Here is a 57,671-nt window from a genome sequence, read left to right on the forward strand (position 1 = left end):
TAGAAGTGTTTATACCAAGTTTAGAGTATGACTTGTTGCTCATGTTAGAAGCACAGTTTCTGATTGTTTTTATTATTTTAACTTCTAAGCTCTTCTCTAAAAGCGCAGCGTCTCTAAACCTATTTGTGTATAACAGCCCTAAAAATAGTATGCACGCAGAGAAGAAAAAGAGGAGCAAATGAGAAGAGCAAAACCAATGCTGACTCGGTATTATAAAAGTACAAGCGTTGCTTTAAAAGCTTGTAACCTGCGCGAATAGAAGTGTTTATACCAAGTTTAGAGTATGACTTGTTGCTCATGTTAGAAGCACCGTTTCTGACTGTTTTTATTATTTTAACTTCTAAGCTCTTCTCTAAAAGCGCAGCGTCTCTAAACCTCTTTGTGAATTAATCACTTTAGGTCTTAACTCTACGGTAGAGCAGAGTTTGTAGAGCGCAGTAAAGCTTCTAATTACACAACAAACTTAACCTTTAAAAACAAAAAAAAGGGCCAAGGCCCTTTTTTATGATGTTGCGCCTAATCATACAGGCCAAATACTGAGTGCTTAAACAACTTCACCAGCTACTATAGTATTAAAGCTGTCGTTGTCATGTAAGCTTGCAAATGCGCTCTCATGTAATAGCTCATTACGTAAATTTGGAGAGTATTCAAGTGCCATTTTAATGTCGGCTAATGCATCAGCATGCTTATGTGTTAGCGCATAAGCACATGCTCGTTGCCAATAGGCATAACCATAGACACTATCTATATCAATGGCTTGATTACACAACTCAATGGCTTGCGCTGTTTCATTTATTTCTAATAACGCATCGGCCTTATAAGCAATGGCTTCAACATCCTCTGGTTTACGTTTTAAAATCTCATCAAATATTTCAATTTTATTAGCAAAATCACTTTCTAAATTGGCGCGCATCCATAACGAATGAACCTCGTTGGTAACTGATATGCGCTCTTGGTTACTGAGTATTTCTTCTGAGCGTACGCGTAGTTTTTCTTCAAGAATTTTTAATCGGTCTTCATACTCGTCAGTAATTACACTTACACGTGTATTTACAATATCTTCTACTTTGTTTTTAACATCGCGTAGTGAGTTCCAGCCCACTAAAACCAAAATAGAAGCCGTAGCGGTAATTATAAAAAATACATTATTAATAGTATCGGTAGTGTATGTTAATGCGCGATCTGCAGTATCAAGCTGTGCATGAGTAACTTGCTTAGTTACATCCTCACGGAGTTTTTGTTGATCTTGCCTTACGGCTTTTAGCTCGTCGAGTATGTAGCGCTCCATTAGCGGTTTAAACATAGACTCTTTAAGTTGTTTGAGGGCTTGTTGCTCTTGTTGTGCTGTAGGGGCTGCTGGTTTTTGTTCAGCAGAATTTACTATGCCCGAAAAAAAAGTTAAACAAACAAAAAGTGTAGATAGGTAATAACGCATCGGTACGCCTAATTAAATTAATTACTGTAATAACTTTAACATGCAGGGCTGAATGGCACTAGGGCGCGTTGACTTTTCAGGATTAAAATTGACCTAATTTAGATAGGAGCAATAGTTGTAAGAATTTTTTAGTCTAGAGGCTAGGGCGTGTTGACCTTTCGTGATTAATTTTGCAGCTGTATATTTGGTTTTTAGGCAAGGCAGAGCCTATGTAGTGTGGTTATTCCCCATAAATAGGCGATAACGAAGCATAAATGCCAAACATGCGCTGCCCTTAGGGTTCTTTCTAGGGACGATTTACTCTTTGTTGCTCGGTTTTTACTTAGCCCACTAGGTTACAAACCTCGCGCCGCGATTAAATCGTCCCTAGATTAAACAAATTTCAATCCACAAAGGTCAACACGCCCTAGCAATAACAGGTTAAAGCATGAGCATTTTGCTAATAATAAGGTGGTTTTAGGAAAAAATAGGCAAAAAAAACCAGCTCAATATGAGCTGGCAAAAACTGCTTAAAACAACAATATGTCGTAGGGATTCACAGGAGAACAACTTCATACTAACTGAATCTTTATGAACAAATACTTAATTCAATTCAATTAGTTAAAAATATAAGAATACTCAAAGTATTCGATTTATAAAGTAAAGGTGCATTGGGCTTAAGTAATGCACCTTTATAATTATAACTATATAACTACAATTTCATGGTGAAGGGGGGTATTCCAATGTGCGCTTTAAATAAATTAAAGCCACTTTCAAACCCTTCATATACCATTACGCCGAAATTTTTCAATTCGATCACAGGTCTAGTAAAAAGGTTAAGGTTAATTCACTAATTTGTTTTTTTATCTTACGTAATACTTTACACGAGCGTCATCGAATTTATTTTTACTATTATTTTGAACGTAATTACAAAGCTATTGTTAAATACATCATTAGCAAAAGGCCAATCAAAAATATAAATTGGAGCAATCGTTTTAAATAGTATGTTGAGGCTGGCGTAGCATAATTTATGCGCCTATATTAAGGATACGTAAGTGTTTAGGCAGGCACACTAAATAATAAGTAAGCCGATTAAATAAAAATAACCGTTACTTTTTAAAAAGTTATAAATACATAAACAACAATACTGATTGATTAAGTATTTTACTTTTCTATTATAAGGATTCCAGAATGAGCAACCCTAAAGCAGGCCAATGTCCGGTCATGCACGGCAGTAATACTAAAACGTCTAATCCCAATACTGATTGGTGGCCAAATGCCCTAAACTTAGACATTCTTCATCAGCACGACACCAAATCAAATCCATACAATAGCGACTTTAATTACGCTGAAGCATTTAAATCAATCGATCTTGACGCGCTAAAAACAGACGTAAAAAGCTTAATGACCGATAGCCAAGATTGGTGGCCAGCCGATTGGGGACATTACGGCGGTTTAATGATTCGTTTAGCATGGCACTCAGCGGGTTCATACCGTTTGGCCGATGGTAGAGGGGGCGGTGGTACAGGTAATCAACGTTTTGCGCCACTAAATTCATGGCCAGACAACGGTAACCTCGACAAAGCGCGCCGTTTACTTTGGCCAATAAAGAAAAAATACGGTAACAAGCTTTCATGGGCCGACTTAATTATTTTAGCGGGCAACATGGCATACGAATCAATGGGCTTAAAAACCTTTGGTTTTGCCGGCGGCCGAGAAGATATTTGGCATCCTGAAAAAGACGTTTACTGGGGAGCTGAAAAAGAATGGTTAGCGCCAAGTGATGGTCGTTACGAAAGTGTAGATAAACCAGACACCATGGAAAACCCATTAGCCGCAGTACAAATGGGCTTAATTTATGTAAACCCTGAAGGTGTAAATGGTATACCTGATCCGCTTAAAACAGCGGCCCAAATTCGCGAAACTTTTGCACGTATGGCAATGGATGACGAAGAAACCGCTGCATTAACGGTAGGCGGGCACACAGTAGGTAAAGCGCACGGTAATGGCAAAGCAGAAAACTTAGGACCAGAGCCAGAGGCAGCTGACATACACGAGCAAGGCCTTGGTTGGAATAACACTACAACACGTGGGATTGGCCGCGATACAGTTACATCAGGTGTAGAGGGCGCATGGACTACGCACCCAACACAATGGGATAACGAATACTGTAAGCTTTTATTAACCTACGAATGGGAACTCACTAAAAGCCCAGCAGGCGCTCATCAGTGGGAGCCTATTAATATTAAAGAAGAAGACAAACCTGTCGATGTAGAAGATTCATCAATTCGTTTAAACCCAATGATGACAGATGCTGATATGGCCATGAAAGTGGATCCAACGTACCGTAAAATTATTGAGCGTTTTTATAACGACTTTGACTACTTTTCAGACGTGTTTGCACGTGCCTGGTTTAAACTAACTCACCGCGATTTAGGTCCTAAATCATGTTACTTAGGTGCTGACGTACCAAGTGAAGATTTAATTTGGCAAGATCCAATTCCAACCGTTGATTACACATTAACAGACGACGAAATTAGCAATCTAAAAACCACATTATTAAATTGTGGTGTTAGTGCCGCTGATTTAATAAATACAGCTTGGGATAGCGCACGTACTTATCGTGGTTCTGATAAACGTGGCGGCGCAAATGGTGCACGCATTCGTTTAGCACCGCAAAAAGATTGGCAAGGTAATGAGCCAGAACGTTTAGCATCAGTACTTAGTGCGCTTGAAAAAGTGCAGGCTGGCTTGAGTAAACCTGTTAGCATCGCCGACTTAATTGTTTTAGGTGGTACAGCAGCCTTAGAACAAGCTGCAAAACAAGCGGGTGTTGATGTAAACGTGCCGTTTGCTCCAGGACGTGGAGATGCAACAGACGAAATGACTGATGCAGAATCGTTTGATGTACTAGAACCCATTCACGATGGTTTTAGAAACTGGCTGAAAAAAGATTACGCAGTGTCAGCGGAGGAGTTATTACTAGAGCGCAGCCAACTAATGGGATTAAGTGCACCAGAAATGTCGGTACTTATTGGTGGGATGCGAGTACTAGGTACTAACTATGCTGGCAGCGAACACGGCGTATTTACAAATAGCGTAGGCTCATTAACCAACGACTTCTTTGTAAACTTAACTGACATGTCAAACCGTTGGGAGCCAACTCAAAAAGGTTTATACAATATAGTAGACCGTAAAAGTGGCACTACTAAATGGACTGCAACACGCGTTGATTTAGTATTTGGATCAAACTCTATATTGCGCGCACTTGCTGAGTTTTATGCACAAGACGACAACAAAGAGCGCTTTGTACATGACTTTGTAAACGCATGGGTAAAAGTAATGAACGCAGACAGATTCGATCTTAAATAATCTGTACGCTAAATAAAAACGGGGGAGTAATAATTTACTCCCCCGTTTTTGCATATAGTCCCGGTCAGTATTACTTATAAAATATTGTAATTTATCTAAGTCATATAAAAATTAGGCATTAAAAAAGGCGGCAAAGCCACCTTTTTATAGAACAATAAAACTTATAGAAGTGCAAAAAGCTTTTGTAGTTGTGGCATATATTCGCTCACAAGTTCAAGGTTACTTTCGCTTACTAAAGACTCTGTAGACTCCTCAGCTGCGCTTGACGATTTACCAAACGAACCCATTAACGAACTAGCGCCTTTATCTTTAGCACTTTTCATGCTTTGAAAACCGCCCATTACTTTATTCGCTGTTTCTTGATTATCAGCAGATAAACCCGATTTAAGGTTTTCGATATAAGCCATTGATACTTCAGAACCTACAGTTACTAGTTGCTCTGGTGTAAAGCCGTAGCGCCCTGTAACACCCGCGAAGCTTTTGTATAGGTCTTGCTCTTTAATCATGCTTAGTGCGCTATTAGCTAAAGAGCTTTGTTCGTCAACACTTTGATCTGCAGAACCACCTAACATACTTGCTAAGTCTAAGTCTTTTAAAGACTCTTGGCTGCTTGCCCAGCTCGTTACAGCTGGCAGTGCTTTCATATAGCTTTGAAGTTGACCTTCGTTAATATCTACTGCAAGGCTTGAGAAACTCATTGCTAATAAGCTAAGTGATACAAGTATTTTTTTCATTGAGCATTTCCTAGTATTAAAGTTGTGCCAATTAGAAACTAATAAGCAACACTTGCCAACACAAAATAATATATTGGCTGATTTTATAGTACAATTTATGAGAATTTATTTAAGTTCTAAGAATTTAGTTCATTCACCACAAGCTAATGTACTGATGATATAATACATTTTTGACAAATAGAGCTGAACACAATGTTAACAATTTCAAATACTGTCACTATCGATGAATGGGAACTAGAGCTTACGGCTATTCGTTCGCAAGGTGCCGGTGGTCAAAATGTTAACAAAGTAGCCAGTGCCATTCATTTACGCTTTGATATTAATCGCTCTAAATTACCTGATTTTTATAAAGAGCGTTTGCTAGCCTTAAATGATACAAGAATTACCAAAGAGGGCGTTTTAATAATTAAAGCGCAAAGCCACCGTACGCAAGAGCTAAACCGAGAAGATGCCCTTAAGCGCTTAAAAGATTTAATTCTTAGTGCTACCGTTGTTAATAAAGCGCGTCGTGCCACCAAGCCTAGCCGTAATTCACAGCGAAAGCGCATGGACAAAAAAACTAAACACGGGCAAAACAAAGCGCTACGCGGCAACATAAAGTTTTAGTTTTAAACGGTATTAATAAAGTATAGAAGAGACTTGATGCCTACATGCAGGCACCATTTTTACATCGTATTGTACGTATAAAAATATAAGTGAGGGGTAGCCTCACTTATATTTAATAACTATTAATACCTACTTAGCCATTTCTAAATCAGATTCTGCATTTGCCAACATTGCAAACTCTTCATCAGCGCTTTTAGCAACTAAGTGTTTTGAGCTATAGCCAAAGTAATATGCGGCGCCCACAATAAACAGCACCATAGTGTATAAAAATGCACGAGGGTCAAACGCATACACACCCGTTAATGCTATAAGCGAAAGTACTAAAGCAATACTTGACGTAACTACGCCACCTGGAGTTTTGTACGGGCGAGGTAAATCAGGTTGTTTAACGCGAAGTAAAATATGGCTCAGCGCCATTAATGCATACGAGAGCGTTGCACCTACTACTGCCATTGCAAGTATTAAGTCACCCTCACCACTGAGTGATACTAAAAAGCCAAATACTGCCGGTACAATCAACGCACGTGCTGGCACTTTGCGATTAGTCGTAATAGACAACGAACGTGGTAAATAACCGGCTCTAGATAGAGCAAACACTAAGCGACTATAACCATAAATAATAGAGAAAAACGAAGCAACTAAACCCGCAAGCCCTAATATATTTACAACGGTTGCTAAGCCCTCACTACCGGATGCATTTAATGCATCAACTAAAGGCACAGCACTTGCCCCCATTGCAGCAGCACCGCCAGCACCAGGTACTAAAACAACAACTAAAAAAGCAGTAAATAACAAAAAGATCATTGCACCAATAATGCCTTTTGGCACATCTTTAGCGGGATCTTTTGCTTCTTCTGCAGCAAGCGGTACACCTTCAACCGCTAAAAATAACCACATGGCAAACGGTAATGCAGCCCAAACCCCGTACCAACCTAAAGGTAAAAACTCACTGGCTCCCACTGCATTTGTTACGGGGACGTCAAATAAGCGCGATGCATCAAAATTTGTGATTAAAACAAAAGCCGTTGCAATAATAGCTAATACCGCTAAACCACTTATTACCATCATTACTTTAAGCGCTTCTCCTACGCCCGCTAAATGAATTCCCACAAATAGTAAGTAAAATAATGCATATACCCATGGGCCATTAAACCCGGTGAGGGCTTCAACTGCCGAACCAATAAAAATAACAATAGCAGCGGGTGCTAAGGCATATTCAATTAATACGGCAAGCCCGGTTAAATAGCCTCCCGCTGGCCCCATAGCTTGACGCGCAAAACTATAACCACCGCCTGCAGCAGGTATTGCAGCTGACATTTCAGCAAGCGATAGTACAAGCGCTAAATACATAACCGCCATTAATACTGCAGCAATGGCAAAACCACCCCAACCGGCTTCGGCGATACCAAAGTTCCAGCCTGCAAAGTCACCCGATATTACATACGACACACCCAAACCTGCGAGCAATAACCACCCCGCAGTACCCCGTTTTAGCTGTCTTTTAGCAAGGTACTCTGTATTATTATTAGTAGACATAACCTTTCTCCGTTGATGTTTAGTTTTTATTTTTTTATTTCATGTGTTTTTAATTAAAATTACTCAGCAATTAAAAAGTTAGTGGTTGAAACCTGATGCTCAATTACATCATCTTGTGTGCGGTCTTTTAAATTAACCCCAGTTAGTTTCAGTTTTTTAGCTTCACGTAATAAGTACAGTGCGCGTCTCGCCGCTTCTGTATAAGGTAGGCCTGCAGGGCGAATATTCGATATGCAATTACGACATGCATCGTTAAGTCCTGTTTTGGGCTCCCATGTTAAATACAAGCCAAGGCTATCTGGCGAACTAAGTCCTGGGCGCTCTCCTATTAACACCATAACCACCTGCGCATTTAGCAACTCACCTATATCGTCGCCAATCGCTACTCGCCCTTGCTCAACCAAAGTAATGGGAGCAATTTTAAATTGCTTGTCTGTTGTAAGGTGCGTTAATAGCTCTGTTATAAATGGGTATGCATTTTTTTGTACCGCCAACGACGAAAGTCCATCAACCACTACAATCGCTAAATCGTATTTAGCCTGCGCAGTGTGCTTTTGTTTATTCATATAGCTGAGAAGTACTTGCCTACCATTTTCATCAAGTTTACGGCCTAAATCGGGTCGCTGAAGGTAAGTAACCCTGTCAACGGCTTGGCTGTGTAAATGCAGGGGAGGGGCAACCTCTTTTAGAGCACTAATATTGCCTAGTTGCTCAGTCATTGCGTTAATATCAAGCGGAAAACTCACCGCATCACGCGCTTGTGCATGAGATAGCTGAAAAGCCAGCATTTCTGAGGTTGGCAAACTTATACCAGCGCGACCAAGCCCAATACGGGCGTCGGTAAAGCGGCGTAAATCACTCCAAGGGTTGTGCACCACATTACCGTTATTTTTATGCTCATTTACTGAGTTATCTAATGGAGTTGTCGGTTTTGAACGTGATTTCATGAGCCACCTCCAGCAATTGCACCCAGAGGTTTAGCAAAAGCGGGAGGCAAGGTATCTGAAAGTGTGATGTCGGTAGTGCTTTGCATAATTTTCATTTTGCTTAGCCATGCTTCAAACTCAGGGGCGGGTCTAGAGCCAAGAACTCGACGAACATATAATGCATCATGAAACGACGTAGTTTGGTAGTTAAGCATAATATCGTCAGAGCCAGGTATTCCCATTACAAACGAGCAACCTGCAACACCTAATAGCGTTAGCAAATTATCCATATCGTTTTGATCGGCCTCTGCATGATTGGTGTAACACACGTCGCACCCCATCGGTATGCCTAGTAACTTAGCGCAAAAGTGATCCTCAAGTCCTGCTCGGGTAATTTCTTTACCATCAAACAAATATTCAGGGCCAATAAACCCCACCACGGTATTAACCAGTAACGGATCAAACTTACGAGCAACTGCATAAGCGCGAGCTTCACACGTTTGCTGATCAAGCCCATGATGCGCATTTGCTGAAAGCGAACTGCCTTGCCCAGTTTCAAAATACATCACATTATTGCCAACAGTGCCGCGCTTTAAACTCAAAGCGGCATCTTGCGCTTCAGCTAAGGTATTTAAATTAAAACCAAAACTTGAGTTAGTAGCCTCCGTGCCGCCAATCGATTGAAATACCAAATCAACCGGTGCGCCAGCTTCTATACATTCAATAGTGTTAGTAACATGTGTAAGCACACAGCTTTGCGTCGGTATGGCGTATTTTTGAATAACATCATCCATTAATGTCATTAATTTAATGGCCTGGGCAACGTTGTCGGTTGCTGGGTTTATACCTATTACGGCATCGCCATTACCGTATAGCAGCCCATCAAGCATGCATGCAGCAATACCGTTAATATCGTCAGTTGGATGATTGGGTTGTAAACGTGTAGATAAATGCCCAGGAAGGCCAATAGTGTTTCTAAAAGCACTTGTAACATGGCACTTTTTAGCAATTAATATGAGATCTTGATTGCGCATTATTTTGCTAACAGCAGCAGCCATTTCGGGCGTAATACCTTGCCTTATACTTGCAAGTACAGCGGGTGTTGCAAAGTCGCTTAAAAGCCAATTACGAAAATCGCCTACGGTTAAATGTGCAATAGCCATAAAGGCATTGGCATCGTGCTCGTCAATAATTAAGCGTGTAATTTCGTCATCTTCGTAGGGAATAAGTACCTCATTTAAAAATGTTTTAAGAGGTACATCGGCCAATGTCATTTGAGCCACAGCACGTTCTTGTGCTGATTGTGCAATTACGCCCGCTAAGCGATCACCCGAACGCTGCGGTGTAGCTTTAGCCATTAACTGGGCTAGGTTCTTGAATTTATAAGTGTGTGTACCTAAAGTGTAACTGTACGCTTGCCCCATGATTTACTCCACATAACTAATATGATAAACCTTGGTATAGGTTTTGCTGCATCTTTAGCTATAAATCAATTTTCAATAGTTACAAGACAGCTTATTTTGTACCAAGTAACTATCGAATTTCGGCAAAAGATTATTTATTAATCCAATTCAATTGGTTACATACGCAAAGCGGTGTTAACTTAACCATAATAAAAGTGTAACGAAAAAGAGCATCCCCTATATGGCGCAGCAAAGTAGCTACAACGCACCACTAAAGAGCAAGGTGCAAACACACGATATAGACGAGCAAGCGCATAGCCTTACTCAATGGCAGCAAAAATACGATCAAATGAGCGACGGCAGCTTTTATGGTTTTATTGAAGAAACAGATTACGCCAATATTCATGTGTTTAAAGAATACACCGAGCGAGCGCTTCGTCAGCAATGTAACATCGCCCCCAATTCTGTTTGGCTTGGCATTCCTTGTCAGTCGCAGCAAAGTAAGATTAATGGTCTAAGTGTGGCAAGTAATCAATTTATGTGCCGTACAAGTGATAATGACTTTGAGCTGATAACCCCTGAGCAATTTAATATTTATGGTTTGGTAATCGATTGGAATTCAATTGAATATATGGCGCAGCTACAAGGCGTAACATTGAAAAACCTATCATCTGCACAATCAGCTCGCTTATCGGTAAGCAACTCATCATTGCAAACGGCAAGGCAAATAATTAATAGCATGGTTGTAGGCAAGGGCTTTGGACTTAAAACCGAATCGCAACAAGATATGCTAAACATGTTGGCACTACACTTATTACAGGCAGATAATCCACAACAAAATATTGCGCCAAGTTATAAACATAGAAAAGCCGTAGTAGATAAAGTAAAAGATTACGTGGCCACAAATCCACAAAACCCAATAACCATAACCGAGCTGTGCGAGCTTGCCTTTGTAAGTAGGCGCACACTTCAATATAGTTTTGAGAGTATTTTAGGAATTAACCCTTTGCGGTTTTTACGTTTAACACGTTTAAATAATGTAAGGCGGGAACTAAAAAAACCAAACCAAGATAAGCCAATTTCAGTAATAGCAGCCAATTGGGGATTTTGGCATGCGGGACAATTTGCTAAAGATTACACGCAACTATTTGGTGAAAACCCATCACAAACAGTTAAAAGTAATAGTTTTAAAGGTTAGAAACTACACTTCTAACGTGAGCACGTTTCTTCTACAGACCATACTCTAACTTGAGTTAAACACCTGTGGACGCGCAGCTTGCTGGCGTTTAAAACCACCGCTTTTACATTTAGTTGGGTGCATTAGTAAGCAAGTAATTAAATCACCACCGAGAAGTGAAGGAGAAAACAAGGAGCAGTGACTAACCATTACTCGTGTTTTCTCTGTGTAGCGCACAGCGCCTCGGTGTGCTCGGTGGTGAAATATCATATAACTTAAACAAATGGACTTTGTCTTCTCATTTACTCCTCTTTTTCTTCTCTTTGTGCATTCATATTTTTAAGGGCTGTTATTCACAAAGAGGTTTAGAGGCGCTTCGCTTTTAGAGGACAGCTTGGAGTTAAAATAATAAAGAACTAAAAGTGAAAGCGAGGTATATTCAAAAGCCCTATTTGATCGGTGCTATTTAAGCCGCGATTAAATAGGACTCTTGTCCTGAATGTTTGTTGCTGCGTTTAAACGAACCTTTGCCTTTTTTAGCTTTAACCACTTGTGGCTTAAATAATTTAGAGGTTACTAGCGCCGCCAGCGCATTATGATTAATAACGCCTCGTCCTGTATCTACCGCGCTGTTGCTTGCGGTTTTTGCTTTAGATTTTTTAGTCATATATTTCCTATCACTAATGATTATTTTAAGTTAAATAATAAAGAGGCTTTTATATTAGCCTATTTAAGAGATGGCGATTGTAGGCTTAATTTTCAACCGCGCAAGTATTTTTAATGCCCAACAGGTACTTTTTAATAATAAAAAAGCATAAAAAAAGCGCAGTTAATAACCGCGCTTAATGTGGTTTAATTTGCTTTAAAAATTAAAAATTAAAAATTAAAAATTAAAAATTAAAAATTAAAAATTAAAAATTAAAGCTTACTTTTGCATAGTACGTTCTGCCGTCAAAGCCGTATGGCAATGCGCGTACAGGGTATTTAAATGCACCATTGGTGATAAAGTTAAGTACTTCGTCGTCACCTAGCTCGTCTGGCGTTTCGTCAAACACGTTATCGGCACCCACCGAAAGCGCAAACATGTCGTTAATTTGGTAACTAACATTTAAATCAACTAACACAGCAGATTCAACCGTACTTGTTGGTTTAAACGAACCGGTAGGCGAAAGCTCACCTGGTAATGAAATATGGTCGTTACCAAAGTATTTTACGTCTGTTTCGCCAAAGTAGTTAAAGCGAATAGTTGATGTGTATGCATCGCGCTCGTAATCAAAGGTAAGCGTTGCACGCTCACTTGGTTGTCCGTCTGTAAAAAAGCTACGTTGTAGGTCGTCAAATGCAACTGCTTCAGGAATACCGTCTTCTGCATTTACGCCGTCAATTTTAGTATCGTTTAGGTTACCCGCAAAGGTTACACCAAAATTACCGCCTTCAACGTCTGTGCGGTACGATGCAATAATATCAACGCCCTGCGTAGTAGAATCAACCGAGTTTGAAAAGTAGTTAGCTTGCACAGCTCCTGTTGCTTGTAGCGCTGCAACTGCTTCACTGCTAAACGATACATCGTCAGCGCTAAGTAAGCTGCCAAGTGTAATACGGTCTTCAATTTCTACGCGGTAAAAATCAACCGTTAACGAAAGCTCGCTTGTTACATCGTAAACAAAACCAGCACTGTAGTTTGTTGATGTTTCAAGCTCTAGGCTATCTACACCTAACGCACTTGGAAAAGCTGTACCTGTGTTTGCCGTAAACGACTGCGTTAGTGTACCGTCTGAGCCTAAGTTAGTTGTAAAGGCTGTATAACCACTTTGTTGAAGCGATGGCGCTCTAAAACCAGTAGATACCGCACCACGTACTGCAAAGTCATCTGAAAATTCATAGCGTGTTGCTAATTTACCAATTAAATCGTCGCCAGCATCTGAGAAATCTTCATAACGTAGCGCACCACTTACGTTCCATGCGTCTGTGATCATAGTTTCTACATCTACATAAACTGCGTAGCTGTTACGATCGCTGTCGTTAGTTGCCTCTGGGCGCAGGCCGTTATAAGCCTGAAAACCACACTCAGCAAATTGATCCGGGTCGTTTACTGATGGGTAAGAGGTATCTGTATTTGCTAACCCACACGCGTATGATGCTTCATCGCCTGCAACTATTTCGTAGTTTTCTTTACGGTACTCGGCGCCCACAGTTACATATAAAGGCTCACTGCGGCCAATATCTACAATACCGTTTACATCAAGGTTAACGGTTGTTTGATCAAACCTAAAACCACCTGAGTAACCGCCACTAGGGCCTGAGTTTGCAGCAATGTCGGCATCACTTGCACTAGGGTTATTAAATAAATACTCAGCCGCGTAAGAAGCGTTAATTGTATTACGTGATGTAAAATCGTATTGGTTTTCGCCATAAACAGCCGATACATCGTAATTCCAATCTGGGTTAATATCGCCTTTAAAACCAACCGCTACAGAAATATCTTGTGCTTCGTTATATATGCGCGGTAAAAAACCATCGCTGTATACTTGTGTTACGTTTTTAGAGGCTTCGTTAAAGTTGCGGTAAAAACCATTACCTAGGGCCGTACGCTCTGAGTAGCCACCAAACGAGTAAAGCTCGCCGTCGCCCATTGGTAAGGCCATATTATAAAATAATGACGTAAACTCACTTTCTGAATTACCTTGGCTCCAGCGTACATCGTCACTTAGCGTGCCAGGCTCAACATCAAGCGAACCACCCGTATCTCGCTCTGCGCGGTTTGTGCCATCAGCATCTCGGTATTCAAGTGATAAATTAATAAAGCCGCCTTCGTTACCTATATCAAAACCACGATTTAAACCTGCTGAAATTGTATCGCCGTCACCTTCGCTAGTGCCACCATATTGCACAAAGCCAGTAGTAATACCTGTTGAGTTATTAAGTGATAAGTTAATTACGCCTGCAATAGCGTCAGAGCCATACTGAGCCGCTGCGCCATCGCGTAATACTTCAACGCCTTTAAGTGCGGTTAGTGGAATAGCATTCATATCGGTACCCGCAGCGCCTGCACCTACTGTACCGTTAAGGCCAAAAATTGATTGGTTATGACGACGTTTACCATTTACTAATACAAGGGTTTGATCTGGCTGTAAGCCGCGAAGTGTTGCGGGTCTAAATAAGTCAGAACCGTCAGATACTTGTGTACGCGAAAAGTTAAATGAAGGCGCTGTAGCTTGCAGGCTTTGGCCTAATTCGGTAAAACTACCTTTAGTTAAATCATCAGCGTCAATTAAATCAATAGGAGAAGAAGACTCAGTAGAGGTACGGTTAGATACACGCGATCCTAATACAGAAATTTGCTCAATGTTTTTAGCAGCTTGCACGGGTGCTTCTTCTGCGTTAACAATGCTTGGTGCGCTAAACGCGAAAGCAACGGCTACAGCAAGTGTGTTTAAACGGTATGTTGGCATAGTGACGACCCTGTTTTTTTGTGTTCTTATAATATGTGTGTGGTTATGATACTCATAACCTGTTGCAAACATCCTAGCAACATATGCAAACAAAAAGAAATGAAAAAAACTAAATATTTGGTCTAAGTATGCAAATAAATTTCAAGATAAGAAAAAACCACCTTTAATCGATTAAAATACACGCTACAAGAGCATTAAACTTCAAAAACGCATTTATTAACTTTTTATTTACATTGTGGTTTTGTTCGTTAGTTTACGCTTTTAAAGGTAATAGGCAGCGGATGGTCGTACCTGTCCCTAATGTGCTGTTAACTTCTATTTTTCCGCCATGATCGCTCACCATAGCGTATACAAGTGTCATACCCATACCGGTACCTTCTCCAACTTCTTTTGTTGTGTAAAAAGGGTCAAACATATGCGCTATTGTGTCTTCACTCATTCCACAGCCATTATCTTTTACCTCAATACAGATATTTGTGTCTAGTTCAAAAATATTGACCTCAATAATGCAGCCTTTTTCTAAATCAAGCTCGCATGCTTGCCAAGCATTCATTAATAGATTTACAAAAATTTGATTAATTGACGATAAATTGCACCAAATAAGTGGTAGTGGTTCAAATCGCGTTTTTATCTCGCATAGTTTGAGTTTGTTACTTAATAACCTTAAAGCATTATTAGCACCCGTTGTTACATCGGTTAGTTGCTTATCTTGCGAGGAGGAGGGGTGGGCAAAGTTTAATAAGTCATGCACAATTTGTTTTATTCGTTTGAGTCCTTCAACGCTGTCGTTAACTTGTCCCTGCAAATTGTTATAAAGCCACGCATACGGATACTGTAAGTTGAGTATGTCGATTTCGTGTTTAAAACGGCTCTCTTTAATTTCGTTGTTTAAGTATTGCTCGTTAAGTTTTAGCAACGTGATGAGCAAAGGAGTAGAATTTTGTAAGCTTTCTATATTACTCATTGCATAGGCAAGCGGGGTATTTATTTCGTGGGCTACGCCTGCACAAAGCGTTCCTAAGGTTGCCATTTTTTCGGTTTGCACAAACAGCATTTGCTGGTGTTCTAAATCGGCTACTTTTTTTTGTAATTCATTATTTATGGCAACTAAAACGGTGCTTTTATCTTTGAGTAATTGTTCTGCGGCCAAGCGCAGCTTTTGTTCGTTTAAAAAAGCACGTTCAAAATTACCATCTGATCCATTCATTCCTTTCATCCATATAGATAACTTTATACTTAACGTTTAGTCGTCTACATGCAAATTTGCAACTTTAGTGTGAGCATTTATCTACTTATAGATAATAACCACATTAGGTGACTCCTACTCTATATAAAAGGTAAGCATAAACAGGTCACGGATGTTTTTTTAAGCTATTATTTAGCCAGAAGTAATTTAAAGGCGGCGCAATGACTCAAGCAACACCAAACACACCAATGAATCAGGTTGATGTACTTTGTATTGATGATGACGAAATAGTACTACGTACGTTAACACGACTACTTGAAGTAAATGGCTTAACGGTTATTGTTTGCGATAATCCGCAAAACGCACTAACACTTTTTAAAAACCATGAATTTGGTTTAATTATTAGCGACATGCGGATGCCAGTAATGAACGGTGCCGAGTTTTTAGAAAAAGCGCGTGCGCTGGCACCCGACACTCAACGCATTTTATTAACCGGTTACGCCGATATACAAACAACCCTAGCAGCTGTTAATCAAGGGCAAATAAATGGTTATATTCAAAAACCATGGCAAAACGACTTATTACTTCGAAGCATTAAAGATAGCCTAGAAAAATTTGCGCTAAAAAAGCAAAACAAAAAATTAGAAACACGAGTTAAGGCACAAAACCAAGAACTACTTGAACTAAATAACACGTTAGAGCAACGAGTAGAAAAACGTACCTTACAAATTAAACAAGTTTTAAAAAAGCTTGAAGACGCCAATGAGCGCGAAAAACAAGAGCATAAATCGACCGTTGAGCTGCTATATAATTTTGTTAACGCAAACCCTTATCTTGATGGCAACAAAGCACAAAATATTGCAAATACCTGCACACAAATAGCGCTTTACTTAAACCTGTCGCAAAAAAGCATTGATCTTGCCCCAATGGCTGGTTATTTAGCACAAATAGGTTTGCTTGCTATGGACCCTGAACTTTATAAAAAACCGTTAAATCGGTTAAATGAGCAACAGCGTAAGACCTTTTATACTCACCCAAGTACTGCACAATTAATGCTAATGCCAGCAATACATTTACACGATTTGTCGGATGCTATTTATTATCAGTTTGAACGTTTTAACGGAAATGGAATGCCCAAAGGCCTTGCTGGAAACGATATACCGATAGGGGCTATGGTATTAGGGTTAGCGCGCGACTATTGGGATGCGTTTGAGCAGAGCAATGCAAGCGATGAAAAGCAGCGCCATGAGGATGCACTCGAAAGTGTAAAACTTTATAGTGGTTCGTTTTACCACCCTAAAATAGTTCGTGCGCTTGAAGCAAGCCATGCAAAACTACACGAACAAAAAAGTTCAGCAGGATCAGTATTAATTTGTAATGCTCATGAACTCAAAGATCAAATGATACTCGGCCATGCTCTGCACAGCCATTCGGGTATAATGCTGCTGCCTAAAGGTCATGTGTTTAGCCGCAAATCAATAGAAAAACTGCAGCAACTAGAATCTAAAAAACCAGCCCCATTTAGAATTATGGTTAAAACTGCTAAATGATTGATCTAAACGGCAGTTTTTTTCGTTACAATGTGCATAAAATACATTATTGAATTTGCTTGAAGGAGCACTCTGTGTCGCGATTTTCTGCGGTTACTGACAATCCCCATGATGGGCGTTTTAACCAAAAAACGGGAATACTGCTTACTAACCTAGGTAGCCCTGATGCACCAACAGCTGCTGCGCTTCGTATATACTTACGTGAGTTTTTATCAGATCCACGCATTGTAGAAATACCACGCCTAGTATGGATGATAATTTTACATGGCATTATTTTGCGTGTCCGCCCTAAGCGCTCGGCTAAATTATACGAAAGTATATGGACCGAAAATGGCTCACCGCTTACTCACATTACTCGCCAACAAAGCGTAAAGCTAAATACCTTATTAAAAGAACAAGGTTATACCAATACCGAAGTAGTAATGGCTATGCGCTATGGTAATCCCTCAATAGAGGCTGGCCTTGAGGAGCTTCGTGATAAAGGCTTAACGCGTATTATTATATTGCCAATGTATCCGCAATATTCTAGCCCAACCACGGGTTCAACGTTCGATGCTGTATCGAGCGTACTGCGCAAATGGCGCTGGGTGCCAGAGCTGCATTTTATTAATGGCTATCATAAAAACACCCGTTATATTGAGTCACTTGCTAATAGTATTAGTGAGGATTTAGAAGCGAATGGTATGCCACAAAAAATTGTTTTTTCGTATCACGGTATGCCTAAACTATTTTTAGAGCGCGGCGATCCGTACCATTGCCTATGTTTACAAACCACACGCTTAGTTGTCGAAAAACTAGGTCTTGATAAAGACAAAGTAATTAGTACTTTTCAAAGTCGATTTGGTAAAGCCGAGTGGTTAAAGCCATATACCGATGCAACGCTTGAAGCCCTGCCTGATGAGGGTATTACCGATGTAGCTATTATCAGCCCTGCTTTTAGCGCCGACTGCCTAGAAACACTTGAAGAGCTAGAAGGTGAAAACCGTGAAATATTCGAAAATGCAGGCGGCAAAAAATACCGTTACATAGCGGCACTAAACGACAGAGACGATCATATAGAAGCTGTGTTTGATGTTATAAAACCTATGTTGTAACCCAAGCTTACTAAAGCACATAGCTAAACATATTTCGCATTAAGCGGTGTTAAAATTAACACCGTTTTTTTTGTTTTTAGGGCTTTTAAAATATTTAGCTAATTAATCCACAAAGAGGTTAAGAGGCGCTGCGCTTTTAGAGTAATGATAAAACATAAATATACTGGTTTTTGTTTTTAGCTTTTCTCATTTACTCCTCTTTTACTTCTCATTGTGCAAATAAAAGCTTTTAAAGAGCTAATTAATTCACAAAGAGGTTAAGAGGCGCTGCGCTTTTAGAGTAGTGATAAAACATAAAAATACTGTTTTTTGCTTTCTCATTTACTCCTCTTTTACTTCTCATTGTGCAAATAAAAGCTTTTAAAGGGCTAATTAATTTACAAAGAGGCTAAGAGGCGCTGCGCTTTTAAAGTAAGTGATACATATTGGCCGATCTGGTTTTTCTCAGTTATTACTGATTACTTTATCTTTGTGAAAGAAATTACTTATATTTTTAATAATAATTAAAATAAAAACGTATTGCGGAGGGGGAGAATACCTAAGCAACAGCAATTAAACGCTATCGCTTAAAGTATAAATCAATCGCTTTAGTGAGGAGCTCGTCGAGCTGTTCTTCAAATTCTTCAATATTAATATCAAAGTGCTTTAAATAAGCCCGAGCCTGAGCAAGTGATAAATTACGGCTGTTAACGCTATATTGTCGCTCGTCTATGGCTTTATCGTAACGAGGTAAAAATACAAATTGGCCATAAAATGGTGACTTAATATGTTTATTTGCAAAACGACAAAAATCTTCAACATGCTCAGCACCCTTAGGGCCAAGGCAACCGGGCTCGATGCGATACATTAAGCGAATTTTTTTGTCGTCATTTATTTGCATATAAAGCCTTTATCTAAAAAACAGTACGCGTACTATTTTTCCATCTTTAATTTGGTAACTCGAAATAAGTTCTGAGCGTTTATCAACTACCTTTTCGTCAGTTGAGCAGGTTTCTGATAGTTCGTGATCAATCACTATATCACCGTGCACTATGCGCTTAATTGGTGATGAGTGAATACACTTTAACTTTTTAAACATTAGCCCATAACGTTCTATTAGTTTTTCTTTACCTTTAAATAATAGCTCATTAGGGAAAATATAAAACTCAACATCTTCGGCATACACACGAAGAAACTCTTCAATGTTACGTGCGTTATATGCTTTAACTAACTGCTCTACTACCGCAAGTGATTCGCGCGATTGCTTAGCTTTTGTTTGTTGCTTAACTGTCAGCGCTTCTTTTGCTTGCGTAACTGCTTTTTCAGCTTCGGCTACAGCCACTGCTTTTTCTATTTTATTTTTAGGCTTTTCAGTCGGTTTAATCTGCTCGTTACCCAATACCTTTGAATCGTCTGGTTTAGTCGCATCAATTGTTGGCTTTTTAAGCTCAGGTGCTTTGTATTCAAGCGTATTTACTTTGTCGTCAGCTTTGACTTGAGTTACTGATTGCTCATCTTCAACTTTTGGTTTTTCAGCGTTTGCTTGAGCTTCAACTTGCTTCTCTTTTTGCTCAGGCTCGCTTTGTTCTGCGGCGTAAGTAATAAGCGCAACGGTGGTAATTAACGAGGCAAAAATAATAGATAACGGTTTCATAACTTTCCTAAAATGAACACTAAACACGTGTAATACCAATTACATTAAATAAGCGATCTATTATAGCGTTAAGAAAATAGCACTATAACAAGGCGAAAATTATGACATGTAGTTGTTCTATATGAATAATTTTTAACGCAGTTAGTGAGTTATTTAATGCGATAGAATGATCATATTTTTGATGAAATTGGCATAAGGGTGCAACATAGCAAATTTTAACGTTATCGGGTAGTTAATACCACCACTGTAGCTTACCAGTACTGCTCTACGGTAATGTTACCGGGTGCTTTGCGGCGGTTACGCGTAAAGTTTTTATCGATAAGTAGCGCGGTCGTGTCTTTTACCATTTGTGGGTTTCCGCAAATCATAAATTGCGCGTTACTAGGCTCTGGGTTTAATTTTACATGTTCAAACAAGCCGTTGCTCTCAATAGCGTTAGTAATCCGGCCACTTAAGCCTTGCAATGGCTCTTCTCTACTTACAACAGGAATATAGTTAAGTTGTGCTGGGTACACTCGTAATAGCTCGTTAATAAGTGCCTGATAGCTCAAATCGTTATTAAAACGTACGCCATGTACTAAGTTTATGCTTTTGTATTTTTTCCACACATCGGGCTGTTGTAATATCGATAAAAAAGGCCCTATGGCAGTGCCAGTACCTAACATCCAAAGCTGATCGCTTTGTGGTATTTCATCAAGGGTAAAAAAACCAGTTGCGCGTTGTTCTATAAGTACGGTTTCGCCTGGCTGTAATTTAGCTAAACAGGGCGATAATAAACCATCAATAACGTTAATAAGGTAAAACTCGAGGTCGGGGTTTTCAGGGGCATTCACATATGAGTAAGCCCGAGCAATGCGCTTGTCGCCATCCATTATAGAAAGCTTTGTAAATTGCCCTGCTTTAAACGGTTCTACATTAGCATTAACGGTTAAGCTAAAGAGCGTTTCGCTCCACCATGTTACGCTTTTTACTGTTGCTTCAACCCAATTAGACATAGTTACCTCTTGGTTTAGCCATTAAAGTTTTAAATAACTCACTCCATAAACATTAGCATTAAGTGACAAAGACTTACAGGAGAATATGACTAGATTTAAAGCAGTGATGTATGCAGTATTTACCAATAAAATAATGTGAATAATTAGCTCTGCGATAAGAGCCATTAATTGCATAAGGAAAAGCGAAGCAGCAGTAACTAAGAAAAATAAAGTCAAAAAAACAGTGCTTTTTTATTTTATCACTCACTTTAAAAGCGATGCGTCTTATATCACCATTAGTGAATTATTTACTTGAAAAACTATTGCACTAGGAGAAGCCAAAGAGGAGCAAATGAGAAGAGCCAAGCCTGAAAACGAGTATTTTATCATTTACTTTAAAAGCGCTGCGTCTTATATCATCATTAGTGAATTATTTACTTGAAAAACTATTGCACTAGGAGAAGCCAAAGAGGAGTAAATGAGAAGAACCAAGCCAGAAACGAGTATTTTATCACTGACTCTAAAAGCGTAGCGTCTCTTAACATCTTAGTGAATTATTTATTTAAGCCTTTATTAATTAATTTTATAGTTAAACTCAAATTCCACACATAAAAAAACGGCGCCAAATTTAGCACCGTTTTTATAAGCAATTAGAAAAAGTTTACGCTTTTTTCTCTTCACAACTTGCTAGGTATTCGTCAAACGTACCTTGGAAGTCGATTACTTTTTTATCTTTAATATCAATGATACGCGTAGCTAATGACGATACAAACTCACGGTCATGGCTTACAAAAATAAGCGTACCTTCAAAGTCTTTAAGCGCATTGTTAAGCGCTTCAATAGCTTCCATATCCATGTGGTTAGTTGGTTCGTCCATTACAAGCACGTTAACGTCTTGCATCATTAACTTACCAAATAACAGGCGGTTTTTTTCACCACCAGAACAGTTACGCGCTTTTTTGTTTGAATCGTCTGCTGTAAACAACAAACGGCCTAACATGCCACGAACCATTAAATCGTTGTGCTTAGCTGTACGCCATTGCGACATCCAATCAAACAACGTTAAATCGTTTTCAAAATCTTTAGTGCTGTCTTGCGGGCAATAACCAAAGGTCGCATTTTCAGACCATTTAATTTCGCCTTCATTACTTTTAAGCTCATCTACTAAACAGCGCAAAAATGTAGTTTTACCCACACCATTTTCGCCAATTACAGCAAGCTTAGCGCCAGCTTCTAGTAGTAAGTCGCCACCAGTAAATAATGTTTCGCCATCAAAACCATGGCCAAGCTTATTAACTTCAAGCGCTTGACGATACATTTTTTTACCTTCGTCAAACGAAAGTGATGGGCTCATGCGGCTTGAAGATTTAACTTCATCAAGCTTAATTTTATCCATTTTTTTAGCACGTGAACTCGCTTGCTTAGCTTTTGAAGCGTTAGCACCAAAACGGTTAACAAAGTCTTGTAGCTCGTCAATCTCAGCGCTCTTTTTAGCATTTTCAGCTAAAAGTTGCTCGCGTTGTAGGCCCGCAGCATCTAAAAACTTCTCGTAGTTACCAGGGTAAATACGCAGCTCGCCGTAATCAATGTCGGCCATGTGTGTACATACCGAGTTTAAAAAGTGACGGTCATGGGAAATAATAATCATCGTACATTTACGTTTGTTAAGCTCGTTAGCAAGCCACGTAATTGTATGAATATCCAAGTTATTGGTAGGCTCATCAAGTAGCAAAATGTCAGGATTTGCAAATAACGCTTGTGCTAAAAGCACACGTAGTTTCCAACCTGGAGCAACGTTTGCCATTAACCCGTAATGAAATTCTTTATCGATACCCGCTTCAAGCAAAATCTCTTCAGCGCGGCTTTCTGCCGTGTAACCGTCCATTTCAGCAAATATGCTTTCAAGATCGGCTACTTTCATACCGTCGTCTTCGCTCATTTCTGGTAACGAGTAAATACGTTCGCGCTCTTGCTTTACTTTCCAAAGCTCCACGTCGCCCATAATTACCGCGTCTACAACGCTGTATTGCTCAAAAGCAAACTGGTCTTGGCTTAGGTTACCTAATTTCAACCCTGGAGTAATAGATACATTACCCGCACTTGGAACAAGCGCACCGCTTAAAATTTTCATGAAAGTCGACTTGCCGCAGCCGTTAGCGCCAATTAAACCGTAACGGTTACCGTTACCAAATTTAGCTGAAATGTTTTCAAACAACGGCTCTGCGCCAAACTGCATCGTAATATTTGCGGTGGAGATCAAAAAGGGTAATCCTAGATTAGTACTGACAGGAGTACGCTGCAGCAAAACGCCACAAACAAGAACCAGACAATAGGGTAAATTAGCTGGCGAATTATACAGATCAGCCACAACGAATGAAAGATAAAAGGTAGCTAATTTATAACCAAGCGAAAATAACGGCAATTCTCGTTTTTAAGCCACTATTTTTAGCGTGAGCGGTGATGCTTACTTACAGCGGGGAATATAAATAACCACTACCGCCAATAACATTAAATAAGTGTTGTAGCCAAATAACCACGTTATTGCCCATGCTTTAATGCACAGGCTGATAAATTAACTTTATAGCGGCCGCATTTTTGATAATTAGTTGATTAACCGTCGCCACGTCATCAAGAGTTAGCGACTCTTTACTTAGCATAAAATGTACGTTGTTAACGTTAATTGGTGTAATAGACTTTACCTGCGTAATTGAGGGGTGTTTTTTTACAAAGTACTGTGCAACAGCAGAGTCTTCAATAACATAGTCAATTCGTTTTTTATCTAACATGCTAAATCGATTATTTGCTTGAGCAGTAAGCACCACCTGTGTTGGATACTTAGTTTTTAACTGTTCAAGCTCGTTACCAAAAAAGCTCCCACGGTTAATACCAGCTGTAAACTTTTTACTAAAAAGCTCAGCTAAGCTTGTTACATCAGGCGTATCTTTATGTTTATAAAGCCGCATAACCTCGTCGCGGTAAGGCAAGCTAAAATGCGCATATTGAGCGCGTTGTTCTGTATAACTTGCCGCGTAGGTCATATCTACTCGGCCATTTTTAAGCTCAGCTTGAACACGCGAAAAACTCGGAAAATAAGTCCATTTAATACAAAATTTTGAATCTTTAAAAATAGCGTTTACAGCATCCACTTCTGTGCCTAAAAATGTATCACCTTGTTTAACAAGATAAGGCGGCCAATTGGTTTCGTTAGTGCCCATTACTAATGTTTTTGAACACGCAAGGGCATTAAAGTGAGTAAATAGCAGTGTAGTAAATGCTAAAAATAAAGTTTTCATTACACTCCTTAAATTAGTGTTCAAACAACGCTTTAAGTGCTGTTTTATTTTTGTTTATATATTCATTAATTACCGCAAGCTCAGTAACCGACACCGTTTGTTTGCTAAACATTAAATAAATATCGTCTTTATTTACATGCTCAATATTGGTTACTAATTTTATATTTGAGCCTTTTTTGCCAAAATAAGCCCCCACTAACTCGTCTTCAATAGCAAAATCAATACGTTGTTTATTAAGCATTTCAAAGCGTTTACTGGTTGCACTGGTGTATTCAATCTGCTTTTTATATTTAGTTTTATATTGCTCAAACTTCTCGCCGTAATAGCTTCCAAAGTTAGCGCCAACAATAAAGCCTTGTTTAAAAATGTCTTCGAGGTTTTTAACACTATGCTGATTATTTTTGTTTTCGTATAAGCGCATAACCTCAGTTCGGTAGTTATCACTAAAGTGCACATATTTAGCGCGCTCGTCTGTATAACTTGCAGCCCATCCTAAATCAATACGGCCGTATTTAAGCTCAATAAAAGCCCGCTTAGAATTTGGCAGTAACTTAACTTCAAAACAAAAAGGGGAGTCAGCAAATATAATGTTAAGCGCATCAACCTCCAAGCCTTGCAGCTTACCGTTAATGCCCATTACATAAGGCGGCCAAAAAGCATCGTGCGATGCCACGCTAAAGGTTCTCTCACAAGCAAATACATTAAATGGAGCCGTAAACAGCAAACATAAAAATACAGTAATTAATTTATTCATTGCGCCTCATAGTTATTATTTTTGCTTATTATTACAACAGTATAAACCAGCTTTTGTATTTTAGCGGCGCGGGCTTGTTAAATTTGTAAATATTCCGTTAAAAATTCATTTTTAGGATAAAACAACTAAACTAGCGTTGTTGGTAGCTTTATCTATGGGTACACTAATAATAAATTTATACATAGCAGGGCACGTTATGTCACCAGCCAAAATACGCAGTGATGTTATAAAACTCAGTGAATTAAGCACTAAAAAACCAGATTATTACTTTATCCAAGGCTACTTAATGGGATTAGGTGTATTACCTCAACTACTTGTTCCCAGTGAGTGGCACCCAGATCTATTTGGAGAGTTTAATATTCAAAACGAGACTGAGCTAAAATACCTCGAAAGCTTAATGGCTCTGTATAACCAAAGCATGGATAAAATAATTCAAAACGAATTAAAAATGCCAGCAAAATGCAGCCTATCTAAACAAGACTACCGTGAGTCACTAAAGCCGAATATGCCCCTACCAAATTACTGTAAAGGGGTTTTACAGGCGCTTAAAAATATAAATAAACGCATGCTCAATACAGAGCAAAAACGTTCTATAAACAGCTTTACTACAGTGTTAAAAGCATTTACAAGCCCCAAAATCGCCGCAAAAGAGTTTGGTGAATTTGCCCAATACAACGCCCAAGAATATAAACGTAATTATGTTTATTTTATGGCCGACGCTATTTTTGAATTGCGTTTTAGTAACGAGCGAGCAGTATTTGATGAAAACGAAGCCGAATTTAATAACCACTTTTTAGACGAAGAGCCAAATGAATTAGATGAATTAGATGAATTTGATGAACTACTTGAACTGGTACTTGCCGATACAGAGCTAAAAGCACTTGAACCAATGCAAATGCTTTTAGAAATAATGGAAAGTGGGCTCATAACAAAGCAATTTATTAAAAACAACACTGGGCACTTTTGGGGACTGCAAGAAACCCGCCCTTATATGATGGTGCGCGCACATCGCGCAAAAATAAACGCACTGCATGGTTATACCCAAAAAGCGCAATCAGAACTCGAAGAGTTATTAACGCTAAACCCAAACGATAATCAAGCAAACCGCTTTTTATTAATGAACTGCCTAATTATTAATAAACAATGGGATAAGTTGGATGCTCTATTGGCCGACTTTGATTTTCAAGAACTACATGCAACAGCCAGCCGAGCGCTAAGTACTTTTGTAAAGCATGGTGATTCAAAACCCGCTAACGATTACAAAAAAATGCTCCAGCAGCAAAATAAACACTTTATCAAAATACTCACAGGCCAAGAAAAACTAAAAGAACAACAGCCGCCATATTTCAGCCCAGGCAGTAAAGAAGAGGTAGGTGTTTATCTTGATTCGTTAGGTAAACAAGCGTGGATTTCGGTGCCTGCGAGCCTTTTTTGGTTAAGAAAGAAGTAAACAAAAAACGTTTAGCGTGGTTTATATCGCGCTAAACATAATGCAGATTCAATTTTGAAGTGCATAACCGCTTTTTAAGTTTTTATTCTATAGTAGAAATCACGCTTGTTAAGCGTGCAGCATCAATGTCGCTTATGTTCGCAAAGCGCCATACTTGAAATAATAAATTTCAAACCCGTCAATAAACACATAACATTCAGAAGTCATCGTTAATAACCTGCACTTTATTGTTTTGCATTGGTGCGCATTGTAGCCACCTACACCAGCGACTAATTCACTAATGAGTACCTAATCAGTCATTAAGGCTTTAATGATTACTTTTTTGGTATTTAGTTATTTGCACCCGGTTTTTTATACCGCGTGTGCCATTTAACATCAGTGCTTAATAACAATGGCGTATAAATTTAAAAATTTCTACTTATTAAGCCTATATTTAATGCGGCTGTTCCTGTAGATTAAACGAATAATGAATGCAGTATTAACAGTGTCTTAGCTGTTAAACGATTAGCCAAGGAGCGGTGAGTCTCGTGTCAAACACCACACTTACTTATTACAACCAAAATGCCAAAGCTTTTAGCGACTCAACACTTAACGTTGATATGTCGGCGCTTTATGCTGAGTTTTTACCGCACGTTGCACAACGCGGGAGTATTTTAGATGCCGGTTGTGGCAGTGCGCGCGATGCCGCATTTTTTAAAGCGCAGGGTTTCACTGTAAGTGCGTTTGATGCAAGCCCAGAGCTGGCAGAGTTGGCAAGCAGTTACTTACAGCAACCTGTGGCGGTTAAAACATTCCAAGAGCTAAATAGTGTAAATCAATACGACGGGATTTGGTGCTGCGCTAGTTTATTGCACGTTCCAAAGGCTGAGTTACCGCAGGTGTTTTTAAACCTACAACGTGCGCTTAAACCGAATGGCGTTTTGTATGTATCGTTTAAATATGGCGATACAGAACGTGTGCACAATGGTCGTGAATTTACCGATTTAAACGAAAATGCTTTAACGCATTTACTTAGCCATACGCAGTTAAAAGCTATTAAACAATGGCAAAGCGTTGATCAGCGCCCAGATCGCGAAAGTGAAGTGTGGCTAAATGCGCTTATAAAAGTAGTACACGTTTTATGATTGGATCAATGCAGCAACAGCTCGACTTTATTGCTTACATTCAGCGCTTATTAGTTGAAGGTGATTTTAGTGCTACTTATAAGTTTGCACTTTTACATGCACTGGCTGATATTAGTATCGAAAAACATCACGCCGATCCGCAAGCACAGTTAGAAATAAAATTTGATGAATTAGTCGATAAATTTATTACTTTATATTGGCACCAAGCATCGCCATTTGGTGCAATTGGTAATAATAGAGAGCAACTACTTTTACAAAATACCAACTCTAATAAACAAGCCAAAATTATAACCACGCTTCATGATGCAAAATTAAATAATATTAATTCAATTAGCCAATTAAAAAAGAGCCAAGGTTGGAAAAATATACGTAGCTCAACACTAAAAACCATTAAAGACGGCCCGCTATGGCTCTTACAAAAATTAAATGGCAAAGAAGAGTGTTTCTTGTATCCCCATATTAAAGGCCAATCATACATTACCTTAAATGAAGGTATTGCAGGCTGCTTTAGGCGTTTTTACGACCTAGTTGTTTATTTAGCAAAAAATGCATGGCTGCAAAAAATTCAAAGTATTAAGCATAACCAAGCCTTAATTGGCCCACAAAGCCAACTACATGATTTTTTATTCGGCTTTGATCGCAATGCACTGAGTAAGGCAAAGCCTGTGTTGATAGAGCTTCAGCACGGCAATTGTTTTTATTGCCAAAAACCGTTGAACAGTAAAACCGAGGTTGATCACTTTATACCGTTTGCTCGTTACGCAAATGATTTAGGTCATAACTTTGTGGCAGCACATAGCACCTGTAATAACAGTAAAAGTGACTTTTTAGCAGCGCAACTTCACCGCGAACGTTGGCAAGAACAAAATTTAGTGATTAATAGCCAGCATTTAACAAGTGAACTTAGTAATTACTTTAATTGTGATTCAGATAAGTCACTTGCAGTAAGTAATTGGGCATATCAGGTTGCACAGGCTAACAGTGCAAAGTTATGGGTAAAGAAAGGTTATTTTGAAGAAGCGGCTAGTTTTAAATATCAGCAACTAAGTGTAGGGCTGGATTTAGTAGCGGAAGAAAAACCAAGGTATGACGTGTAATGAATAATTTGTAGTTCGTGCCGTAGACGGGAGTTTATCTCGCGCTTTAACTTGTAGGCGCTGAGCTTGCTCGCGCGAAAAGCGAAGCTTTAAAATTTCGGTGTAATTAATGTGTAGGTGCGATTTTATATCGCGCTCATACGTTGATGTTTTATCGTGCAGATTTAAAGGATTTAATAACCTCTATTCGAGGTTATATCGCGTTGGCGATGGCAACCAAAGGGCGGCTGCCGCCGACCGCCCTTTGGAATCCCACGGCGCACCCGAGGATCACACTTTATCTTCAACTTAAGTGAATGATGTGAACGTAACCAGCGTAGATAGGCCATCCATGGCCAAGCTACGCTTTGTACAGCATCCATGCTGTAAATTACTCATCATTAATTAAGTTTCAGGTGTGATCACGGGGAATTGGAGTGTGTTGGTAGATTGATGAACATAATTGTATATGAGAGTTATCTACACGCTATACATAGTTCTTTGAATAAATGATTGATGCAATATTTACTACAGAAATTTTCTTTTAATATAAATAATGAGAATGAAAATGACAAAAGAATCTTTAATTAAAGAAATTAAATCTCTAAAAAGTGATTTTGAAGAGAACAGAAAAAAAGCCAAACCTAATCACCTTATAGCGCGAAGGCTTGGAAGCTTTTCCTTATTTCTTTTTATAGCAAGTACTTTAATCGCTATAAACTTTAAATTAACAGGTATTAACTTAAACTTAGAGTTCGGACCTTTTAATTACTTATGGTTATTATTAATGCCTTTGATTCTCGTACTTTGCTACTTTTTTTTTATACACTTGATGAAAAGTAAGGACGAAAAAAAACTCTTGTTTGGTTTAAGGCTCTTTAATTTCTTTATTTTTGTCTTTTATGTTTTTGTTCTTATTGTGTTTAAAACGGCTGATATCATTTTATTACTTTCTGGTGGTTTTTTGTTAAGTTATTTTATTTGTTACTTATCAAATAAACAGTATGGATATACTCGCAGCTGGTCTAGAAGTGAAAAGTATTATTTTTTACTTCAATCTCTTGAATGGGAAGTTAATCAAATAGATGAAGAAAAAAAATATCTAAAAGATATTAAGCTAGACGAATTGACTTCTAAATTTACTAAAATTATAGAGTTACAGCTAAATGAACGGCAACGCGACATCATTGGTGATTACTTATCTGCTAACGAATTATTGCTTAATTGGACAAAAAAATAAAAAGGGAAATTATGATTAATTTAATAAAAAAACGAGATAATACGCCAATAATATTAGATTTAAATAAAGTAGATTTTGAAAGAGATATTCAAGAAGGTGAAATATGGCAACAGGATGCAGTACATGAATTTAATCTGCGATTAGAAAAAACAATTAAACAAGCAAAAAAGCATAAGGATAATGAAGGTAATAACCCTACAATTATTCATGATGCAATATTTATTGGTGGTGCGAGAGGCACAGGGAAAACAGTTTTTTTACAAAATATAAAAGGCTTTTGGAAAAAATATAAAGATAAAAATGATTTGAATGTAAAAGCACATTTTTGCGACTCTATTGATCCAACTCTTTTAGTCGATCACGATAACTTTGCCAATGTTATAATTGCACATTTATACAATGAAGTGGAAACGTATTTAGAATCAAAACAATGTAATACTGTTAATCAGGATTCATTTTATCAATCCTTAAGAATTGTATCAAAATCACTAGGAAAACAGGAAAATTTAGAAGATGGTTTGAGTGGTTTGGATCGCGTAATCAAATACCGTAGTGGAATACAGTTAGTTAAACATTTTGATAGTTATATTAATGAATGCAGAAAAATATTAGACGTTGATGCAATTGTTCTACCTATAGATGATATTGATATGGCATTAGCTCGTGCATATGATGTTTTAGATATTGTGCGCCGATTATTAGGTTGCCCTAAAATAATTCCTATAATTACAGGTGATCTAGAGTTATATGAACCAATAATAGAAAATCGATTCACAAAAGACGAAGATGATAAATCAAACGAAATAATTGGAAGTCAAAAAGCTGAACAGTTAACGCAAGAGTATCTAAAAAAAGTAATACCCCACCATAATCGAATCAGCTTAGAACCAATAGATAGACTTTTACCTGGTATGATTATTTATGATTTTGGCGATACAGAAAAGCGTGAACCATTAAGTTATAAAGACTATATAACTAAATTTATTTCTTGCTTATTTGGTCCATTGAATAGTGAAGAAAAAAGCTGTGATTGGCCAATGCCTGATTCAGCTCGTGAAGTTACCCAATTAGTTCGAGATTTTTCTCCTAGTGAACTAAAAAAAGAAAACCGCGCTGAATTATGGCAACGCTATATTGTGTGGGCAAGATTAAAGCAAAATAGTGTAGCTTATTCAAATGCAGTTACAGCACTGCAAATAGAAAACTCAAAGGTAAAAGAAACTAATGATTATATAACTTTAAATAAATTACATTCATTTAATCCAATATTACAAATGAACGATTTGACACCTAAATGGCAAGGCAAGCTATTTTTTGGAGAACAAGTTTCAGATAAATTGAATGCAGATAATGAACTTGTAAAAAGAATGAGTCAGCATTTTGAAGAGTTCAAAAATAAAAAGGTATATAGGAGCATGCCTATAATTGAACATTTTTACGGAAAGTTTAAATTAACCAGTGAATCAATAACTGACGAAAATATACAAGAAACGACTTCTAAAGGTAAAGATCAAGATTCGCGAAATGATAAACGTATGCTCCTAGATATTTTTACATATAACAACTACTACGATTTAACTTTAAAAACACAAAGGCAAATATTTTTTAGTCGAGCTTATGAACTATTGGCTATTTCATTACTTAATTTCGATTTCAAACTCGAAGTTGAGAATAAAGATTACTTAGATAAAAGAGTACATCATTGGAATTCAATTTTAAAAGACTTATTTAGTAGGACGCCATTTTATACAGTTCCCGCTTTATTTCCGACTAAAGCATTTAATATTGGTCCAGAAGAAGAGCTGACTGATGAGGAAGAAATTAAATTAGTATCAAATATTACAATCAGAGAACTTTCATCTGATATAGCTGCATGGGAGGTCAAATACTTATCTAATTTAGAATATTATAAAAATGATTCTTTGATGCCTATTATATATTCGGTTTTTAATAAGTCATTCACTCAGTTACGTTTATTGAAAGATAGAATTCAAAAAAACGCCTCAAATGATTATAAAAATGAAACACTGACTGATTTAGCTTTAAGGTTTAAGTACATCGTAATTAATGCATTTGCGACCTTTATGAAGCCAAGCCCTGTTGTATTACAAAATGTAGCTTTTACAAGTAATTTAAATCTAATCCGAAATTTTGGAGAGCACCGACGTTACTCGCCACCTTTAAGAGATAACGTAGGGTATTTTTTCAACTTTACAGATTCCAAAGATAATAAACCATTCAGTGAAATAAAAGATGATTTAGAAGGTGATATTGAACATAAAGCCCTTCTACTACAAGCTATTGCAAATCATCCTATCTTCCAATTACTGGAGAATGAAGAACTCAAAAATGGTGCTTTTCAATTATTAATTAAAAAAAATAATCGTAGTAATGATATAACCGAATCAGACTTGGAAGAAACAAAAATATCAGAGTTAAATATCAAGCCAATTCCATTAGAGGATTTCAAAACCTTACAAAAAAAGTTACTAAAGAAACAAAACCTAGATATTAGTGATCATAGCTCGATGTTTGGGGTAAGCGAAGAGGATATAGCTGCTTGGGATGAAAATTCTAAAGAGAAGAATAAGCAACTTGTGATCGCTAGGGCTAAGCTAATATGTACACTGCTCAAAATCAAATATAATGGAAGAATTGGAAAGGTAAAATTTTACATTGACAATTTGAAGAGTATATAAAAATGCTATTACTCGATCTTGAATGGTTGGCACCTGTCACGCGGCTTCGTTCAGATAGATGGCTTGAGTTTTATGTGAAGTGCGGAGATGGCGAGCCCACTCTAAATAAAGAGAGAGTTGCTAATGAAGTTGCCGACTTAGCATTATTTGACCATCAATTTTACTTAGAAAATATGCATCGACGTGATGACAATAAAGCTATAAATAATATCTGGGGGAGTGGCTATCAGGCAAGCTCAGTATTAAAGCAATTACGGGCAATGCAACAAAAGTTACTCGTTTGGCAAGGTTCAAACTTTACTGTTAATGAAAACAATTTAAAGCATTGGTCTGCTATTTTATCAAAAATAGATCCTGTTTGGCTTATAGCAATAGGTTACAGCGATAAACTAAAACAAAATTTACTACACGTAGATAACGTAAGTGAATTAATAGAGGAACAATGCTTTTCTGCATTCCCTAAAGGATTTAGTCAAAAGAAATATGCAGATAATCATGTACATTTAGGTGGGAACGGTAATTATACTCCAGCTCTAGCTGAAGTCTCTTTATTTTTAAAAAGCAAACCTAAATCATTTTTTGACAACAGCACATCGACTCCGAAACTACCCGAGTTTACCAAATATTCAAGTGGTGAGCGTAATATTAACGAGTTACCAGTTCTTATAAAGTTGTTGTTCAACGATTTAATAGCAACACTGAGTAAGGGAAACAGCAAATGTAATAAAGTAGATTGGCAACGTCCCAAGTTTTGGACAATTCCTGATGAAAGTATTGGAGATCTACTAACTACAAACTCTAAAAATAATAACGTAACTAAGCTACTTAATGCTGCCATTAATTGTAATAGACAAGACTCAAATAAGATGTGGTTATTAATAGCTATAGCGTTAGTGCATCATGGGGATGTTTACGCAAGCTGTGATCTTTGGTTGTACAAACTGAGTGCTTACATAACGGGTAATAATATTTTACGTTCTATGATGATTAGCTCTGGTGCCGGCCTAACAAGTTTTATTGAGCACTTTGCTTTTAAACCGAGACAGAGCCATGGTCAAGTCATAGCATATGGTAAACATAGTTACGAAAGTGACTCAGATAAAAATACGTTACGTGAATTTAAAATATCAGATCAAACAGTTACAGCAAGGCAGTTAACTAAGTTTGGTTTTGATTTTATAGAAAAGAATCAGTTTAATAATAAGCAATTTACCTTTCATTTTAGTCGTTCGTTTAAACAAAGCTATCATGCTAAAGAAAGCCTTCAAATATATGATAAGCGTTATACAACAAAACGATTAGAACTATTAAAGTCGTTACGTAGGCTGCAAAAAGTCTTTACATCTTCAGCATTACAAAAATATGAGTATGAAAAGCTAGGTAATTCGAAAGTGCAAAGTTTAAATTTATGCGCGCTGATTCGAGGAATTGATGTTTCAGGTAATGAAAATCATTTTCCAATTGAGGTTTTTGCCCCCTCGATACGAGTGTTAAGAAAGAGCGCTTATCGACCAGATAATAAACATTTTGTCCCTCAAAGAAAACTGCATTTAAGTATTCATGCCGGAGAAGATTTCAGCCATTTATTGACTGGATTAAGAACCATTGATGAAACAATAGAGTTTTGTGATTACGAATCTAGTGACAGAGTAGGTCATGCTTTAGCATTAGGAGTTGACGTTAAAAAATGGGCTTCTCGCCAGCAGCGTTCATACGTCCCTTTGAGTTCACATTTGGATAATTTAGTGTGGGCATATAATCATGCTATTGAGGTTACGAAAAAAGCCCCACGGTTTGATGTAATGTTAGCTGTTTTTGAGAGGAAAATATCAAAGTGGAGTCATAAGTTATTTGATGAGGATAGATCTAAATATACCTTGTTCGAAGCTTGGCGTTTAAGAAGAAATTGCCCAGAATATTTAGATACAGAGCTAAATAACAGTAGTGAAGAGTCTGCGGCTTGGTTACCTGATTTTAAATCGAAAAGAATTAATATGAATGCAGGGGCTATTAAATATTGGAAAGAATATACTGATAATGGAATTAAAAAAATAAAAAGAAATACCGCTGAAAAAATTGTTAGTGTTTATTTTGGAGGCGACCATGCTCCCTTTATAAATGATGAGTATAGTGAAGTTGTCGATGACTTTGAACTTGATTTTTATGAAGCTCTTCAAGATTATTTGATCGAGAAATATAGCAAAAAAGGTGTCGTTATTGAGGCTTGTCCAACATCTAACATCTATATTGGTCGGTTTAAGTGCTATTCAGAGCATCCAGTCTATCGATGGTATCCTGTAGATAGTAGTTTACTTAATACAGGCGAAAAATTTAATCGTTTTGGTATTCGCACTGGACCTATTACTGTTTGTGTGAACACTGATGATGCTGGGCTTATGCCTTCTACAATTGAAAATGAGCATCGTATTTTAAAAGAGATAGCTATAAGTCATTTTAATATCGGTAATGAAATGGCCGAATGTTGGATTGAAAGGTTGCGCAAAATTGGTGTTGATATTTTTAAATCAAACCATATTGACTGTAGGGATTAGCTTCTTGAACTATATAACTTAATTTAGATCGTTGAAAAGTTAATATATGGAACTAATAAAAAACAAAATAACAGTAGCATAATCATCCAACCGCTAACTTCCCAGCCTCATGCCACATTTCACTTGGCATGGGGTTGGTTAACTCCCACGTTATATTCATTGGCTGGCTACCGTTGTGGTGTTGGTATTTAACCTCGCCGTAGTTTACAAATCCCATAGTTCTGCCGTTTTCATCTTTGCCTTGTTCGCGCACAAATAACAGGATGGTTTTGCCTGTTTTTTGGTGCTGAATATAACTAAGGCCACGGCCGTGTTCTGGGCGGGCGCTGTTTTGCGTTTGCCAATGGAACAAAGTAGGGCTGATTGCGTAATCGTGATACAGCGTGGTGGGCGAGTAGGTTTTTTCGCATTTGTTGAGTGTTACAAATAACAGCTCTAGGTTTTGGTTTTTAAATTCTAAAACACCTTCGCGGGCGGTCGATTTTTTATCAAACGAGTGCGCCCCAAATGCTGCGAGTATTTGTTGGCGTGTGTAGCGACTGTGTAATTTTATGGCGTGATTAGGTAAACATACCAAATCACTTTCTTGCTGGTGAATACGGTTTATTAATAGCGTAATTACTTGTGCAAGTTCGTGTTGTAACTCTTTATGTTTAAGTGCTTGTAAGCTTTGTTCAAGGGTTTTAAACCCTAAACTTGTGCCTGTGCTATCCCAAAAGTTGTAATGCGCTATAAGCGCGTACTGTTGGTTTTGTGGTGTTGGCATAAAGCTAAAGTCGTTATTACATAAATCACGTAAAAAGCATAAATAACTGAGTGAGTCGCAGCCGAGTAATTGAGTGTTTATAGAGCGGTAATACGCGGCGTAAATATCGCCTTGTTCTGCTGGAATTTCATCGCCTTTAAGCCAGTGCCAGCCGCCGAGCTTTTTATCTTTTGGTTTGTATATATCTTCAAGAGTAACTTGCGGGTTTATACGTAAAAAATTACTTAGCGTAAGCGCGTCATTAGTATGCTGTGGATAGCTATTTATCAGCTGCTGTAAACGGCGTTTAGAGTTTATAGCTTGCTGAATATTTTTTAATATTGTTTGTTGTGTGCGTTTTTGTAGCTCAATACGGCAACCCAGCGGTAAATGCGGGAAGTTGTTTTCTATCTCAGTTTTTATTGGTTGGTTGCTTTTACCAATGAGTGCGCGAAATTTACTGGCAAAGTCGTATTCTGGGCGGGCATTACCTACAAAATCGAGTACAGTACAGCATTGCTTTTGGCTGTTGTCGGGCAGGCGCAGTCCACGGCCGAGTTGCTGCAAAAACAATGTTAGGCTTTCAGTTGGGCGTAAAAATAATAGTGTATCGACTTCTGGAATATCGACGCCTTCGTTAAAAATATCAACCACGCAAAGTATTTGTATTTCGCCTTGGCGCAGTGCTTGCTGTTTAGCCGCGCGCTCATTGGTGTTTTTGCTGGTCAGCACATCGGCGTTTATACCTGCTAAGTTAAATTTTTTCGCCATAAATACAGCGTGATCTTGGCCTACACAAAACGCGAGTGCCTTTATTTTTTGAACATTGGTAACGATATCAGCAAGGCTCGATATAATTTTGTTAGCGCGGTTGTTTTCACCTGTATAAAGGTTACTTAGCTCGGTTATATCGTAACGGCCGCCTCGCCATGTTATTTGGCTTAGGTCGGTGTCGTCATCCAATCCAAAGTATTGAAATGGGCATAAATGGCGTTGGTTTATAGCCTCAGGCAAGCGAATTTCAGCGGCTATTACCCCACAAAAATCATCGAGTATATTTGCACCATCTTGTCGCTCTGGTGTAGCGGTTAAGCCAAGTAATATTGCGGGCGTAAAGTGGTTTAATATTGCGCGATAACTAGCAGCGCTTACGTGGTGTACTTCGTCTATTACTATGTAGTCGTAGTAATCATGCGTTAAATTAAGCGATTCAATTTGGCTATTAAGCGTTTGGATTGATGCAAATAATTGGTTATAGCGTTGTGGTTTGTAGTTACCTACCCACAGCTCACCAAAGTCGTTATTTTTAAGCACACCACGGTAAGCGCTTTGCGCTTGTTTTAGTATTTCTTCACGGTGGGCTACAAACAAAAAGTGAGCATTTGGGTTTTTATCGTAAACAGTTTTAAAGTCGAACGCCGATATTATGGTTTTACCTGTGCCGGTTGCGGCAACTACTAAGTTTTTAAAACGATTATGTACGCTGCGCTCAGCACTTAGCTTTTCTAAAATAGCGAGCTGATGCGTTTTTGGTGTTATATCAAAATAAAACTGGCTGCTTGATTGCCCAACACCGCGTTGTTCGTTAAGTGAATTAATGAGCTTTTCTTTACACTCAACAGCGCCTGTAAATAGCTCGAAGTCTTTTGATTCCCAGTAGGTTTCAAACGTACTTTTGGTTTTAGCTATGATGTGCGGGATTTCTTGTGCGGTAATTTTTAAGTTCCATTCAAGGCCGCTGGTAAGCGCCGAATGCGATAAGTTAGACGAGCCAATATAGCCAGTATGAAAACCCGTATTGCGCATAAATAAGTAGGATTTAGCGTGTAGGCGTTCTTGCTGATTATTATAACTTAGCTTTACTTCGGTATTTGGCAGGTTTGCTAAAAACTCAACGGCTTTAGCATCCGTTGCGCCCATGTACGAAGTAGTAATAACTTTGAGCTTATTGCCGCTTTTAGTAAACGCTTCAAGTTCATTTTTAAAAATGCGCAGCCCCGTCCATTTTATAAATGAGACCAGCCAGTAAATAGTGTCGGACGATTTAATCTCGCGCTTTAGCTCGGTTTCGAGCGATATACCTGCATTAGCACCGCTAAATAATTCGCTTTGTGTAAGCCCTGTGAGTGGGAATATATCGGCAGAGTACTCTTTAAGATTGGCTGCAATTGGGTTTTGGGTATTAAACAGTGCGGTAAGTATTCGGCCTTGGCTGTCGATAAGGTTTTCGTTGATTAATGCGTCATCGCGAATATGATCTTTAAGCCAAAGTACAAGGCTATTAGCTAGGCTAATTTGTTCTTGTAGGCGCTCGTTTGAGTTAGGAATGGCATTTATTGCATGCTCAACAAGCTTACCTAAAAAGCGTGAAAGCCATGTTGCGGCTTCAGCCGTTTCAAGCTGGCGCTCGCCAACATAAAATTGATCACGATTTAAGTTTTGCTCAATTACTTGCGTAATTAACTGCTCATAAATACCAATTTGCTGCATTAAAACCACTCCCTGTTTGCGAGTGGTTAGTTTACTAAAAAGTACATTGTAAACAAGCATTAACTCATTATTGAATTGAAGGCTGTTGCTTAGGCCGCTCCCCCGTGATCACACCCGAAATTTAATTAATGATGAGTAATTAACAGCATGGATGCTGTTAAAAGCGTAGCTTGGCCAAGGATGGCCTATCTACGCTAGTTACGTTCATATCATTAATTTAAATTGAGGAGATAGTGTGATCATCGGGGCGCTGTGGGGTTCCAAGGGGCGGTCGGCGGTATCCGCCCCTTGGTTGCCATCGCCAATGCGATAATTAGGTATGTATTATTCTAGAAACATAGATATGATTGAAATATAGAAAAATTAATTTAAGGGATTAAAGAATGAACTTATCTGATGTAGTAGTAGAAACTCTGAACGACTTTAAAAAGAATACAGGAATTCTGTTACCGGTAACAAAATTTATTGTAAGTAATACTTTGCTTTTGGGTGTGCTATTAGTGCTTCCATTTAAAGTGTTGTTTTGGATATACCAAATAGGTTATTTATCCACGTTTGGCATAAACTACGAGCTGCTTACAAGGAGTAGTGTTAGCGCTCAAGGCTTGTGGGGAGAGTTATTTACGTCATTTATTGACGCATTTGGACAGTTAATATCACTTTTTTTATTCGGATTTTTTATAATTTTTATCTATGGTTCTATTAAAAGCTATTATTTATTGCACAAGAAATTAAAGCTATTTAGATTTAAGCCGAAAATTACCCATCAAGAGTTTAAAGTTATTATTAAAAGAAAAAATCCATATTTTAGAAAGTTTAAAGTATGGTGTTATATCGGCGCTAATAGATTTAAAAATACATTTCTATTTGCTTATGCCTCATATTTTATGTCAGCACTTTTTCTTATCGTCTTTATTTTGTTTTGTGTCTTCGCTAATTATATTCATGGTCAGGGGCAAGAACGTTCCGAATCTAGATTGAATAAATTTCTAGTGGAAAGCTTATGTAACGATGGTTGGGGGCAGTCTGGTTGTTATAAAGTAACTAAAGGCAGTGATGTTTTTGAAGGGAACTTGATAGCTATGAATGATAAGAGTATCTATTTTATTACTAAAAGTGAGCTATTAATATTACCTAGAGATAAGGATGTCATTATATCAAGAAGCTTGATTAAGAAAGCAAAAAAAAATGATGATGATGAAAAGGCAGATGAAAACTCCTGATTAGCCATTTAAGTTACTCAAATTATGTATAAATTTAATATACCTAACTCTAAGTCCATCGACAAATTTAGCTTAAACGCTACAGCTAAGACATCCCCCCGTGATCACATCCGAAATTTAATTAATGATGAGTAATTAACAGCATGGATGCTGTTAAAAGCGTAGCTTGGCCAAGGATGGCCTATCTACGATGGTTACGTTCATATCATTAATTTAAATTGAGGCGATAGTGTGATCCTCGGGGCGTAGTGGGTGACGAATGACCAAAGCGTAGCTTTGCAGCTTGAGGAAGTGGAAGCATGGATGCTGACAGGAACCCGGCTTCAGGGATAAATTATTAGCAGCAGAGCTTATTTGAAGAAAACCGCCCCTTGGTTGCCATCGCCAACGCGATATAAGTAAATTAAAAGCGCGAGATAAATTCCGGCTTACAATTTAAAAGCTACGCTTTTCGCGCGAGCAAGCTGAGCGCCTACAAGTGTTTAGGCAGGCTTATTTAAAAGCCAAAGCGCGATATAAAATTGCACCTACGGATTTGATGAAAGTTGTGTTTGCAATGATGTAGGTGAGGTTTTATACCTGGCTTATAAATACATTTTTTACCACAGAAAAGTGAATTATTGTTCTATGTAGCGCTTAAAAGTAATGAGGCAATTAACTCTACTATTCGCCTCATTACATGAGGCAAATAAATTGTTATTCGCCTCACCATGTGAGGCGAATAGGTGTTTAGGTGAGCTTTGTAGAGTTGATTGGGGTAATGATCTAGTTACTAGAGGGCAAAGCGCGATGTAAAATCGCGCCTACAATTTAAAAGCTTCGCTTTTCGCGCGAGCAAGCTGAGCGCCTACAGGTGTTTGGGTGAGCTTTGTAGCGTTGATTGGGAGTTATGAACCAGAGTTACTAGAGGACAAAGCGCGATGTGAAATCGCACCTACGGTTTTGTTCTGTGCAGTGGTTTAATTATTGTAGGTGAGGTTTTATCTATGAATCTTTGTTTAGCTCTGTAATCGCTTTAATACTAAATGCGTGCATAGTTATGTAGTGTTGCTTTTTAATGATTGTTTTAACGATACTTTGATCAATATTTAAGTAATCGTGAACAAGAGCATTTCGTAAGCCTATAATTTTACGCCATGACAGTAGTTCTGCCTCGCTCAAAAAGCCTAAATTAGTAAGTTCGCTAAATGTTTGATAGGCGTTGCTACTGGTACTACTTTTGTGCTGCTTAAGCCAATGCTTTGATAAGCCAATACACACCTCGGTCATTAACTGTAGTAATCGCTCTGCAGCTCGGTAGTCTCTGCTATTAAGTGAATCGATTTGACTGAGTTCGTCGAGTTCTTGCATATATTCGTCAATATGGCGTGTTACTTCACTTAAATAAAGTGTAATTCCGGTATCAGTCATGTTTACTCGCTATGGTTTCAAATTCGAACTGGCTATATATACGCTGCTGCTCTTTCATCGCTCTAACACTATTATTGCTTATAATTATTTTTCCATATTCAATAACATTGAAAGCTAAATAACTTGGAATAATATTTATATCAACAATCGAAATAAGTTGTTCATTAAGGTTAAGTGCATTACTTATTTCAAGCTCAAGCTCTTTTGGCCTAAGGCGTTTATCGAACGATTCCAGATCAAAGTTTTTAAATGCTATGGCTAAGTCAATGTCACTATGAGGCTGAGCTGTCCCTTTTGCGTGGGAGCCATATAGCCAAACTACATCAATGTCGGTGTTTTGATGTAAATACTCAATTATTTTTTGTATAACTTCATTTGTCACGAAAAGTAACCATTGATAAAAACAGTAATAATAACCTATCAGTTTTATAGTGAACATTAAAACTGATATTTGTTTTATTTAATTTAAAAGCTTCGCTTTTCGCGCGAGCAAGCTGAGCGCCTACAGGTGTTTGGGTGAGCTTTGTAGTGTTGATTGTGGTGTTTGAATTATTGTAGGTGAGGTTTTATACCTCGCATGGTGTTTTTATAAGAGCAAAGCGCGATGTAAAATCGCACCTACCATTTAAAAGCTTCGCTTTTCGCGCGAGCAAGCTTTGCGCCTACAGGTGTTTAGGCGGGCTTTGCAGTGTTGGTTGGGAGTTATGAGCCGTTACTAAAGAGCAAAGCGCGATGTAAAATCGCACCTACAATTTAAAAGCTTCGGGTACCTATTACTCCAGCCGCGTTACTTTCACTTTTATTTTACCTGCATTAGCGCCATAAAAGCGGCTTAGGTCGTTTGCGAATGGGCAAAACTCGCCTGATTTATCTATTTTAATGTCGGCGCCGTTGGCTATTTCAAAAAGGTGGTCGTCGTTTTTATTTACAGCACCAATGAGTGAAAACCATTGTGCGCGAGGAAATCGTCTAAATGGTTCGAGTACGGCCATTGGGATTTCTTTTACGCCAAGTTGTACGTTGTCGCGGTTCCAGCCTAATGGCGTGCACTTTATGCCATCGTCAAACCAGTATTGATTTGGGTATGGGGTAAAGCGGTACGTAGCGCCTTGCTCTAGCATGAGCCCGGTTGCGTTGTATTGCTCAGAGGCAAACACCATTACATCTTGGCTTTGGTTAATGCTCAGCACACTCATGTTTTGATTAGCCAGTTCTATGTGTTGGCTTAAACCAATAAAACTGAGCGTGGTGTTGTCGTTGTAGCTAATTTTGTAATGCAGTTTTTTAAGCGATTCTGGGCGATAGCTGGTTAGTTTATTAATACGTTCGGCTACGCTGTAGTGCACTAAAGGCTCAAGGTTGCTGGCTTCGTCATCAATTAATATATAGCACTGCCTATCTACTAATTTAAAAAACGGGTTAAACCAAAAGTAATTTTGTTGGTGACTTAATGCGAGCGGATCGGGCGTTACTGTTACGTCATCTTGTGCTACTAAGTTGCTATCGGGGAGTAGGGTTTCGTAATCTATGTCGTGGCTAGTGAGTAACGATATATTAAGCGGTTGTTCTATTAACCACTCAAGTGCATAGCGCAAGCTAATATCGGCTAGGCCATCGCGGTAGTAACCGCCGCCAATGTCTGAATGCGCACCTGCAAACCATAGCTCGGTAATATTGTTTTGATGGTTCATGAGTGTGGGTTCAAAGGCGCGGCGTTTTTCGTCAAGGGCTACGCAGTGCAGCGCGTGAGTAATATTGTTGGCAATGGTGTGGTTTTCAAAAATAACGTGTTCTGCGCCGCGTGTAGCTTTACTTACTTTAGATAAACCAATAGAGGCGACTGTATCAAACACACATACATACACGTTGTTGCTTATTAAGGGCTCTAAACATTTAGCAAAACGTCTGGCAAGCGCAGCGCCTCGGCTAAAGCCCGTTAGCAGTATGGTATCGCCTATTAGGTAGTGAGCTTTAAAGTCGCTTAACGCTTGATTTAAAATACTGGCTACGTCGTCACCACGAGGTGCAAGGGTTTGGTTTAAAATGCGTTTAAGGCGGCTGCCTTTAGTACCAATACCTTGATAATAAAAACTGAGTTGGTTTGAAAATGGAGTAACGGGGGAGTCTTCTAATTTACCGCCAAGCAGCAAATGCAGTTTTAGAATATTTGTAATATTAGAGTCTTCTTTAAAATGATCTGAGCTAAATTGTTCTGCGTCACGGGGCTCGTTTCCTGTGCCGTCAAAGTTAAAAATTAGCGTTTTACCCGTCATAACCCAATTCCCTTAGTTGTTTTAAATACTCTACACAGACAATGTTAAAAATTAAAGACAGTGATCACGCTCACTGTCTTTAATTTAGTATATATAGATTAGTGCAATTTCATTTTAGGACGCACTACACGCAACACTTTTTCGCTTATCCATAATGCAAAGGTTTTTGCGCTGCCATGTATGGCGCGTTGGTGCATACGGTATAAAGATATATACATAAAGCGGGCAATTTTACCTTCAATAAAAAAGGTATTGCTGGTTAGGTTACCCATTAAGTTACCCACGGTGCTGTAACTCGATAAGTTAACTAGCGAGCCATGGTCGCTGTATTTAAAGCCGCGTAGTGGTTGCTGCTTTAATGTTGCGATTAGATTTTTTTCGACGCATAACGCCATTTGATGCGCCGATTGTGCACGAGGTGGTACTTGCTTGCCGTCGGCTTGGGTAAATGCGCAGCAATCGCCTAATACAAAAATGCTTTCGTCAACGGTGCTTTGTAAAAACTCATTTACTTGAATTTGATTGCTACGAGTAAGCTCAAAAACACCTAAGTCTTTAATAAAATCAGGTGCTTTTACGCCTGCCGCCCACACCATTATATCGGCATCAATGTGTTCTTCATCTTTGGTGATAAAGCCTTGTGCGGTACCTTCTTTTACTTGCGTTTGCTCGCGCACGTTTACGCCAAGCTTTAATAGCTCACGCTTGGCACTAACGGCAATACGCTCTGGTAATGCAGGTAAAATACGCGGGCCAGCTTCTATTAAATGAATATGTAAACGCTTAGACGACATATTTGTTAAGCCATAAAGCTTTAATAGCTCAGACACATGATAAAGCTCAGCTGAGAGTTCAACACCCGTAGCACCGCCGCCTACAATGGCAATATTAAGTGATTGCTGTTGGTTGTCGTCTTGGTGAAGGCGCGTAAAGCTATCTAGTAATGAGTGCTGAAAGCGCTCTGCTTGTTGGCTTGAATCTAAAAAGTAGCAATGCTCTTTTATACCTGGGGTATTAAAGTCGTTACTTACGCTGCCAATGGCAATAACAAGGTGATCGTAACGAACTGTACGCCCAGGTAAAATAGTATGGCCTAACTCGTCGTTTAATGGGGAGAGGGTGATTGTTTTATTGCTTTGGTCTATATTGCAAAAAGTACCAAGTTGAAAACGATAATGATGTTTTGCGGCATGGGCTGAATACACAACGCCATCTAAATCAGGGTCAATAGAGCCTGTCGCTACTTCGTGCAGTAACGGCTTCCATATGTGGGTACGGTTTTTGTCTATTAACAGTATATCTGCTTGTTTTTTTTTCCCTAGCTTATGCCCCAGTTGGGTTGCAAGTTCTAATCCGCCAGCACCACCGCCAATAACGACGATTTTAGGTATTGTAATACTCATAACGTTGCCCTTAAAAATAATATACCCAAGTGATCTGTATTTTTTATTAGTTTTTTAAGGTGACTTGGGTATCAATAAATTATTTTGGCAACAAGTAGTTACTACTCATTTTATGGGTGCCTAGTTTGCGCCTAAATAAAACCGATGTCAGCAATAAATAATGTTATTTGTTGTATACTTATACCCAAACCGTCTCAATATGCAGAATTCAGCGTTTCACAGGGGCTTAATATCAAGGCGTTACTTTGCAAGAATGGCAGCCCCCTTTTAAGAAGTAACAACGATGAGAGTAAGTGCCTGTGAAACGCCCAATGGGTTGGTTTAAAAGCGATTTATACTGCGTTATTGATTTTAACAATAGAACCACTATTATTTGCAATCAATGCCTTGCCTAAATCGCTTTTAACTCCAACTGAAACTCTCATCTTGAGATGGTTTGGGTATACATGCAAATATTTCATACACACCGAGTTGCAAATATTTTATCTACACCGCATTTTTATAAGCATGACTATTGTTTAGCCATCAAAAGGACATTTATGACCACGCCACTAATTCAATCACTTGAGCAGCACTTTGGTTTTAGCCAATTTAGAACAGGGCAACAACAAACTATAGAGCAGCTTTTAAATGGTCAATCGTCGTTGGCTATATTTCCGACCGGCTCGGGTAAATCGTTGTGCTATCAATTAACTGCGTTGCATTTACCAAATTTAACCTTAGTGGTTTCGCCTTTACTTGCATTGATGAAAGATCAAATTAGCTTTTTAAATAGCAAAGGTATTTACGCGGCAAGCCTTGATTCGAGCCAAGATCAAATGCAAAGCAGCACCGTAATGAATGATGTGCGAAATGGTAAAATTAAAGTATTAATGGTGTCGGTTGAGCGCTTTAAAAACGAGCGTTTTAGAGAGTTTATAAGCCAAGTGGCGCTTTCGATGTTAGTGGTAGACGAAGCGCACTGTATATCAGAATGGGGCCATAACTTTAGACCCGACTACCTTAAACTACCGCGTTACCGCGAAGAGCTTAATATTCCTTTAGTGTTGTTACTTACGGCAACGGCCACTAAAAAAGTAAAACGCGATATGGCAGAGCGCTTTGCTATATCGCCTGAGTGCATTGTGCAAACGGGCTTTTACCGCGCTAATTTAGATTTAAGTGTACTGAGCGTTAAAACCGCCGATAAAAACACCGAGCTTACCAACATTGTGCGTGCGCAAAATGGCCCAGGCATTGTGTATGTAACGCTACAGCAAAGCGCTGAGCAAGTTGCTAATGTGCTAAGTGCGCAAGGTATTCATGCGGTTGCTTACCATGCAGGGCTTGAAGATACGCTACGCTGGCAAATTCAAGATGACTTTATGGGCGGTAAAATTAACGTTGTTGTGGCAACTATAGCCTTTGGTATGGGCGTTGATAAATCTGATATTCGCTTTGTTATACATTACGACTTACCAAAATCGATAGAAAACTACAGCCAAGAAATTGGCCGAGCAGGGCGCGATGGCAATCCATCAAATTGTTACACGCTTGCTAACCTAGACGGCCTAAATACGGTTGAAAACTTTGTATATGGCGACACGCCAGAGCTTAGCGGTATTGAATATGTAATTAACGATATTCGCCAAAGCCACCAGCAATGGGAAATGCAAGAATACAGCCTATCGAGCGAAAGTAATATTAGGCAACTGGCCCTTAAAACCTTGTTAGTACAGCTTGAAATGCAAGGCGCAATAACGCCGCAATATGCTTACTACGCCGATTTTAAATACAAATTTTTGGTTGATAAAAACGAGCTACTTGGTCATTTTGATGAGCAACGCCAAGCATTTTTAACACAAATATTTAGCCATACCGATTTTAAAAAAATATGGGGCACGCTAAATTTCGACTCCCTTACGCAAGCTGCGCAGGTTGATCGAAAACGCGTAGTGGCTGCTCTTGATTACCTAGCCGAAAAAAACCTAATAACGCTCGAAACCAAACGTATTACCCAAGTATACAAAGTGCATGGAGAGGTTATAAATAACCCAGAACTTGCCCAGCAACTTCATGATTACTTTACCGACAAAGAACAGGCCGAAATTAAACGTATTGCTGCACTGGTACGCTTTTTTGAGCTACAAAGTTGCTTAAGCTATAACTTAGCGCGCTATTTTGACGATCAAAATGCACCTGAGCAATGTGGGCATTGTAGTGTGTGTAGAGGTCATGCGGTTAAGCTTGAATACTCTATAGAGCCTGCATATATTGACGAGCAACTTATTTATCAAAAGGTAGATGAATTTTTAGCGCATATGGCAGGCAAAGGGAATCATAGTGTGGGTATTGAAACCCAATGCCGCTTTTTAGCAGGGATGAGTGTGCCGTTATTTGCGCGTAATAAAGTGCGCCAGCTGAGTGGTTTTGCACTGTGTGAGCAAATGCGTTACAGCGATATTAAAGCAAAACTACTAGCGCGTTAAATTAGTTACTGTATCCTAGTGGCTTATTCAAAAAAGTAAGCCACTATGCCTCATATTGTTATTCCCGTTGAAAATATTTCTACTACCCCAGAGCCAGTTACCTGTGCTAACTGCCAAGCCTGTTGTTGCCAATTAGAAGTGCGCATAGTAACCGACACCGGCGTGCCTTTTAACTATATAGAATACGATAAATGGGGCAGCGAAGTAATGAAACGCGCTGACGACGGTTGGTGCCAAGCACTCGACCGCAATACGCTTATGTGCTCTATTTACGAAAACCGCCCATTAGTATGTCGCGAGTTTGAAATGGCGTCGGGTGAGTGTATTACCGAGCGCGATTTAGCGGGTATATAGTCCGCTATTATTAATGTACATAAACAACAAAGGGGCTTAAAAGCCCCTTTGTTTATTGCTTACTATAAAAATTAAACTTTAAAGTAGCTAATATACTTTTTAAGCGTGTTTGAAAGGTCAGCTAATGCAACGGCTTCTTGTGCGTTACTGTTAAGCGACATGCTGGTTTCTTTGGACATACTGGCAATTTCTTCAACGCCGGTACTAATTTGCGCCACGGTGGCTACTTGGTTTGATGTTGATTCAACAATTTCAAGCACGTTACTTAATGAGTCGTTAGCTTGTTGCTGTATTTGATGCAGTAACTCGTTTGCTTCGTGAGTAAGCGTTAGGCCATTTTCTACTTGTGGTACTGTGGTTTCCATAGCTGTTACCGACGCTTGCGTGTTTTCTTGTACTTGCAAAATCATCTTTTCAATATCGCCTGTTGCATCACCAGTGCGCTGGGCAAGTTGTCTTACCTCGTCAGCAACAACAGCAAACCCTCGGCCTGTTTCGCCTGCTCTTGCAGCTTCTATTGCCGCATTTAGCGCAAGCAAGTTTGTTTGATCGGAAATACTGCGGATCACACTTAAAATATCGCCAATGTGTTTTACATGTTCTTGCAACACGTTTACTTGGGTAACTGTGGCTTTTACGGTTACTGAGATTTGCTCAATTTCGGCCGCTACTTTTTGCACTGCAATACTACCTTGCTGCGATAATTGCGCGGTTATTTTTGAGTTATCTTCTGTTTGCCTAACTGAGTCGGCTACAGCATGGATACTACGGCTCATTTCTTCTAGGCTGCTTACTGCCGAGTTTGTATAAGTTACTTGTGCGTCAGCGGCACTAAGTGCTTGCTGCGAGCCAGACGCTACGCTTGCAGAGTGAGTAGAAAGCTCTTCAGATGAGTTAATAATGCTATCTACAATGGTTTTTAATTTAGATTGCATAACCCCTACAGAAGCCATCATGCTATTTGGGCAACACGACTGTACATCACCTCTTAAGTCGCCTTGCGCAATAAGGGCAATTACTTCAGCAGCTTCTTGTGGTTCGCCACCTACTGAATTTCTGATCAGTTGGCTAATAACATACGCAACGCTTGTGCCTATTAAAAAGGCAAGCGCGGTGAGCGAAATCATCCAAATTTTAAACGAGCTGGCAATATCGAGAGTATCGATAGTGGTGGTTTGATTTGCTTGTTCTTGTAGGTTTATAAATTGGTTTATAACATTTAGCCACTGGGTAAACGCAGGGCGTGCATCGGTCAATAAAATGCGCTCAGCTTCGTTTAGGTTTCCTGCATTTTTAGCGTTTATTACACCTTGAATGAAAGGTTGAGTGCGCTGCTCTATTTGATTTATTTTATTAATTAGAGCGCGTTCTTCACTATTCATATTACCCATTAGCTCGGCCATAGATCGGCTTGACGTTTGGTAAAATGCGTTTAGCTCTTTTATGCTCTTTAACACGGAGCTTAAACTGCTTTGATCGGTAATTAGCACTACATCGCGCACGGCTATTGCTCTGTCGTGTACACTGCCTCTAAAGTTAATTGCGTAACGTTGCTTTACCGAATTTACGTCGGTCATGTGGGTAATGTTATTATTAATGAGGCTAACGCGCGAAATGCCAATAATGGTTAAAATAAGCATCATTGATAAAATTACGCCAAAGCCGGTCGTTAAACGCATGTTTATGGTCATGGTTGATCCCAAGTGTGAGTCAATACGCGCAAGAGCAGCTTGTATTATTAGTGATTATTCTAAAACAATAGCAGCATTATGCCTTATTAATTAAAGTTTTATTAGCAATAAGGGATTGTTTGTTAATTTAGTTTACAAGCGTAACTTTAATGGGGAGTGTTTTTCAGGCATTAAAAAAGGGGCTAAATGCCCCTTAGTGTTATATAAAAATATTATATAAAAGTTTAGTCGTACTTTGCTTCTAGCTCATTAGCTGTATGAAACTTCTCATGACTTTGTAATTGCTCGTCGTATTTAACGAGGTTTTTAAAGTGCGCTAATTGACCTGAGTTTTTAACTATTTCAACAATAAACGACATCATAAAGTCAGCGCCCGTTAGGGTATCGCCCACTAAATAACGTTTACCTTCAAGACGGTCGTTAAAGTAGCTAATTACTTTAGCTGTTTCAGCGTCGGCATAGCCTTCTAGAAACTGTGTTTTAGCGCCGTCTTTTAGTACAAACATTTTAAGTAAAAGCGGTAAAATTGCTGAGCTTTCTGCAAAGTGCAGCCATTGCTGGTAGTCAACATATTCAGCGGTATCTACTTTTGGAGCAAATTTACCGTTACCGTATTTAGAAATAAGGTAGTCGGTAATAGCGCCTGATTCAGCAATAATTAAACCGCCATCTTCAATTACCGGTGACTTGCCAAGTTGATGAATATGCTTTAGTTCGTCAGGGGCTAAAAATGTGTCTTTATTACGCTGATAAGCCACAATTTCGTAGTCAACATTTAGCTCTTCTAAAAGCCAAATTACGCGTTTAGAACGGGATTTATTTAAATGGTGTAGTTTAATCATGTCAGTCCTTTTGTGGCTTGTAAGGGCTTTGCCTTACAAGCCGTATAAAATTAAAGTGGGTTATTAATTTTAACCACAGTTTTACCAAAGTTTTTACCGCATATCATATCGTTGAACGCGTCTACTGTATTTTCGATGCCTTCTACCATGTGCTCACGGTATTGAATTTTTCCGTCTTGTAGCCATTTTTGCATGTCTTGTGCAAACTCGTCGTAACGGTCGCCGTAGTCATCAAAAATGATAAAGCCTTGCATTTTAATACGCTTAGTAAGCAATTGACCCATTAGCATACCTAAACGGTCTGGGCCTTCTGGCAAGCTAGTTGCGTTATATTGCGATACTAAACCACACAATGGTACGCGTGCTGCGGTATTTAGTAATGGTAGTACGGCGTCGAATACTTTACCGCCCACATTTTCGTAGTAAACATCAATGCCTTTATCACAGGCTTTTTCTAACTGCTCTGCAAAGTCATCAGCTTTGTGATCAATACAGGCATCAAACCCTAGTTTTTCAACGGCGTGTGCACATTTTTCGCTACCACCAGCAACACCCACTACTTTACAGCCTTTAATTTTAGCTATTTGACCAACCGTTGCACCTACTGGGCCTGTTGCTGCTGCAACAACTACGGTTTCGCCTTCTTTAGGCTGGCCAATATCAAGTAAACCCATGTAAGCAGTAAAGCCAGGCATACCCATAATACCTAATGCGTATGAAGGGTTTGCAGGCTCTTTACCTAACTGCATTAAGCCTTCACCATCGGTAATGGCGTAGTCTTGCCAACCTGTGTAGGCAAGTACCCATTCACCGATCCTAAACTTATCGTTTTTAGACTCTTCTACTTGGCACACTGTTGCGCCAACCATTACATCGCCAATATTAACTGGGTCAGCGTACGACTTAGCATCACTCATACGACCACGCATATACGGGTCTAGTGATAGGTAAATAGTACGTAGTAAAACTTCGCCGTCTTTTAATGCAGGAAGCTCTACCGTTTTTAATTTAAAGTTTTCATCTGTTGGAGCGCCATTAGGGCGTGATTCAAGAGTAAGTTGGCGACTAGTCGTAGACATATAAGATCTCCTATTAATATAAATAAACTACTTACCGAATGTTTACGCTTTAAAAATCGTGTTCAGCTAAACAATAATGCGCGGCTAAGCAGTATGAATATGTACAATGCGTACCTTAATAAAGGAGTTTTGGGCGGGTGGTTGATAATTCAACCTTTGCGCAAATTTAATTAGAGTAATTAGTCTGCTTTGAGCTTACTAAATATATGATTGTTGTAAAATACCCCGTTTTTATAAATGGCCTGTTTAAGCACAGCCTCTTGCTCAAAGCCACTTTTAATAAGTGCTTTCATAGAGCCGGTATTACCAGCAAACACAGCGCCAAAAATTCTGTTTATGTTGGATTGCGCAAACGCTTCATTGCATATAAGTTCAATAGCGCGAGTAATAATGCCTTGCCCCCAATAGGCTTTATTTAGCCAATAACCAATTTCGCCACTGTGGCTGTATTCAAATTCGCCGGGAGTTATGCCAATACAGCCGGCAAATTGCCCATTAACCTCAATGGCCTTAGCCGTTGCATCAATTACGCCGTTTTTTGAGCCTTGGTTTATCCACCAATCAGCATCGGCTTGCGTATACGGAAACGGAATTTTTGACGATAGAAAACGCGTCACCTGTTCATCATTTAAGGTGCTAATAATAAAAGGCGCGTCTTGGGCTTTAAACTCTCTGAGGGTGATCATATTTTTTCATAAATTTTTAGTATGCACACTAACTTAACAATCATTTAAACGTTAAACAATCAGAACCTAAATTAAACTCTTTACGGCTATTACTTTGTTTTAAAGTCCTCTAATATAAGCAAAATATTACACCTATTTTAGATGCCATTATGCACCCTCACATTAAAGCACTTTATAACAGCGCCCAAAAGCCAAGCCGTTTAATTATTGGTTTAATGAGTGGTACCTCGTTAGATGGGCTCGATGTAGCGCTTTGCAAAGTAACGGGCGCGGGCTTAAATACACACATTGAGGTTTTAAATTTTACCACCGTTGACTACAACGACGATTATAAAACTAAAATAAAGCAGGTATTTGCTAAGCGAGAATGTGATTTAGAGCTTGTAACTTTACTGCACCCGTGGGTAGGTAAACTCCATGGCAATATGGTTAATCAGTGCTTAGCTAAGTGGAATATAAACCCAGCAAGTATTGATGTAATAGCAAGTCACGGGCAAACCATTTATCACTGCCCGCAGTCGCAGCATAACCACAAAAGCTTTACTAATGGCACCTTACAAATTGGCGATAGCGACCAAATAGCCGTTACTACGGGTATTACTACCATTGGTGACTTTAGGCAAAAACACATAGCCGCAGGAGGCGAGGGTGCACCACTTGCTGTGTATGGCGATTATTTGTATTTTTCGAGCGCTGTGGAGAGTCGGGTTTTACTAAACATGGGCGGCATAGCTAACTTAACGTTTTTACCCAAAAATGGTGATGCAAACGGCGTGTTTAGCTCCGATATTGGCCCCGGTAATACCATTATGGATGCCTACGTACAGCAACATTTTAAAGATATGCATTATGACGATGGCGCAAAAATAGCAAAAGTAGGCAAGGTAAATACACCATTATTAAATGCATTGTGTAATAACGCATTTTTTAACCTCCCAATGCCTAAAACCACAGGGCCGGAGGTATTTAACTTAGCGTATTTAAACGCCGCACAGCAGCTTACAAATACTCACCATTTAAGCCATGAAGATGTAATGGCCACCTTAAATACCTTTACTGCAACCGTAATAGCAAACGCATTAAACGAGTGTGCAGAGCGCACACAAAATTGTGTGGTGTATGCAAGTGGTGGCGGTATTCATAACCCGTTACTAATGGCGCAACTTACAGCGCTTTGTCCATGTATTAAGGCTTTTAAAAACACCGATGATTTAGGCATAAATCCCGATGCCAAAGAGGCCGTACTATTTGCCATTTTAGCCAACGAATGCCTAGCAGGAGAGCAGCAACACCTAAGTAACACCGCACAAGGTATTGCGGGAGTTACTATGGGTAAAGTAAGTTTTGCAGACTAACAACTTATAAGTCGCGTAATTTAAGTGCAGTCAGCACTAAAACAGCGATAAAAACGTAGAACCCATACTCGCAAAGTAGCTACGAACGCCCTGTGACTTGGTATGTTCAGTTTTTATTTGCTCAGGAATATAGCCTTGCTCAAATGCTTTAATGTACACATCGAGTTGCTGGCTTTCTTTTAAGGTCGTGTTTTTTCCATGCAGCATCATTTGCACTACAAAACACTGGCTTTGTGTAATGTTATTTAAAGTTAGGTTTACAGTACCAGATTCAAGGTCTGCATTGCTCAGCGTTTTTTCAGTAAAATACTGCGCCCCACGCGCACTGGGCTGCGTTGCACTTAGTGAAATAACATCGCTCTCATTTGCGCCATCAGGCAACACACATTGCAGCGTAATGTTATGCGCAGCATTGGCTTTTAGCGATAGCTTTTCATATTCCATAGCGTGGCTCATCGCCGCAGACATAGAATCATCAAATGATTGCTGTGCAAATGTTAGTTGCACTAAGGGTGTACTCATCTTACTTAGTCTTCTTGAGTCTATTCATTTATCGGATAGAGATTATCGCGGATCAAAGTTACAGATTTATGACTAATTGCATTAATTAGTACAATTATTGAGTAGTTTGATCAAAGAGGATCTTTGTTGAAGTTTTATAATGCTAGAAGGTGATTCTAGGTGATATTTCTAAAGATACGTTCTTAAATACGTTAAGTAATTTAGATATTCATTTACACCAAAATTCATTGATGGCTTGAATGTATTAAAAATTATAAATTCAATAACAATTAGCGAGCCTATTGCGCATTCATTATATTTTTAAGTTTTTATTACGATAAAAAAGCAGATACCTAATTAGCATCTGCTTTTTAATTTTTAACGAAGAATATTTAATTAAGCTTGAGGTTTAATTAAGTACTTCTCGCCTGTTGCTTGTTTAGAATAAGCGGCAATTGACTGTAAATGTAGTACCTCAGCTAATGACACTTCGTGCGTGTAGTTGCTCGCAAATGTAGTGGTAATTTCATCAGCAACGCGTTTGCGCATTTTCATTACTGTATCTGTGCCTAATTTACCTAAAGCATTAAATAACAAGAACCCGTTTACAGCCCAAGCAAAGCCAAAGTTACGGTTTAATGTAATAGGGCCGCGGTCTAGTGCGCCATAAATGTACACTTGTTTAAATGTATCAGAGCCATAAATTGTGTGCTCTTTCATATCGCGCGCAGCTGCAACTTCCATACAGTTAAGTATGTCACTTGTTAGTTGGCCGCCACCAATAGGGTCGAACGCTATAGTTGCACCGGTTTCGATTATTGCAGCTGTTAGGTCAGCAAGAAAAGTGTCGTTGCTTGAGTTAACAATATATTTTGCACCCATATCGCGCAGTAATTTTTCTTGTTCTGGTTTGCGAACAATATTAATTAAATCAACGCCATCGGCAATACAAATACGGTTTAGCATTTGGCCAAGGTTAGAAGCTGCAGCAGCATGAATAATGGCTTTATGGCCTTCAGCGCGCATGGTTTCTACCATTGCAAGTGCGGTAAGTGGGTTAACAAAAGATGATGCACCTTCTTTAGCAGTGGTCCCTTCTTTTAGCTCTAGGCAACTTTGTACATTGGCACATATAAATTGACGATACGTACCGCCGCCAATTACTGCAACGGTTTTACCCATTAATGCTTGTGCGGCTGGTGATGAGCCTGCTGCCACTACGGTGCCTGCGCCTTCATTTCCTACGGGCGTTGCTTTTCCAACACGGGTTTTAAGTGATGGCATAAATTGAGCTGGAACATCGGCAGTAATTACCGGGTCTTCATCAGTACCCGATTGCTTTGCAGTAGACATATCAGCTGCGCTGAATAAAACGCCTAAGTCTGATGGATTTAATGGTGCAGCTTCAATGCGAATAACCACTTCATCGGCATTCGGCTTTGGCATCTCGATGTTTTTTAAGGCAAGTGTTAGTTTATTGTCTTCGCTGATAGTTGAAGTAAGTTGGATATTTTTATCTGTCATAGGTGTCTCCTGCAAAGAATTAAATTTGTTAAGCCAATCACATTATTGTATTGGCGATACTGTATTAGGGCGTTTTGACCTTTGCGGATTGAAATTTGTTCAATCCAAGGAAGATTAAATCGCGGCGCGAGGTTTGTAACCAAGTGGGCTAAGTAAAAACCGAGTAACAAAGAGTTTATCGTTCCTAGAAAGAACCCAACGGGCAGCGCATGTTTGGCATTTATGCTGCGTTATCGCCTATTTATGGGGAATAACCACACATCATAGGCTCTGCCTTGCCTAAAAACCAAACATACTGCTGCAAATTAACCCACCAAAGATCAACACGCCCTAGTAATTAAAATTTAGAATAGATACTTTTATAGCTACGCGTTATTTTGCGTTTGCTGCTTGAATTTGCGCTTTCACTTTTTGCATAAATTCAGCCATATTTGATTGGCGATCGGCCTCTATGCTTTGGGCAATGGCTAATTGGCTCATTGATTCGTTCCACTCTTTCATGCCGGGTACTTGTGCAAGTACATCCCAATCAAGCTGGCTTGAGCCAAAGGCGCTAACAATGGTGTTTACGTAATAAACGTAAATGTCTGCCATTGTAAATTGCTCGCCTGCAATCCAAGGTGAAAACTTACACACGCTACTCAAAGCGGTTACGCCACGCGTTAATACTTGGCGTACTTCGGCTTTAGTTGTTTCAGGTACTTCAGCGCCTGAAAATACATAAGGGATGAACCGTCTGCTTGGCAGTTCAAAATAAAGCTCTGCCATTTTCATAATTTGACGTACAACTGCGCGCTCACCTGCATCTTTAGGATATAGCGGGGTTTGCGGGTACGACTCTTCTATAAAGTCGCAAATAACACTCGACTCTGAAATATTAAGGCCGTTAGCTGTTGTGATTGCAGGCACTTTGCCTGCAGGGCTGATTGCTAATAACTCTTCACTTCCGCCGTAAACAAGGTGTTCTTTAAATGGCAGTTGTTTGTGTAAAAGTACATGTTTAACTAGGTTGTAATAGTTGCTAGCAGCAAAACCGTGCAAAGTAATCATAAGTCAGCTTTCCATCATTAACGTGAAGATACTCATTGCCAAAAAATGCAATTTAAGTCCCTGTCTTTAGGTTGAGTACATTATTACTTGTTTTAATTTGCTTATATATAGGGGAAAATGCGAATCACTTTTGTCTTTAAGACAATAAAGCATTTTATTTAATGGAGAGGCGACTTGGATCAACTAAAAGCCATACGGTATTTTATTAAAGTGGTTGAAACGGGCAGTTTTACCAAAGCCGCAAAAGCTTTTGATGTGCCGCCTTCGTCGTTGTCACGGCGAGTTGCTGATTTAGAAAAAAGCCTAGGGGCGACGCTTTTAAAGCGTTCTACCCGCATAGTTAAATTGACCGAAGTTGGGCAAATTTACTATAACGATGTTCAGCAAATATTAAATCAGCTAGAGCAAAGCCACGAAACTGTGCGCAGTTATCAAACAACACCAATGGGGCGATTATGTATAAGCTCAATGGTGAGTTTTGGTGACAAAATATTACTGCCACTGCTTGATGAATTTAGCGCGCTATACCCCGAAATTATATTAGATGTTAGCTTAAGTGATGAGCTGTCGACACTCGGGCGTGACGATGTTGATATTGCTATTCGCGGTGGCTATGCGCCAAATGAGCGCGTGTTGGCAATAAAACTGATGGATAACGGCTTTATTCCTGTTGCGTCACCCTGCTATTTACAAAAATACGGTGTGCCCACTAATGTTATGGAATTAAAGGGCCACAGTGGCCTTTATTTTAAAACGCCAGCGGGGCCAACGCCGTGGTTATGTAAAGTGGATGAGCAATGGCACGACGTTTCTGGGCCTGCGGTCGCTATTTCAAATAACGGATCGTGGCTGGCTAAAAAAGCATGTAATGGTGAGGGCATTTTAATGTCAACTCGGTGGGCGCTCGACTCATATCTTGAGTCTGGCCAGTTGCAAGAGCTTAAGTTTGAGCATGAATTAGCGATAAGCCAAAATGCGACCATGGCGGTTTATTTGTTGTATCAAAAGCAGCGCTATTTAGTACCAAAGGTAAAAGCGGCGGTCGACTTTTTAGTACAAAGAATAAAAGAAACAGATGAAAGTGTTAAGCGAACAGAATAGTGAATTGTCGGATGGCGCTGTGCTTATCCGACCTACGCTTATTCGATTTAGATTTATGCTTATTTAATTTATTAATGGGTTGTTTGTATAAATAATAGGTAAAAAACGTCTCCTTAAGCTAAAGCTTTTAATGCTGCGACCGATAAATTACTTAATAGGGTTTAGCGATTAAGGATAATCATGGTTAATAATGCACTTGGCAGCCAGTCTAATTTAAGCACTTTACTTGCC

Annotated in this window: 44 protein-coding genes (1 of these 44 running past the window's edge); 18 read left to right on the forward strand and 26 right to left on the reverse strand. The window is 39.0% G+C overall.

Annotated elements, in window-relative coordinates; genetic code table 11:
• Positions 1–182, forward strand: a 182-nt coding sequence (locus tag I6F43_RS20185) for a hypothetical protein (protein ID WP_231614107.1), incomplete at its 5' end; no start/stop codon positions are given.
• A 362-nt stretch (positions 183–544) separates the two neighbouring features.
• On the opposite strand, the gene I6F43_RS17745 is transcribed toward I6F43_RS20185, so the two are convergent.
• Entirely contained in the window at positions 545–1,435 is an 891-nt protein-coding gene (locus tag I6F43_RS17745; RefSeq protein ID WP_007583526.1) for a tetratricopeptide repeat protein, read from the reverse strand.
• Positions 1,436–2,605: 1,170 nt separating this feature from the next.
• Between I6F43_RS17745 and katG the strand changes: the two genes are divergently transcribed.
• Positions 2,606–4,786 (forward strand): catalase/peroxidase HPI, encoded by a 2,181-nt coding sequence (gene katG / locus I6F43_RS17750; protein ID WP_197103384.1) that lies wholly within the window; start codon positions 2,606–2,608, stop codon positions 4,784–4,786.
• Between the two features lie 161 nt (positions 4,787–4,947).
• On the opposite strand, the gene I6F43_RS17755 is transcribed toward katG, so the two are convergent.
• Positions 4,948–5,520 carry a hypothetical protein gene (locus tag I6F43_RS17755; protein WP_010555231.1) on the reverse strand — a complete coding sequence of 191 codons (573 nt, stop codon included), beginning with the start codon at positions 5,518–5,520 and terminating at the stop codon, positions 4,948–4,950.
• A 192-nt stretch (positions 5,521–5,712) separates the two neighbouring features.
• Here I6F43_RS17755 and arfB point away from each other — a divergent pair, with 192 nt between their 5' ends.
• Positions 5,713–6,126, forward strand: coding sequence for an alternative ribosome rescue aminoacyl-tRNA hydrolase ArfB (gene arfB, locus I6F43_RS17760; protein ID WP_007583522.1), 414 nt, complete (start codon positions 5,713–5,715; stop codon positions 6,124–6,126).
• Positions 6,127–6,255: 129 nt separating this feature from the next.
• Here arfB and eat read toward each other — a convergent pair whose 3' ends face one another.
• The 3 genes from eat to I6F43_RS17775 are packed head-to-tail and all read right to left on the reverse strand — an operon-like array spanning position 6,256 to position 10,012.
• Positions 6,256–7,662 (reverse strand): ethanolamine permease, encoded by a 1,407-nt coding sequence (eat, locus tag I6F43_RS17765; RefSeq protein WP_024591132.1) that lies wholly within the window; start codon positions 7,660–7,662, stop codon positions 6,256–6,258.
• 59 nt (positions 7,663–7,721) lie between these two features.
• Positions 7,722–8,609, reverse strand: coding sequence for an ethanolamine ammonia-lyase subunit EutC (gene eutC, locus I6F43_RS17770; protein WP_165722936.1), 888 nt, complete (start codon positions 8,607–8,609; stop codon positions 7,722–7,724).
• Positions 8,606–10,012, reverse strand: coding sequence for an ethanolamine ammonia-lyase subunit EutB (locus I6F43_RS17775; RefSeq protein ID WP_024594012.1), 1,407 nt, complete (start codon positions 10,010–10,012; stop codon positions 8,606–8,608). The genes eutC and I6F43_RS17775 overlap by 4 nt, the downstream gene beginning before the upstream one ends.
• Positions 10,013–10,232: 220 nt before the next feature.
• Here I6F43_RS17775 and I6F43_RS17780 point away from each other — a divergent pair, with 220 nt between their 5' ends.
• A complete protein-coding gene (locus I6F43_RS17780; protein ID WP_197103386.1) occupies positions 10,233–11,189 on the forward strand; it encodes a helix-turn-helix domain-containing protein in 957 nt (318 codons plus the stop codon).
• 445 nt (positions 11,190–11,634) lie between these two features.
• Here I6F43_RS17780 and arfA read toward each other — a convergent pair whose 3' ends face one another.
• From arfA to I6F43_RS17795, 3 genes are all read right to left on the reverse strand, one after another.
• Entirely contained in the window at positions 11,635–11,835 is a 201-nt protein-coding gene (gene arfA / locus I6F43_RS17785) for a ribosome alternative rescue factor ArfA (RefSeq protein WP_024591136.1), read from the reverse strand.
• Positions 11,836–12,079: 244 nt separating this feature from the next.
• Positions 12,080–14,620, reverse strand: coding sequence for a TonB-dependent receptor plug domain-containing protein (locus tag I6F43_RS17790; RefSeq protein ID WP_197103388.1), 2,541 nt, complete (start codon positions 14,618–14,620; stop codon positions 12,080–12,082).
• 253 nt (positions 14,621–14,873) lie between these two features.
• Complete coding sequence (locus I6F43_RS17795; protein ID WP_024591138.1) at positions 14,874–15,827, reverse strand: sensor histidine kinase; 954 nt, start codon at positions 15,825–15,827, stop codon at positions 14,874–14,876.
• A gap of 200 nt (positions 15,828–16,027) precedes the next feature.
• Here I6F43_RS17795 and I6F43_RS17800 point away from each other — a divergent pair, with 200 nt between their 5' ends.
• Together I6F43_RS17800 and hemH are read left to right on the forward strand one after the other, a co-directional pair.
• The gene (locus I6F43_RS17800) at positions 16,028–17,356 is read left to right on the forward strand and encodes an HD domain-containing phosphohydrolase (RefSeq protein ID WP_197103391.1); all 1,329 of its coding nucleotides are present in this window, start codon (positions 16,028–16,030) and stop codon (positions 17,354–17,356) included.
• 74 nt (positions 17,357–17,430) lie between these two features.
• Positions 17,431–18,450: a ferrochelatase gene (hemH, locus tag I6F43_RS17805; RefSeq protein WP_007583511.1), complete on the forward strand. Its 1,020-nt coding sequence runs from the start codon at positions 17,431–17,433 to the stop codon at positions 18,448–18,450.
• Between the two features lie 559 nt (positions 18,451–19,009).
• On the opposite strand, the gene I6F43_RS17810 is transcribed toward hemH, so the two are convergent.
• The 6 genes from I6F43_RS17810 to I6F43_RS17835 all read right to left on the reverse strand — a co-directional run bounded on the left by I6F43_RS17810 (position 19,010) and on the right by I6F43_RS17835 (position 25,104).
• Positions 19,010–19,330, reverse strand: a complete 321-nt coding sequence (locus I6F43_RS17810) for a hypothetical protein (RefSeq protein WP_024608461.1) — start codon at positions 19,328–19,330, stop codon at positions 19,010–19,012.
• A 9-nt stretch (positions 19,331–19,339) separates the two neighbouring features.
• The gene (locus I6F43_RS17815) at positions 19,340–20,083 is read right to left on the reverse strand and encodes a nuclear transport factor 2 family protein (RefSeq protein WP_024591140.1); all 744 of its coding nucleotides are present in this window, start codon (positions 20,081–20,083) and stop codon (positions 19,340–19,342) included.
• A 251-nt stretch (positions 20,084–20,334) separates the two neighbouring features.
• A complete protein-coding gene (locus I6F43_RS17820; RefSeq protein WP_197103393.1) occupies positions 20,335–21,078 on the reverse strand; it encodes a ferredoxin--NADP reductase in 744 nt (247 codons plus the stop codon).
• A gap of 640 nt (positions 21,079–21,718) precedes the next feature.
• Positions 21,719–23,317: an ABC-F family ATPase gene (locus tag I6F43_RS17825; RefSeq protein WP_076915521.1), complete on the reverse strand. Its 1,599-nt coding sequence runs from the start codon at positions 23,315–23,317 to the stop codon at positions 21,719–21,721.
• Positions 23,318–23,609: 292 nt separating this feature from the next.
• Positions 23,610–24,350, reverse strand: coding sequence for a substrate-binding periplasmic protein (locus I6F43_RS17830; RefSeq protein WP_197103395.1), 741 nt, complete (start codon positions 24,348–24,350; stop codon positions 23,610–23,612).
• 13 nt (positions 24,351–24,363) lie between these two features.
• Positions 24,364–25,104: a substrate-binding periplasmic protein gene (locus tag I6F43_RS17835; RefSeq protein ID WP_165735972.1), complete on the reverse strand. Its 741-nt coding sequence runs from the start codon at positions 25,102–25,104 to the stop codon at positions 24,364–24,366.
• A 196-nt stretch (positions 25,105–25,300) separates the two neighbouring features.
• Between I6F43_RS17835 and I6F43_RS17840 the strand changes: the two genes are divergently transcribed.
• The 6 genes from I6F43_RS17840 to I6F43_RS17865 all read left to right on the forward strand — a co-directional run bounded on the left by I6F43_RS17840 (position 25,301) and on the right by I6F43_RS17865 (position 35,245).
• Positions 25,301–26,554: a UPF0149 family protein gene (locus I6F43_RS17840; protein ID WP_197103398.1), complete on the forward strand. Its 1,254-nt coding sequence runs from the start codon at positions 25,301–25,303 to the stop codon at positions 26,552–26,554.
• A gap of 527 nt (positions 26,555–27,081) precedes the next feature.
• Positions 27,082–27,678 carry a class I SAM-dependent methyltransferase gene (locus I6F43_RS17845; RefSeq protein WP_197103400.1) on the forward strand — a complete coding sequence of 199 codons (597 nt, stop codon included), beginning with the start codon at positions 27,082–27,084 and terminating at the stop codon, positions 27,676–27,678.
• Entirely contained in the window at positions 27,675–28,775 is a 1,101-nt protein-coding gene (locus tag I6F43_RS17850; protein WP_197103401.1) for an HNH endonuclease, read from the forward strand. The genes I6F43_RS17845 and I6F43_RS17850 overlap by 4 nt, the downstream gene beginning before the upstream one ends.
• Positions 28,776–29,322: 547 nt before the next feature.
• Positions 29,323–29,994, forward strand: coding sequence for a hypothetical protein (locus I6F43_RS17855; RefSeq protein WP_197103402.1), 672 nt, complete (start codon positions 29,323–29,325; stop codon positions 29,992–29,994).
• A gap of 11 nt (positions 29,995–30,005) precedes the next feature.
• Positions 30,006–32,693 (forward strand): hypothetical protein, encoded by a 2,688-nt coding sequence (locus I6F43_RS17860; RefSeq protein ID WP_197103403.1) that lies wholly within the window; start codon positions 30,006–30,008, stop codon positions 32,691–32,693.
• A 2-nt stretch (positions 32,694–32,695) separates the two neighbouring features.
• Entirely contained in the window at positions 32,696–35,245 is a 2,550-nt protein-coding gene (locus tag I6F43_RS17865; protein WP_197103404.1) for a hypothetical protein, read from the forward strand.
• Positions 35,246–35,327: 82 nt separating this feature from the next.
• Here I6F43_RS17865 and I6F43_RS17870 read toward each other — a convergent pair whose 3' ends face one another.
• Positions 35,328–38,480 (reverse strand): DUF3427 domain-containing protein, encoded by a 3,153-nt coding sequence (locus I6F43_RS17870; protein WP_197103405.1) that lies wholly within the window; start codon positions 38,478–38,480, stop codon positions 35,328–35,330.
• Positions 38,481–38,863: 383 nt separating this feature from the next.
• Between I6F43_RS17870 and I6F43_RS17875 the strand changes: the two genes are divergently transcribed.
• The gene (locus I6F43_RS17875) at positions 38,864–39,703 is read left to right on the forward strand and encodes a hypothetical protein (protein ID WP_197103406.1); all 840 of its coding nucleotides are present in this window, start codon (positions 38,864–38,866) and stop codon (positions 39,701–39,703) included.
• Positions 39,704–40,687: 984 nt separating this feature from the next.
• Here the strand turns inward: I6F43_RS17875 and hepT are convergent.
• The 4 genes from hepT to I6F43_RS17895 form a co-directional block, all read right to left on the reverse strand.
• Positions 40,688–41,113 carry a type VII toxin-antitoxin system HepT family RNase toxin gene (hepT, locus tag I6F43_RS17880; protein WP_033037879.1) on the reverse strand — a complete coding sequence of 142 codons (426 nt, stop codon included), beginning with the start codon at positions 41,111–41,113 and terminating at the stop codon, positions 40,688–40,690.
• A complete protein-coding gene (gene mntA / locus I6F43_RS17885; protein ID WP_197103407.1) occupies positions 41,106–41,495 on the reverse strand; it encodes a type VII toxin-antitoxin system MntA family adenylyltransferase antitoxin in 390 nt (129 codons plus the stop codon). Before mntA ends, hepT begins: the two co-directional genes overlap by 8 nt.
• A gap of 391 nt (positions 41,496–41,886) precedes the next feature.
• A complete protein-coding gene (locus tag I6F43_RS17890) occupies positions 41,887–43,386 on the reverse strand; it encodes a phospholipase effector Tle1 domain-containing protein (RefSeq protein WP_197103408.1) in 1,500 nt (499 codons plus the stop codon).
• A 98-nt stretch (positions 43,387–43,484) separates the two neighbouring features.
• Positions 43,485–44,789: an NAD(P)/FAD-dependent oxidoreductase gene (locus I6F43_RS17895; RefSeq protein ID WP_007583476.1), complete on the reverse strand. Its 1,305-nt coding sequence runs from the start codon at positions 44,787–44,789 to the stop codon at positions 43,485–43,487.
• Positions 44,790–45,328: 539 nt separating this feature from the next.
• On the opposite strand from I6F43_RS17895, the gene I6F43_RS17900 reads away from it, so the two are divergent.
• Positions 45,329–47,257: a RecQ family ATP-dependent DNA helicase gene (locus I6F43_RS17900; protein ID WP_197103409.1), complete on the forward strand. Its 1,929-nt coding sequence runs from the start codon at positions 45,329–45,331 to the stop codon at positions 47,255–47,257.
• Positions 47,258–47,302: 45 nt separating this feature from the next.
• Positions 47,303–47,611, forward strand: a complete 309-nt coding sequence (locus I6F43_RS17905; protein WP_010554993.1) for a YkgJ family cysteine cluster protein — start codon at positions 47,303–47,305, stop codon at positions 47,609–47,611.
• Positions 47,612–47,682: 71 nt separating this feature from the next.
• Here I6F43_RS17905 and I6F43_RS17910 read toward each other — a convergent pair whose 3' ends face one another.
• The 4 genes from I6F43_RS17910 to I6F43_RS17925 all read right to left on the reverse strand — a co-directional run bounded on the left by I6F43_RS17910 (position 47,683) and on the right by I6F43_RS17925 (position 51,909).
• Complete coding sequence (locus I6F43_RS17910) at positions 47,683–49,302, reverse strand: methyl-accepting chemotaxis protein (RefSeq protein WP_197103411.1); 1,620 nt, start codon at positions 49,300–49,302, stop codon at positions 47,683–47,685.
• Positions 49,303–49,526: 224 nt separating this feature from the next.
• Positions 49,527–50,144: a glutathione S-transferase family protein gene (locus tag I6F43_RS17915; RefSeq protein ID WP_007583466.1), complete on the reverse strand. Its 618-nt coding sequence runs from the start codon at positions 50,142–50,144 to the stop codon at positions 49,527–49,529.
• Positions 50,145–50,194: 50 nt separating this feature from the next.
• On the reverse strand, positions 50,195–51,223 hold the full coding sequence (locus I6F43_RS17920) for an NADP-dependent oxidoreductase (protein ID WP_101216278.1): 1,029 nt from the start codon (positions 51,221–51,223) through the stop codon (positions 50,195–50,197).
• A 179-nt stretch (positions 51,224–51,402) separates the two neighbouring features.
• Positions 51,403–51,909, reverse strand: coding sequence for a GNAT family N-acetyltransferase (locus I6F43_RS17925; protein ID WP_197103413.1), 507 nt, complete (start codon positions 51,907–51,909; stop codon positions 51,403–51,405).
• Positions 51,910–52,058: 149 nt separating this feature from the next.
• On the opposite strand from I6F43_RS17925, the gene I6F43_RS17930 reads away from it, so the two are divergent.
• Entirely contained in the window at positions 52,059–53,264 is a 1,206-nt protein-coding gene (locus I6F43_RS17930) for an anhydro-N-acetylmuramic acid kinase (RefSeq protein ID WP_197103415.1), read from the forward strand.
• A gap of 36 nt (positions 53,265–53,300) precedes the next feature.
• On the opposite strand, the gene I6F43_RS17935 is transcribed toward I6F43_RS17930, so the two are convergent.
• The 3 genes from I6F43_RS17935 to I6F43_RS17945 all read right to left on the reverse strand — a co-directional run bounded on the left by I6F43_RS17935 (position 53,301) and on the right by I6F43_RS17945 (position 56,339).
• Positions 53,301–53,786 carry a hypothetical protein gene (locus I6F43_RS17935; protein ID WP_197103418.1) on the reverse strand — a complete coding sequence of 162 codons (486 nt, stop codon included), beginning with the start codon at positions 53,784–53,786 and terminating at the stop codon, positions 53,301–53,303.
• Positions 53,787–54,161: 375 nt separating this feature from the next.
• The gene (locus I6F43_RS17940) at positions 54,162–55,289 is read right to left on the reverse strand and encodes a zinc-binding dehydrogenase (protein ID WP_169044091.1); all 1,128 of its coding nucleotides are present in this window, start codon (positions 55,287–55,289) and stop codon (positions 54,162–54,164) included.
• Between the two features lie 372 nt (positions 55,290–55,661).
• A complete protein-coding gene (locus I6F43_RS17945; RefSeq protein WP_010554985.1) occupies positions 55,662–56,339 on the reverse strand; it encodes a glutathione S-transferase family protein in 678 nt (225 codons plus the stop codon).
• Positions 56,340–56,513: 174 nt separating this feature from the next.
• Between I6F43_RS17945 and I6F43_RS17950 the strand changes: the two genes are divergently transcribed.
• Positions 56,514–57,440, forward strand: coding sequence for a LysR family transcriptional regulator (locus tag I6F43_RS17950; RefSeq protein WP_197103420.1), 927 nt, complete (start codon positions 56,514–56,516; stop codon positions 57,438–57,440).
• A gap of 180 nt (positions 57,441–57,620) precedes the next feature.
• Positions 57,621–57,671 carry the start of a hypothetical protein gene (locus tag I6F43_RS17955; RefSeq protein ID WP_197103422.1) on the forward strand. The gene runs 1,908 nt beyond the window's last position, so only the first 51 of its 1,959 coding nucleotides appear in the window; it begins with the start codon at positions 57,621–57,623; its stop codon lies beyond the right edge, outside the window.

The sequence above is a fragment of the Pseudoalteromonas sp. NZS71_1 genome (assembly GCF_015864305.1).
Classification (GTDB): domain Bacteria; phylum Pseudomonadota; class Gammaproteobacteria; order Enterobacterales; family Alteromonadaceae; genus Pseudoalteromonas; species Pseudoalteromonas arctica.

Bases quoted from the DNA above. Each gene is read 5' to 3' on its own strand.
- I6F43_RS17745 (WP_007583526.1), bottom strand. From the start codon at position 1,435: ATGCGTTATTACCTATCTACACTTTTTGTTTGTTTAACTTTTTTTTCG.
- katG (WP_197103384.1), top strand. From the start codon at position 2,606: ATGAGCAACCCTAAAGCAGGCCAATGTCCGGTCATGCACGGCAGTAAT.
- I6F43_RS17755 (WP_010555231.1), bottom strand. From the start codon at position 5,520: ATGAAAAAAATACTTGTATCACTTAGCTTATTAGCAATGAGTTTCTCA.
- arfB (WP_007583522.1), top strand. From the start codon at position 5,713: ATGTTAACAATTTCAAATACTGTCACTATCGATGAATGGGAACTAGAG.
- eat (WP_024591132.1), bottom strand. From the start codon at position 7,662: ATGTCTACTAATAATAATACAGAGTACCTTGCTAAAAGACAGCTAAAA.
- eutC (WP_165722936.1), bottom strand. From the start codon at position 8,609: ATGAAATCACGTTCAAAACCGACAACTCCATTAGATAACTCAGTAAAT.
- I6F43_RS17775 (WP_024594012.1), bottom strand. From the start codon at position 10,012: ATGGGGCAAGCGTACAGTTACACTTTAGGTACACACACTTATAAATTC.
- I6F43_RS17780 (WP_197103386.1), top strand. From the start codon at position 10,233: ATGGCGCAGCAAAGTAGCTACAACGCACCACTAAAGAGCAAGGTGCAA.
- arfA (WP_024591136.1), bottom strand. From the start codon at position 11,835: ATGACTAAAAAATCTAAAGCAAAAACCGCAAGCAACAGCGCGGTAGAT.
- I6F43_RS17790 (WP_197103388.1), bottom strand. From the start codon at position 14,620: ATGCCAACATACCGTTTAAACACACTTGCTGTAGCCGTTGCTTTCGCG.
- I6F43_RS17795 (WP_024591138.1), bottom strand. From the start codon at position 15,827: ATGAATGGATCAGATGGTAATTTTGAACGTGCTTTTTTAAACGAACAA.
- I6F43_RS17800 (WP_197103391.1), top strand. From the start codon at position 16,028: ATGACTCAAGCAACACCAAACACACCAATGAATCAGGTTGATGTACTT.
- I6F43_RS17810 (WP_024608461.1), bottom strand. From the start codon at position 19,330: ATGCAAATAAATGACGACAAAAAAATTCGCTTAATGTATCGCATCGAG.
- I6F43_RS17815 (WP_024591140.1), bottom strand. From the start codon at position 20,083: ATGAAACCGTTATCTATTATTTTTGCCTCGTTAATTACCACCGTTGCG.
- I6F43_RS17820 (WP_197103393.1), bottom strand. From the start codon at position 21,078: ATGTCTAATTGGGTTGAAGCAACAGTAAAAAGCGTAACATGGTGGAGC.
- I6F43_RS17830 (WP_197103395.1), bottom strand. From the start codon at position 24,350: ATGAAAACTTTATTTTTAGCATTTACTACACTGCTATTTACTCACTTT.
- I6F43_RS17835 (WP_165735972.1), bottom strand. From the start codon at position 25,104: ATGAATAAATTAATTACTGTATTTTTATGTTTGCTGTTTACGGCTCCA.
- I6F43_RS17840 (WP_197103398.1), top strand. From the start codon at position 25,301: ATGTCACCAGCCAAAATACGCAGTGATGTTATAAAACTCAGTGAATTA.
- I6F43_RS17850 (WP_197103401.1), top strand. From the start codon at position 27,675: ATGATTGGATCAATGCAGCAACAGCTCGACTTTATTGCTTACATTCAG.
- I6F43_RS17855 (WP_197103402.1), top strand. From the start codon at position 29,323: ATGACAAAAGAATCTTTAATTAAAGAAATTAAATCTCTAAAAAGTGAT.
- I6F43_RS17860 (WP_197103403.1), top strand. From the start codon at position 30,006: ATGATTAATTTAATAAAAAAACGAGATAATACGCCAATAATATTAGAT.
- I6F43_RS17865 (WP_197103404.1), top strand. From the start codon at position 32,696: ATGCTATTACTCGATCTTGAATGGTTGGCACCTGTCACGCGGCTTCGT.
- I6F43_RS17870 (WP_197103405.1), bottom strand. From the start codon at position 38,480: ATGCAGCAAATTGGTATTTATGAGCAGTTAATTACGCAAGTAATTGAG.
- I6F43_RS17875 (WP_197103406.1), top strand. From the start codon at position 38,864: ATGAACTTATCTGATGTAGTAGTAGAAACTCTGAACGACTTTAAAAAG.
- hepT (WP_033037879.1), bottom strand. From the start codon at position 41,113: ATGACTGATACCGGAATTACACTTTATTTAAGTGAAGTAACACGCCAT.
- I6F43_RS17890 (WP_197103408.1), bottom strand. From the start codon at position 43,386: ATGACGGGTAAAACGCTAATTTTTAACTTTGACGGCACAGGAAACGAG.
- I6F43_RS17895 (WP_007583476.1), bottom strand. From the start codon at position 44,789: ATGAGTATTACAATACCTAAAATCGTCGTTATTGGCGGTGGTGCTGGC.
- I6F43_RS17900 (WP_197103409.1), top strand. From the start codon at position 45,329: ATGACCACGCCACTAATTCAATCACTTGAGCAGCACTTTGGTTTTAGC.
- I6F43_RS17905 (WP_010554993.1), top strand. From the start codon at position 47,303: ATGCCTCATATTGTTATTCCCGTTGAAAATATTTCTACTACCCCAGAG.
- I6F43_RS17910 (WP_197103411.1), bottom strand. From the start codon at position 49,302: ATGACCATAAACATGCGTTTAACGACCGGCTTTGGCGTAATTTTATCA.
- I6F43_RS17915 (WP_007583466.1), bottom strand. From the start codon at position 50,144: ATGATTAAACTACACCATTTAAATAAATCCCGTTCTAAACGCGTAATT.
- I6F43_RS17920 (WP_101216278.1), bottom strand. From the start codon at position 51,223: ATGTCTACGACTAGTCGCCAACTTACTCTTGAATCACGCCCTAATGGC.
- I6F43_RS17925 (WP_197103413.1), bottom strand. From the start codon at position 51,909: ATGATCACCCTCAGAGAGTTTAAAGCCCAAGACGCGCCTTTTATTATT.
- I6F43_RS17930 (WP_197103415.1), top strand. From the start codon at position 52,059: ATGCACCCTCACATTAAAGCACTTTATAACAGCGCCCAAAAGCCAAGC.
- I6F43_RS17935 (WP_197103418.1), bottom strand. From the start codon at position 53,786: ATGAGTACACCCTTAGTGCAACTAACATTTGCACAGCAATCATTTGAT.
- I6F43_RS17940 (WP_169044091.1), bottom strand. From the start codon at position 55,289: ATGACAGATAAAAATATCCAACTTACTTCAACTATCAGCGAAGACAAT.
- I6F43_RS17945 (WP_010554985.1), bottom strand. From the start codon at position 56,339: ATGATTACTTTGCACGGTTTTGCTGCTAGCAACTATTACAACCTAGTT.